This is a genomic window from Pseudomonas sp. PDM10 (assembly GCF_014852295.1).
Lineage (GTDB): Bacteria > Pseudomonadota > Gammaproteobacteria > Pseudomonadales > Pseudomonadaceae > Aquipseudomonas.
In genome coordinates this window covers 507686-563505 of record NZ_JACVBJ010000007.1, presented here as the reverse complement: position 1 = coordinate 563505, position 55820 = coordinate 507686, and the positions used below count along the sequence as shown (strand labels likewise).

The window sequence follows — 55820 nt, the reverse complement described above, 5'->3', positions numbered from 1 at the left end:
GGCGGATTACACCGCCATTAAGTAGCGACTGCTCCTCGGACGGTGGAGTACCGCCCGGCGGGAAAATTCAGGCGGTCTGACCGCCGGTAGGTTTCATGGCCCAAGCTGATCGACGCCGACAAAAAATCTCGAACTCAAGCCACGGCGTCGAATCCAATGTTCAGGTCAATGGAGATCAGCGATATGAACAACGATGACAGTGTTAACGACGTCGAACCAGAAGCAACGTCAAACGCCCCGCCCACCGATACGTCTGGCAAGCCCGTCAACGTCGATCAGACCAATACGCCCTCTCCAACTCGAACCAAAGAGCTGGAGGCTGAGGAACTCCGTCGAAAAATAGCGGAGATAGAACGCAAAGTGGCGGACGGCAACTAGCGGGACGCCGAGGGCTGTGACGCTATAGTCTTGAAGACACGCCGTTCCTTCACTACTGTAATTTGCATTGACATTGGACCGGGCTTGACCGGGTTCCGGTGCTACGCTTTCATTTCCTCGAATAGAGAAAGAAGCGATGTCCGCCGCCCCCTCAATCCCCAGACTTTCACGACTGTAGCCATGAAACGGATCCTGATCGGTGGTATCACCGTAGCGATTATCGGCACGATGACCTATGGATTTTTCCAATGGAAAATCGTCGAAAGCCAAAAACACGATTTGCTGTGCGGGCAGGCCAAGCAGACGCTCCAAGGCGTGGAAATCCGGGCGCGGGCGTTGGCTGCCGGACTGTCCGTAGAAGCCTATGGCAAGGCTGAAGAAGACGAAGTCGCAACCCTCATTGGTGCGCTCGACGCCGCCAAGAGCGACGCGGAGGTCGATTCGGTCATAGAGGCTCACGCTGCCACCATAGAAGCACAGGATGCGGCTATTGACGCTCAGGTGGATACCCGAGGCGATCAGACATTCCTCGAACAACGACTGGTGAAACAGCGGATACCGGTCGACGTTAAACAAGAACTGCAACGCGCCGCAAAGGCCGTTAGTGTCATGTGCAGTTAGTGTTCATTCAATAGTGCCCTCCCCCACGGCCCCAAGTAATAGTTCTGGATATCCTCGCGCCCGGTCAACGCATCCGGCACCAGCACCAGCACCAGCACGAACCTCAGCCGGCACCCGGTTTACGGACGGAAGGTTGATCATGGTCAATACTTAGAGCCTGGATGTACGTCGCACGAGCCGCACGTCGGGCGGCTAATCCACGGGAGGTTCGTCATGTCTGGTCAATCCCGCTTCATGCTGGTTGCATCACCGCTGATGGAGCACAGCCCCGCTTTCGACAGGGCCGCTGCACTGGCCAAGGCCGAAGACGCCGCGCTGCACATCGTCGCCTTCGATTACCTTGAAGGCCTGGCGACCGCCAGTCTGGTCAACGAAAAAGCCCTGGAACAGATGCGCGTGGGCTACGTCGAGCGCCACCGCCAATGGCTTGAGGAACAGGCCCGCCCCTTGCGCAAGATCGGGGTCCATGTCACCACCGAAGTGGCCTGGGTCGAACGCCCGTTGGAGGAAATCCTGATTCACCTCAAAGAGCAGCCGATGGATGTGCTGATCAAGGCGCTGGAGCACGAATCGCTGTTGTCACGGCTGATGTTTACCCCGCTCGATGTGCACTTGTTGCGAGAATGCCCGGTGCCGCTGCATTTCGTCAGCCACGCCGTGCACGCCTTGCCGAAAAAGATCGTCGCGGCGGTCGACCCCTTTCATCGCGATGACCATTACAAAACCTTCAACGACCGGATCCTCCACGAGGCGGCGAAACTGGCGAGCGCCTGTAATGCCGAGCTCGATCTGGTCTACGCCTATGACCTTTCATCCATCAGCGCCGACGAATTCGGCTTCGACAACGGTTCGGCGTTCTTCTCGTCGGGCAAGGCCAGGACCGTATTCGATTACCAGGAAGATGCCTTCAACGACCTGGCCGAGCGCAATGGCATCGCGCCGGAGCAGCGACACATGATCATGGGCAACCCGGCCAAGGTCCTCACCCGCTATGTCGATGCCTATGACATTGACGTGATTGTCATGGGCCGGATCGGTCATCGCGGCATGGGCCGGCTGATCGGCAGTACGGTGGAGCATCTGCTGTACAAAATGCCGTGCAGCGTTTGGGTGGTGTACACCGAGCGGCTGGATGAATAATTCCCCCCGACCAAACACCACAAACCCTGTGGGAGTGAGCCTGCTCGCGATGGCGGACTTTCAGTCAACATCAATGTTGAATGTAAGGCCCTCATCGCGAGCAGGCTCACTCCCACCGGGGTTTTGTGTTGCCAGGTCAACGCCGGGTGATCACCACCTCCAGGTATTCACTCGGCACCACCAGCGATTTTTCTCCTGCTCTGTTCATGCGGTTGATCAGTTCGGTCAGGTCGTTTTCCAGCGCTTGGGCGCCTTCAGGAGGCAGCGCTGCAAAGGCTTTGTGGACCGGGCCGTACCAGGTGCGGAACGTGTCGATGAAATGCGCGGCCGAGCGGTAACGGAAGTTGAAGGTCTTGCGCGCCACCTGGAGTAGAAAGTCACGTTCGTCGAACTGCGTGTTCAGCCAGGCTTCGGTGCCCCACTGCGAAGGCGGTTGAGCGCCCGGCGGTGGCGGCAGGTGGCGGCCGAGGGTCTTGAACATCTGGCCGACAAACCCTTCGGGCGTCCAGTTGGCGAGGCCAATCCGCCCTCCGGGGCGACAAACCCGCGCCAGTTCCGCCGCCGCCTTGGGCTGATCCGGGGTAAACATCACACCGAAGGTCGAAAGCACGGCATCGAAGCTGGCATCCTCGAACGGCAAGGCTTCAGCGTCAGCCACTTGAAACATCACGTCCAGGCGTTCTGCCCTGGCTCGGTCTTCGCCGCGTTCCAGCAGCGCGGCCACATAGTCGGTCGACGTGACGTGGCAACCACGGCGCGCGGCAGCGAGCGTCGCGTTACCGTTGCCGGCGGCCACGTCGAGCACGCGTTCATCGCAAAGCAGGTCGCAGGCCTCGGCCAGTTGCTCGCCAACGATCTGCAAGGTGGTGCCGATCACCGCATAGTCGCCGCTGGCCCAAGAGGCCATCTGACGGTTTTTCAAGGCAGTAAGATCAATGGGTGTACTCATGGATTCTTTCTCTGGCGGAGTTGGATCACTGAGCAGGAACCGGCGGACGCTTACTCCGCCGTCGTGGGATCGATAATGCTCATGACCTGGGACACGCTGTTGGCAGGGAAACCACCCTGCCTGGCGTGTTCCCGGATGAGCTCCGCGTTCGGCGCGATGTACACGCAGTAGAGCTTGTCACCGGTGACGTAACTCTGAAGCCACTGCACCTCTGGCAGATCGCGCAACACCTTGCACGATTTTTGCGAGACGGCTTTCAAATCCCTTTCTGACAGTGTTCCAGCACCTGGAATCTCGCGTTCTATAACGAACTTAGGCATGGCAACCTCTCATTCTTGTTATTGATGACAGGGTCGGCTGACCCTGTGTGCCAACTATCGCGCCGAGCAACGCTGGCGTCCTGTCCGATCGTCGGCTAACCCTGCCCGATCGTCCGGAGATTTCACGCTGTGCGGCGACAGGCTCACAATCAAGCTCACCACCCAAAGCAGCCGCCCACACGGGAAAGCCACCATGGACGCCCTGTCTCAGACGCTGCGCGTCGTCCGCCTGGTCGGCGCGATTTTCATCAATGCCAGGTTCACTGCCCCCTGGTGCTACCAATCGCCGAGCGCCGACACGGCGGCGCCGTTTCTGGAACCCGGCGCCGAACGCGTGGTGATCTTCCACTTGATCACCGAAGGCGAGTGTTATGTCGAACTGGGTGATGATCCGCCGCTCCTGCTGACGGCCGGCGATGTGGTGGTTTTCCCGCAGGGAGATGCCCATCGCATGAGCTCACAACCTGGGCTCGCGCCGGCCACCGGTGCACGGCTGGACGTGGTGCTGGCACGCCGTCCACGGCAATTGAGCTATGGCGGTGGCGGCGCGGTAACGCGGTTGGTGTGCGGCTATCTGGCCTGCGATACCCGTCTGGCCGGCATGTTGCTGACCGGGTTACCCGCGGTGGTCCGGGTCAATGTGCGCGGCTCGAATGCCGGTATCTGGCTGGAATCGTCGGTCCGTTATGCGCTGGCCGAAGCGCGCTCGCCCCGCCCCGGCGGCGAAGGTGTGCTGGCGAAACTGGCCGAGGTGTTGTTCATCGAGGTGCTGCGCCTGTACATGCACGAACAGGGCGAAGGTCGTACCGGTTGGCTGGCGGGTGTGGGCGACCGGATCGTTGGCGCCGCCCTCAACGCGTTGCACAAAAAACCGTGTCACGCCTGGACGCTGGATGAACTGGCGCGTACTGCCGGTACGTCAAGATCGGTGTTGGCGGAGCGCTTCCAGCAACTGGTGGGGAGTTCGCCGATGCAGTACCTGACGCAATGGCGGATGTTGCTGGCGGCTAACCTGTTACGCAGCAGTAACAGCTCGTTGATGCGGATTGCCGAAGAGGTGGGCTACCAGACCGACACGGCGTTCAGTCGGGCCTTTCGCCGAGAGTATGGAGCGCCACCGGCGGCGTGGCGGCGCAGTCAGGAGAAAAAACCAATGGCCCACGGCGCGCAGCCTGTGAGCCATTGATTTGAAGGTTTATGCGGCGGGAGCTTTAGCCTCTTCCAGCAACTGCTGAATCACTTTCTCCTGAGTCTCGTAGCGGCCTTCACCAAAGTGGGTGTAACGCACCTGACCCTTGGCGTCGATCAGGTAGTGAGCCGGCCAATACTGGTTGTCGAAATTGCGCCAGATCGCGTAGTTGTTGTCGATGGCCACCGGGTAGGTGATGCCGAGCTTTTTCACCTGATCCTTGACGTTGTCGATGATGCGCTCGAAACCGTATTCAGGGGTGTGGACGCCGATCACCACCAGGCCATCCTTCTCGTATTTCTTCGCCCAATCCTTCACGTACGGCAAGGTGTGCTGGCAGTTGATGCAGTCGTAGGTCCAGAAATCCACCAGCACCACTTTGCCTTTCAGGGACTCGTTGGTCAGGGCTGGCGAGTTAAGCCATTCGACCGCACCGGACAGCGACGGCATGGCGCCTTGGGCATTGTCCATGGACGAGTCTGCGCTGACCTTGCTGACCAAGTAATCGACAACCTTCGGCACGGTTTCCAATAGCCCTTTCTCGATGCTGCTGACGCCTTCGGATGAAGTGCCGGCCAGCAGTGTTTTGTCGGCACCGGTGGAAATCACCGCCGCAGCCGCCAGCACCGCAACACCCGTACCACGACGCAGCCAACCGGTGACCGGAATCGATGCTTTCAGGCGATTGACCAGGCCGCGACCGGCGAAGATCAAGGTGCCCAGGGACAATGCGCTGCCCAGGCCGTACGCCACCAGTAACAGGCTGGTTTGAGCGTTTGCGCCTTGCAGCATGGCGCCCGTGAGGATGACCCCGAGGATCGGTCCGGCGCACGGTGCCCAGAGCAGGCCGGTGGCAACGCCGATCATGATCGAACTCAACGGGCCGGACATTTTGCGGGTGTCCGGATCGAGACGGTTGCCCAGCGCCACGAAGGGACGGGCCAGCCAGTCACCGACACGGGCGGAAATCAGCGACAGGGCGAACAGCACCATCACGATCAGCGCTACGTGACGGCCGGTGTTGTTGGCGTGTATTACCCACTCGCTGCTGACCACGGCCAGGCTGGAAATCAGGGCGAAGGTCAGGACCATGCCGCCGAGGGTGAGCAGGATCGAGGATCGTGTGCGTTTAACACCGGCGAACAGGAACGGCACGACCGGGAGGATGCAAGGGCTGAGGACGGTCAATATGCCGCCCAGGAAAGCGATGAGAAACATGGATGTCACCTTGAAAATGGTGGTTAGGATTCGAAATCCACCCCTCACCCTAACCCTCTCCCCAGAGGGGCGAGGGGACTGACCGAGTGGTTTGGTAGAAATTCTGCGACTTGAAAGTCCGAGTCGAACTCAGATTTTGAGAAGCATGGAGATCTGCCCCCTTTCCCCTTCCCCACTAGGGCGAGGGGACTGACCGAGTGGTTTGGTAGAAATTCTGCGACCTGAAAGTCCGAGTCGAACTCAGATTTTGAAAAACATGGAGATCTGCCCCCTTTCCCCTTCCCCACTGGGGCAAGGGGACTGACCGAGTGGTTTGGTAGAAATTCTGCGACCTGAAAGTCCGAGTCGAACTCAGATTTTGAAAAGCATGGAGATCTGCCCCCTTTCCCCCTCTCCCCCGTGGGGAGAGGGCTGGGGTGAGGGGTGGCTCTCACGGACACCCTCAAGCAGTCTGGTTATCCAGCAACTGTCCCTGCGGAGTCCGGCTACCGCCGTTCTCTACCAAAAAGGCGTTCCCGCCCGTCTCCCCCACCGGCGTCAGCTGAAAGCAAGTCGCGCTACCACAGCTTTTCTGTTCAACAGCAGCGTTGGCATGGGCAGCGGCGCCAGCCGCGGAGAAGGCAATGGCAGTCAAATAGCGGGTAACGTTGTTCATGATGGGCTTCCTGTTTCAAATGGGATGGGCCATGGGTCAGCGCAGGACTCAGTTGTCCGAGTTGCAGGCATCAGCCAATTTGCGATAGTCCAGAACCTGGGTTTTGTTATGGGAATCCAGGTAAGTCAGCTGGGCATCCACAACCCCACAGGAAGGCGAGGCGTCCTGTTTCAGCGACACCACTTTCTTGATGTCCAGGTGCGTGCCATAGGTGTAGGTTTTAGCGGAAACATCGGCTTCGGCGCGGGCCGACAAGGTGCAGATGTTCAGGGCGGCAAACAGGCAAGCGGCGTAGACGGCTTTGGTGTTCATGGTGGTTTCCTCAAGGCTTCGATAGGTCAATCGTTTAGTGGGCCGAGGCGGTTTGATTTGCCTCGATGGAACCTATTAGAAGCCCGCGAGGTATCCCGACTGTGTCGGGAACAGGCGCGGGTAAATCGGTACGTATCAGAACCGGGCCGGGATACAGAGCGATACAAAAGCCCTGAAAATGAGTGTTTTTGCGTCCACGTGTATCCGCCGACAGGCCAGATACACTGCAATACAAAGGACTGCGGGCGAGCGGGCCAAGGCTCGATAGACTGCGCGACATCCCCCATCTACAGAGGCCTGGCCAAATGGAACACGTCGATCACATTCTCATCGTGGACGATGACCGCGAGATCCGGGAACTGGTAGGCAACTACCTCAAGAAAAACGGCCTGCGCACCACCGTCGTGGCGGATGGACGGCAAATGCGCAGCTTCCTGGAATCCACGCCGGTGGACCTGATCGTGCTCGACATCATGATGCCGGGCGACGATGGCCTGATGCTGTGCCGTGAGTTGCGCGCCGGCAAACACAAAGCCACGCCGGTGCTGATGCTCACCGCGCGCAACGATGAAACCGACCGCATCATCGGCCTGGAAATGGGCGCCGACGATTACCTGGTCAAGCCATTCGCCGCCCGTGAATTGCTCGCCCGAATCAACGCCGTGCTGCGCCGCACACGGATGCTGCCGCCCAACCTGGTGGTCACCGAAAGCGGTCGTTTGCTGGCCTTCGGCCGCTGGCGCCTGGACACCTCGGCCCGGCACCTGCTCGATGAGGACGGCACGATGATCGCGCTCAGTGGCGCGGAATATCGGTTGCTGCGGGTATTCCTCGATCACCCTCAGCGGGTACTCAATCGCGATCAATTGCTGAACCTGACCCAAGGCCGCGATGCCGACCTGTTCGACCGCTCCATCGACTTGCTGGTCAGCCGCTTGCGCCAGCGCTTGCTGGACGATGCCCGCGAACCGGCCTACATCAAAACCGTGCGCAGCGAAGGCTATGTGTTTTCGCTGCCGGTGGAAGTCCTCGGGGCGCCCTCATGAACCTCTCGATGCACTGGCCTCGCACGCTCGCCTCGCGGCTGTCGCTGATCTTCCTGATCGGCTTGATTCTCGCGCAGGTGCTGTCTTTCGGCGCGCAGTACTACGAGCGCTACCAAAGCACGAAGAACACCATGCTGGGCAATCTGGAAACCGACGTCTCGACCTCCATCGCCATCCTCGACCGCTTGCCGGCCGAAGAACGCATGAGCTGGCTGCAACAACTGGATCGACGCAACTACCGCTATTTGTTGAACGAAGGCTCGCCGGGCGTGCCCATGAGCGATTCACCGATGGCGATGACGTCGATCAAAGAGGCCATCGGCAAGGATTACCCGATGACGATGACCGACATCCCCGGGCCGGAAAAACATTATCAGGTCCACCTGAAACTGGCGGACGGCAGCCCGGTGACCATCGACATTCGGCCCTCGATGGTGCCGTTGTCGCCGTGGCTGCCCATCGTGTTGCTGGGGCAACTGGCACTGATGCTCATCTGCACCTGGCTGGCCGTGAGAATCGCCATCCGCCCTCTCACCCGCCTGGCTCAGGCGGTGGAGACCCTGGACCCCAACACCCACGCGGTGCACCTGGACGAAAAAGGCCCGACCGAAGTCGCGCATGCCGCCAAAGCGTTCAATTCGATGCAGGCGCGCATCGCCGCTTACCTCAAGGAGCGCATGCAACTGCTGGCGGCGATTTCCCACGATCTGCAAACCCCGATCACCCGCATGAAACTGCGCGCCGAATTCATGGACGACTCCGCCGAGAAAGACAAACTCTGGAATGACCTTGGCGAGATAGAACACCTGGTGCGCGAAGGCGTGGCCTATGCCCGCAGCGTTCATGGCGCCACCGAAGAAAGTCGCCGCACCAATCTGGATTCGTTCCTCGACAGCCTGGTGTTCGACTATCAGGACATGGGCAAAGACGTGCAGCTGGGCGGTAAAAGCGACGCGGTGATCAACACCCGGCCGCACGCCTTGCGGCGAGTGCTCGTGAACCTGACGGACAACGCACTGAAGTTCGCTGGCGCCGCCGAGTTGTGGGTGGAAGCGAAGGCTGACGGCAGTTTGTCGGTGAAGGTGATGGACCGCGGGCCAGGGATTGCCGAGGAGGAATTGGCCCAGGTGATGGAACCGTTTTATCGCGTGGAGAATTCGCGTAACCGCAGTACCGGCGGGACCGGGTTAGGGTTGGCGATTGCACAGCAGTTGGCGTTGGCGATCGGGGGATCGTTGACGTTGAGTAATCGTGAGGGGGGTGGGTTGTGCGCGGAGCTTAAATTGCCGGCTCAGGCTCAGTAGCTGATCGTTCCCACGCTCTGCGTGGGAATGCAGCCCGGGACGCTCCGCGTCCCTTTCGAGAGCTGGAACGCGGAGCGTCCCTAGAGGCATTCCCACGCAGAGCGTGGGAACGATCAGTTCAGGGTCAGGCTGGGTAGTTGGCGCGCAGGGCTTCGAGGCCGCCCTGGTAAATCCCGGCAAACAAATCCTCAACCTCTTTATTGCTCACACCGACAGGCGTAAACCGCCCGGACCACGTCACTCGCGCACCCTGCCCCTGCGCTTCAACACTGATAGTCGCCAGATAGTCAGTCGCCGGAAACGGCGCCTGCAAAATCGAATAGCTGTAAGTCTTCCCGGCGTTATCAAACGCCTCCAACCGCTCAACCACCACCGCCCCGTCCGCCGTTTGCAGGCTACGCACCCGGCCGCCTTCACTCAGCTCGCTTTTGGGAATAAACGGCAGCCAGTCCGGCAGCGTATTAAAGCCGCCAATCAATTGCCAAACCTGGTCGGTGGTCGCCGGGATATCAATAAACGCTGATGCTGTAGCCATGAAAATATTCTCTCTCAATCAATAAGGTTCAAATCGCCATGCTGTCGACGACGCCGCCGTCGACCCGCAAAGCTGCACCAGTCGTGGCCGAAGACAGCGGCGAGGCGATATAAGCCACCAGATTCGCGACCTCCTCGACATCCGCCACGCGCTGGATGATCGAGGTCGGCCGAGCCTTGCGCACGAAGGCGTCGGCTTCTTCCCGAACGCTGCGCCCCGATTTGTCAGTGGCGTCTTTGAGCATCTGCTCCAGGCCATCGGTCAACGTCGGGCCAGGCAGGATCGCATTAACCGTCACCCCGGTGCCCGTCAGCCGTTTGGCCAAACCATGGGACACCGCCAGGTTGGCGCTTTTGGTCACGCCGTAGTTGAGCATGTCGGCCGGGATCGCGATCCCGGATTCCGAGGACAGGAAGATCACCCGACCCCAGCCCTGCTTGACCATGTCCGGCACGTAATGGCGGGACAGGCGCACGCCAGAGATTACGTTGACCTCATAAAAACGCGTCCACTCGCTGTCCGGCGTGTCGAAGAAATCCACGTCGTTGAAGATCCCGAGGTTGTTCACCAGGATGTCCGCCCGTGGTTCGGCGGCGAACAACAACTCGGCACCTTCGGCCGTGCCGAGGTCTGCGGTCAGGCCACGCAACTGCGCGTCCGGCACGCTCTGGCGAATGCTTGCCAGCGCCTGTTCGACCTTGGCCGTCTCGCGGCCGATCACCACCACCGTGGCGCCGGATTCGGCCAGCGCCTTGCTGATGCCCAGGCCAATGCCGGCGGTGCTGCCGCTGACAATGGCGAGTTTTCCACTCAGATCGATTTTCATGCTCAACCTCCAATGATCGGCAATGGCGCACGTTCGGACACCAGTTTCGCCTCGCGCATCGCCTGCCAGAAAGCAGCGGGAATGACGGCCGACATCGCGGCAACGTCTTCAGCAATCCGGTCGGGACGGCTGGAGCCTGGAATCACTGCCGCCACGGCCGGGTTAGCCAGGGAGAATTGCAACGCAGCAGCCTTGATGTCGACACCATGGGCGGCAGCGATGCGTTTGATCTGCTCGACTTTATTGATGATCGCCGGGCTGGCTTTCTGGTATTCGAAGTGTGTTCCACCGGCCAGAATGCCCGAGCTGTAAGGACCACCGACCACAATCTCGACGTTCTGCGCCAGCGCGGCGTCCATCAAGCGTTGCAAGGCACGATCGTGATCGAGCAGCGTGTAGCGACCGGCCAGCAGAAAGCCGTCCGGCTGGGCTTCGGTCAGATCCAGGGTCAGCTCGCACGGCTCAACCTTGTTCACGCCCAGGCCCCAGCCCTTGATCACGCCCTCTTCGCGCAAACGGGTCAGCACCTTGAAGGCGCCGGTGCGGGCCTGGTTGAAGTATTCCAGCCATTGATCACCGTAGAAGTCCTGGGCGATGTCATGCACCCAGACGATGTCCAGACGATCGGTTTGCAGGCGCTTGAGGCTGTCTTCGATGGAACGCATCGTGGCGTCGGCGCTGTAGTCGTTGACAATCTTGTTCGGGCGGCCGTGTTCGAATACTCCGCTTTTTTCGCCCAAGTCACGGGCCGCGGCGTCTTCGACTTCATCGAGAATCACTCGGCCAACTTTGCTGCTGAGTACATAGTCGTCGCGGTTGTACTGGGCCAACGCGGTGCCCAGGCGAATTTCCGACAGGCCCGAACCGTAAAACGGTGCGGTGTCAAAGTAACGCACGCCGGCATCCCAGGCGGCGTGGACGGTAGCCAGCGCCTCGTCTTCAGGAATGGCGCGGAACATGTTGCCCAATGGGGCGGTGCCGAAACCGAGGGCGCCAGGTAGTTTGTCTTTCAAGCTCATGGGGTTTTCCTCTTGAGTGTCAGGGGTCAGCAGAGGTGACCGTTGAGCAGATCCTAGATTGCGATGATCAGACCGTCCAAGACATAATAAGCAGCACTTGAGTCCCTATAGGTCTTACATGATCGACATCCGCCAATTGCGCTACTTCGTCGCCGTCGCCGAAGAAGAACACGTCGGTCGCGCCGCCGAACGCCTGCACATTTCCCAGTCGCCCTTGAGCCGACAGATCGCCCAGCTCGAAGAGCGCCTGGGGCTGACCCTGTTCGAACGCAGCCAGCAACGCATTCGCCTGACCCGCGACGGCCAGACTTTCCTGGCCGAAACCCGCGCCCTGCTGACCCACGCCAATCGCCTGGAATCCCTGGGCAAGCGCCTCGGTCGCGGTGAAGAAGGCGGCTTGTGCATCGGCTACATCGAAAACGCCATGCACGCCGGCGTCTTGCCCAATGCCTTGCGGGTACTGCGGGTCGACCGGCCGAACGTGCACGTCGCGCTGTACAACCTCAATTCCGCCGAACAACTCGAAGGCCTGCGTCAGCGTAGTCTGGATATCGCCCTGGTCAGCGAACCGCCCGTCGCCGACGACCCAGACCTGCTGGGTTTTCAGGTGCTGGACGATCCGATGCTACTGGCCCTGCCCGAACATCATCCTTTGGCGAACAACCCAACACTGACCCCGGCAGACCTGGCCGATCAGGAATGGATCGGCGTGCAACCGCGCCAGAACGCCGCCAGCCGCGACGACTTCGTCAGCGCCTGCATCCGCGCCGGTTTCACCCCGGACATTCGCATGGAAGCCACTGAACCTTTCACCGCGTTGGGATTGGTGGCGTCGGGGCTGGGCATCGCCATGATCCAGAAAGGCCTGAGCCGCAACGCACCACCCGGCGTGGTGCTGCGGGAAGTGCCATGGATTTCCTTCACCACGCCGCTGTGGGCCGCGTGGCACCGGATCAATTTGCGACCGCTGGTGGAAACGTTCAGGAAAGTGCTGACAGAATCCGGCCCGGGTCACCCCCAGACTGATGTGTAACAACATTTTGGGAAGCGTCTGACATCAATTCCTATGCACCCTTGGTAGCGTTGCACCGAACCCGGCTCCAGGACGTCCTGTTGTGATCTGGCCATGGAAGGCCTTTCACGCGTGTTGCATCAACGTCCCGGAGCCTGTGCCACGTCACAGGACAAGGAATCATGGATGTTCGACGCTAACCCTCACTCCCGTTTCAGCCTCACGATCAAAGACATTGAACATGACCTTCAGGTGCTCAAATTCACCGGCAAGGAGTTCATCAGCCAGCCTTACGCCTTTGAAATCGAACTGGTCAGCGACAGGCAGGACCTGAACCAGGACAGCTTGTTGAACAAACAAGCCTTCCTCGCCTTCAACGATGCTGGCAACGGCATTCATGGGCAAATTCATTGCGTGGGCAAAGGCAGCCTCGGTAATCGCCTGACCCGTTATACCGTGACCCTGGTGCCTCGATTGGCGTATCTCGACCACCGCAACAATCGCCGCATTTTTCAGAAAATGACCGTCCCGCAAATCATTGCGCAGGTACTGGAAGGCCACGGCATCAATCGTGATTTTCACCAGTTTCAGGTGGGCGGCGACTCTCCGGACCGAGAGTATTGCGTTCAGTACGACGAGTCGGATCGCCAGTTCATAGAACGCCTATGCCAAGAAGAAGGCCTGCACTACCACTTCCAGCACAGCCGCGAAAAACATGTGTTGGTGTTTGGTGACGACCAGACCGTTTTTCCCAGGCTCGACCGTCCAACGCGCTATAAGCATGACAATGGCATGGTCGCCGAAACGCCTGTGATCAGCCACTTTGACGTGCAAGTGAAAGCAGGTACCAGCCGCACCACTCGCCGCGATTATGACTTCAACAAAGCGCGTATCTTGCTGGAGGCCGAGAGCAGGTCTGATATGTCCAGGACTCAGCCGGATCTGGAGGATTACCAGTACCCCGGCCGTTTTTCCCAACGTGATCGCGGCAAGCTGTTGAGTCGACGCGCACTTGAGCGTCACCGCGCCGAGTGCCGTGTGGCGCGGGGTAAAAGCGATCAACCCGCGTTGCTCTCCGGGCACTTCCTGCCGCTGTCCGAACATCCGGACGAAGAATGGAACGACCTGTGGTTGCTGACCGAAATCGAGCATGAAGGGGCGCAACCGCAGGTCCTGCAACAGTACGCGACCTACACCGGCACCGGCGATCAAAATGGCTTTCAGGGTTATCGCAACCAATTCCTCGCCACGCCTTGGGATGTGATCTACCGCTCGTCGCTGACCCATGACAAACCACGCATCGCCGGCAATCAGAGCGCAGTGGTCACCGGCCCTAAAGGCGAGGAAATCCACTGCGACGACTACGGTCGGGTCAAGGTGCAGTTCTTCTGGGATCGCGAAGGCCGTCACGACGATAAAAGCAGTTGTTGGCTGCGGGTCTCCTCCCTCCTGGCCGGTAATGCCTTTGGCGGCGTCGCCGTGCCGAGAGTCGGCATGGAGGTCCAGGTCAGTTTTCAGGAAGGCGACCCCGATCATCCCGAAATCATTGGATGCCTCGCCAACAGTGCCAACCCGGTGCCCTACGAATTACCTGCAAATAAAACCCGTAGCGTATTCCGCTCCCGCAGTTCGCCGGACAGCACGGGATTCAACGAACTGCATGTTGAAGACCGCGCCGGTCAGGAGTTGATTTACCTTCGCGCCCAGCGGGACATGGAACAGCGGATAGAGAACGACAGCCGAATGGAGATCGGCAACGAGCAGTGCACCACCGTCAAGGGCGACAGTTTTACCGTGCTGCAAGCCACCGAACATCGAACAACCACCGGTGACCGGCACATACAGCTCAAGGCCAACGATTATCTGCAAGTTGCCGGCAACAGCCACACCCACGTTGATCAAACGCTTGCGCTTAGCGCCAGCCGGGTAGTTGTTATTGAAGCCGACCTAATCATTCTGAAGGCCGGGACCAGGTTCTCGATCGAAGCCGGTGGTGAACATTTACAGGTAGGCGGCGGCGGAATATTCGGCAGCAGCGAACTCCAGATCGGTGGTACTCCAATGCGAGTGCCAGCCGTTTCAGTCGCTGCGCCTCGGTCAGTTGACGGCTTGTCTGTACCACCTGAACTGCCGCCTATGCTCGCGTCGTCCCAGCCCGCACTGATGGCGGCAAGCAACGCGCTGGCGGCGGACTTTTGCCCGATCTGCGAAGCCTGCCGTGATGGCGTCTGCCTGACGGAAGGAGCGGCCGCATGATCAACGTACTCCCCCGCCAATGGATGAACGAACAACGCCGCTCGGGCCATGAGTTGTGCCTGGTGCTGGACTCGCAGAACGAACGCGAAACCCGTCAGCTGTTGTTGAAGGCCAGCGGACATGACCAGTACTTGAGCGTCAACAACGGCACGACCCTCGCGAATCTGGCCGATGCCGGTCCGTTCATCTTCACGCTGGATCCGTCCGGCGACAGACGCCTCGATGACCTGCTGGATCATCCAGAACGCAACTGGGGCTGGCTCGCGAGCGTGGAAAAAGGTGCCTTGCGCCAACTGGTCAGTCACTGGCAAGAGCGGTTGATTGTCGGGACGCGCCCCTATCAGGCGCTGTACCGCTTTCACGACAATCGAGTCTTGAGTCGGGCACTGCAACATTTGCCGGTCGAAGCGTATCCGGCCTTACTCGGGCCGGCGATCAGCGTGTGCTACTGGGACGGCACAGCCTGGAAAACAACGCTTAACCCCGCCCCCGGCACGCATCCGGTGCCGGACAACCCCCTCTGGTTGCGCACACCCCTGCCTCAACCACAGGCCTCTGAAATTCGCCGGCTCAACGCCCACCGTTACTTGTTGGCCGAGCACGTGGAGGCCTACGCCAAGCTCGCCGAAGTGCATGACCCTGACGCGTGGTTGCGTGAGCGCTTGGCCCTGGCGGATGCATGGGGCTGGTTGGAGCCGCAGCAGTTGGAATTTCTATTGATTCAGAGTTTGCAGGCGCCAGGTTTTACGTTGTCACCGCAGTGGGAGGTGCGGGGTGATGAGAGTCCGGTGGAGCACTTTGAACGAGTGCGGCTGTTGGTGGTTTTTTGGCGGGGGGATGTGTCGATATGAGTGGGTTCCCGGTGTACACCAGAGAGAAAAACATGAAGAAATCAATACAAAACCAATGCCGTTTCCTGATCGCCGCAGTCTTGCTTTCAACCTGCATCTCCACCTGGGCGGCGCCGACGGGACGGGCGCAAGCCACCCCACCAAACGAGACAGAGCTACTGCGCGAGGCACAACGCCTGGACGACGAGGGATCGTGGGCGGAGGCCACTATCACGGCCCGCATGGCCATGGAGGCAGGCCGCGAGAGTACCGCCATTAATTACGTGGACCTCGACGCTGGAGACCTGCTCGTCAACCTCTTGTACAAGCAGGGAAGATACGTCGAAACACGTAAAGCCGCCGAAGAGCGGATTGCTTATTGGGAACTAAAAGAAGTGTCCTTCGGTAGAACGGGCAGGCGCGATCCCCGCATCTTGCGAATGCTTGCCATGGCCATCGAGGCAAGCATGATGGCGGGCGAAAGAACAGAGGTGGCACGCTTGCAGGAAAAGCTGTTCGAGATCGCCAGCCCGTACCCAGATTCATGGCACTTGGCGCCGGACGAACCGCGTCTGCGCTACAAGCTGGCTGACTTCTCGATGCCGCTGATGCTGGGGCAGTGGAAGCTCGTGAACTTCGATCCAGTGGATAGTCGGGAATACGGAATGTACGCACGCTATACACAGATGTTGGATGGCAGTGAAATGACCGCCGAGATTTTTCTGTCTTATGAGGAACTACAGCGCGCGCAGAGCGCTGCGCAACGGCAGGAATGGATCGAATCGTACCAGAGGTTCCCCACTGCACCAGCGTTTGCTTTGCCAATGCCCGACCTACCCTTCGACGGCTTGCCATCCGTCAAAGTAGAAAGGAAATGGGGATGCAAGAGCGAGACATGCGTCGGTGTCCACTGGATAACGCTACATGGCGACTGGAAACTGGATGTCGATATAACTTTCCATTCGCCAGACAGGGCTAAGGTAGCGGAGCAATTGCGTCAGTTATTCGCGGCGCTGAAATGGCCGAGCGCACCCGTTCTGTTCCGCGATCGCACAATGGCTGAACAAATTCGTGAGATGGATTCACACTGGAAGGTCCCTGGAGGCTGGTCCAAGGCCGCCGAGCTGGCAGAACAGGCACTCCCCGATGCCTTCTTTCGAGAGGAGATCGCTCGCGTTAACGCTTACCTCGGCGTGGCGCAGTACCGACGCGGCGACCTCGACGCTGCCAGCAGGTCGCTGGGGTTGGCCCTGTCTGGCTGGGAGTATGTTCCTTTCTTTGGAACACTCTATGAAGTGGTGGTGGATTTCGCTGCAGATCTAGCCTATCGCCAGGGCAGAGATCCTGAGGCCATCGCCTGGAATCGGGATCTAATTGATTGGCAGGACGATACGTTCGACTGGGGCGTCCCCAGTGATGAGAATGCATTGGTTCATAATTGGAATGGCGTCAAAATCCCTTTGCGTGTAGGTGACTACCGATTGAGGTTGGGCACTGCAAACCGTTTCTTCTATGAAAATCTGCAAACGCATGCACAAATCGGCCTTGCAGTGGGCTCACCTCAGGCAAATGACGATGAGCTTGAAGCGTTACTGCGCGCCTTCATGACGAAAAATTTGCGACTTTTTGCAGGAGAGATACGCAAAACAAATTTCTCGCCCAAAAACGTCGGAAGAACAGGACATCATTTCTCCAAAAAGGCCAGTAACGAAAAGCCGCTGGTCACCGGCCGCAAATGGGAGTTCGAAGTGACGAAACTCCCGGACGACGAAGGCGCATCCGCTGAAAAGCCTATTGCGGCCTTCCAAGGGAAAACACCAAGAAAAATGATGTTTTGGATCGTGGCCCGCGATAAGCACCGGTCGATATTGCGAGCGCCCATCACAGACGGAGACCAATCCGAGACGGCGGCAAATGAGATTGCGCAAGCGCTGACGTGGTAAAGCAGGACGACGCGCCGCTAGCTTTTATGGCGAGGGGGCCGCCACGTTGTAGGAGTCGGAAGGAAAGCTACTCGGCTCAATTCATCTGCCCGAGCGGCGCTAATAAGGACGTTACCCTATGAAACCAACAAATTTACAGACGAAGTCGCTGCTTAGAATTTCGGCCCTAGGATTCGCACTCGCGGCGTCTGCTAGTTTCGCCCAACAGACTGAGACATTCACTTTCACCGCCGATTTACCTTCCAACTTTGCCTATAAGGCTATCGCGGAGTATGTGCCGGCCAAAGGCGAAACCTGCACCGTGCCGGGGGGCAGGAATACGGCCGTTGGGTACAACATGAAGTGGCGTGAAAGTTACACGCCGAACTCTGAAATTGCCATCTATCGGACGGTAAGCGGCTGTCTGCTGGTCATATCGCGCATCAAGCTGGACATCAATTCCTCTTACGGCAAAGAACGAGGCGATTTCGGTGGAGATTTCGCCACAGTCGTAATCACCAATGAGCTGGAGGAAAAGTACAAAAGCAGCTTCAACGAAGCTGGCGAGAGTACTTTTTATGGCCACTGTCAGTGGCTGTTCCGCACCTCGGGTAAGCCTCGCATCCTCCGCAAAATTCTTGACTGCAAGTCAGCTGAGGCAAATGGCGAGCTGGACCGAGGCCATCCCTTTTCGGCTTACACCCTCGATCAGCTTCCAGGTAAGACCGTGAAGATGAAGATCAAGTTGGCCGGTACGGAACGGCCGGCCATTAAAGATACTTGGGTCAAGGTACCTGACGGCTGGAAGCGCTGTATGGGCGATAACTTTGAAGACCAATACGCGTTTTGCTTCGGAAATCACGAAGATTTCAGCACGTTTCAAATGGTCGATGGACGCACCTGCACTATTTATCCGGGCTGCACCGAATAAGGAATATTGACATGACATCATTGGAAAAAGAGATGGAGTCACGGTTGAGCAATCGCGTGCTTGCCTGCCCGAAACAAGTCAAAAATACTAGTTTCCAGTTGGTTGACGAATCCGGATCAGGTGAACCGTACGCTGGATTGGCTTTTACAGCGATCGACTCGGAAGGTCTTAGCTATAGTGGCCACCTGGACATAACTGGGAAGGCCACAATTACAAATCACTTTGCGGGGCCTGCGGCAATTCTGCTCAACCAACAGTACGAAGGTCCCGAAAAAAACTATGCGTATTTACAGGCCAGGCCTCATTACGGCTTAAAAATCACCGAACTCCAAGTTCGCGCCGAGCAAACACACTACCTGAATAAGGACTCAACTCGCACTAAAGAGAACCCCGCGAAAGCGTGCGCGGACGAGTTTTATCAAATCGAAGTACGCCACCTGGTCGAACATGCTTCACACCTGCCGCCTGAGGTCTACCGTCATTATCCGCATAGCCCGAATCGGGCCAGAATCATGGGTGAACATGGGAAGCTCGGCATTGCACTAATGCCGCTCAAACATACCGTACTGGAAGTACGGCCTTTGCGAGCGTTGCGGCCCATGTTGTCGACCAGCCCCGAGTTTTGTGCGTTGAATCTCTACCAGCTCGCGCTAATGGCTACCCTTAGCTACTGCCCGTTTGGCATGAAACCTGAAAAACGCCCCATCGAAACAGGTCCAGTGTCATTCCCTCTCCAACCCAGCGTTGGAAACTGGTTTGGGGATGCATTGGCGAAGTCCGATGAACTCTGGCGTGTCGATGCGGCGCAAACCAAAGCTTTCTACCCGCTGTATGAGGATGTTCCGTACTCCAAGCGACTGGAAATCGTGCCATTCGATCCAGACCTTTATAACGTCAACAAGCCTCATCAAAGTGCCGATCAGGAAGACCCTGAGAAAATTCACTTTCTTGATGACAGAGTACTTGGTGCTAAGGCGACCGACACCCAGGCCTTCATTACCCACAATGACGAACTGATCTTGATCGCGGTACGTGGCACCTACGAACTTATCGCGGATGGGCTGCGCGATGCCGATGCGTTCCAAGTACCGTTTGAAGGCACCGACAGCAAAGTGCATCGAGGTTTTTACGAATCCGCACAGATTGCCTACGAATTCACCGTTAAATACCTTGAAAAATTTTATACCGGGCAAAAGCTCATCATCTGCGGCCACAGCCTCGGTGGCGCAGTTGCATTGATACTCTCGGAAATGCTGCGTCGCAGAACTGAGGACTACACCCTCCAGCTCTACACCTACGGCGCCCCCCGCGCGGGCGATGCCAACTTCGTCGCAGGCGCGAAGGACCTGGTGCATCACCGCATCGTCAACCACAACGACCCGGTGCCGAGCGTGCCAGGCACCTGGATGGACACCAAGGCCGGTGTGTTCGGGGCGGGGTTGGCCTTGACGTTTGCCAACGTGCCGGCCGGTCTGTCGGTGTTCTTTGCGGGCATCACGAACTGGACGGGCGAGCCCTACGATCACCATGGCAAGTTGCAGCACTTCATGCCGGTAGAGTTTGAGCGTGGGAAAAAGTCCGCGATCCTGTGGGAACCCGGCTGCGACACCATCACCCAACATGCGGCATGCTCCTTGGCGATTCAGCAGAAAAACGGGCTGCCACATCGGCCGCCTTTGCTGGCGCAGATCCTCCAGGCCGGGAATCATTTGATGACCAGTGGGTATGTTCCGGCGTGTTGGGCGGTTCTGCTGCGGTGGAAGCAGGCGCACGATGAGAAACTGACGCGGATCGCTGATAGCGAGTTTAATTGGGTCGAGGGCTCACTGGCACTAATCACCAGTCAGCTGCGTGAGATAGAACGTGATTTAAGAGGGCGTTCGCAGGCTTACGCTCGCACCCAGGAGAACAACATCCGCGCACTCAGCCTTGAAAAAAGCAAGATTGAGACCACAGTCGCACGCCTGAAAAGCATTCATCCTCAGAGGATTAGCGCACAAGCGCTTTACGGATCGCTGTCAGAACAGCCCGAGGAGCTGACGAAAAACGTCGATCGTTGGCTGGCGCATCCTGAGAACAAGGTCAAGAACCCACTGGCCATGGCGCCGGTGGACCCGGATCAGGACGCGCTGATGGGTTCGATCTATGGGCATACCATCGGGGCGCCGTATACGCTGGATATCGATTCGATCTGTTAAACATTCCCTTGTTTAAAAGCTTTCCAGGTTACTTCGCGAAAGCTACAGCGCCTTGCGTCATTGCCTACAGTTACGCCAGAATCCGCCGGCTTGTGCGCCTTGGGCCTGGGTTCTATCGTTTGCCGGTCGCTGCCAATTCAGCGTCCGGATTTGACCGTCCGAGTCAATCAAGGCGTGCACATGCCCAAGAGAAGTTCAGGCTTTTTGCGGTGGCTGTGCGCGGGACACCTCCGGGTGTGCCGGATACCTTGATTTCCGGTCGGTCAACCCGCGTACAGCTGCCACCTTATTCGTTTGACCGCGGACGGTCGCAGCTCCACTAATCAAGGAGCACCACTATGTTCAAAGCCACACCCAATCCCCCGGAAACCGACGATGTTTCCCCCTACGCTTCCCTCGACTCCAAAAAACTCCACGAAGCCGCCGATCGCGCCCTCGACCACTACCTCAAACTGGCTGCCCACATCAAAGCCACGCCACGCACACCCAGCACCCTGTTCATCGTCAATCCAGAGCTCGATACCGAAACCTTGCTGGCCCATGCGTGCGAATCGCTGGCCTCGGCCAATGTCATGACCATGAATCTGGCGGATCATATGGACGGGCCGAGTCGCCACTCCCTGCTGGGCATTGCGCAAGTCATCATGCTGGGTGAACTCGCGGTAAATCGGGTGCTGGATCAACTCGACCCGCCGGAGTAGCCCCTAACCCCGTGGCGAGGAGCTTGCCTCATCGCCACGGGTTTGGTGCTTTACTGAAAAGACCCCGAAATCCTGCGAGTAACCCCGCATGAACCGCAACGACCTGCGCCGCGTCGACATGAACCTGCTGGTGATTTTCGAAACCCTGATGTTCGAAAAGAACCTGACCCGGGCCGGGGAGAAGCTGTTTCTCGGTCAGCCCGCCGTCAGTGCCTCACTGGCCAAGTTGCGCGACCTGTTCGACGACCCGCTGCTGGTGCGTAACGGTCGGGTGCTGGAGCCGACCCAGCGCGCATTGGCGATCCTCAAGGAATTGCAGCCGGCGATGGACACCATCTCCGGCGCGGTCAGCCGGGCCAAGGATTTCGACCCGTCCACCAGCCGCGATGTGTTTCGCATCGGCCTGTCCGACGACGCCGAGTTCGGCCTGTTTCCGCCGCTGCTCAAGCAAATACGCGAAGAGGCGCAGAACGTTGTGGTGGTGGTGCGGCGGGTGAATTTCCTGCTGATGTCGTCGATGCTGGCCAGCGGGGAAATTTCCGTCGGGATCAGCTACACCACGGAACTGCCGGCCAACGCCAAGCGCAAGAAGTTGCGTGACCTGAGCGTGAAGATCCTGCGTGGCGACAATCGCCCCGGCACCCTGACCCTGGATGAATACTGCGAACGTCCGCATGCGCTGGTGTCGTTTTCCGGGGATTTGACCGGGGCCATCGACAACGACCTCGCACGTATCGGCCGCTCACGCCGGGTGGTGCTGGCGGTGCCGCAGTTCGCCGGCCTGCGCGCCTTGCTGGCCGGCACCGATATGCTGGCCACGGTGCCGGACTACGCGGCGTGCGCGCTGATTGAAGGCAGCAGTCAGCTGCGGGCCGACGACCCGCCGTTTGACATCGTGCTGTCCGAACTGTCCATGGTCTGGAACGGGGTCAACGATAACGATCCGGCAGAACGTTGGTTGCGCTCGCGAATAGCCCAACACATGTCGGCGCCGCTGCCGGGGCATTAATCGATTGGAAAGCAGCGGGGTCGGTCTCGCGCAGGTATACCGGCAGATCAGTGACCGGTGGCATGACCGGGATCTCGAAATACATCTGGATCACCCAGCCGCGGTGATAACTGGCGTGGTTGACCACATGCATCAGTATCGCGCCGGCGCTCATGATGCCGCTTTCCCCCGAGACAAAGCTAAACTCCACGGGTTTATCCAGCGAGGCATCGGTCTGCCGTTCGCTCCAGTCGCAGTACCAGTGATCGATGTCCTTTTGCGCCAGGCGCAGCTCGGCGAGTTCGGGGTGCAGCAGATCGTGTGAAGTTTTAAAGCCGTGCCCTCGGCCTTCGAGGTGGGCTCGCCAGATGCAGTCCACCACGTAGATGTGGTTCAGGGTGCCGATCATGTTCTTGAACACCGACACGCGCTCTTTATTGACCTCACCCGGTGGCAGTGCGGCCAGGCTGTCAAAGAGGCGTTGATTGGCCCAGCGTTTGTAATCGGCAAGCATGCGGGCAGTGCGTACGTTAATCATCGCAGGTCTCCCTTGTGATGGGCGCACTGCCAAGCATAGCCCTCAGGGCGAGCGGCATTGCAAACGCTGATTACCGGTCACTTCGCGACCTGTGTAGCAGCTGCGTTGTGGTGAGGGGATTTATCCCCGTTCGGCTGCGAAGCAGTCGTAAAACCTGAATGCACGATCTATCTGATACACCGCGTTGTCTAATTTCACGACTGCTTCGCAGCCGAACGGGGATAAATCCCCTCGCCACAAAGCAGCCTGCTACACCGGTCGCGGTGTGGCTAATATCGTCGTTACCCGATCGGCCAACGCCAGGCAACTGGTCAACCCTGGTGACTCGATTCCGAACAGGTTCACCAGCCCCGGCACACCATGCTCGGCCGGGCCACTGATGACAAAGTCAGCCGCCGGTTCGGTCGGCCCGGTGATTTTCGGGCGGATTCCGCTGTAAGCCGGTTGCAGGCTGTTATCGGGCAATCCCGGCCAGTAGCGCCGGATCGCCTCGTAGAAGCCATCGGCTCGGCGTGGATCCACACGATAATCGACCTGATCGACCCATTCGACGTCCGGCCCGAAGCGCGCCTGGCCGCCCAGATCCAGCGTCATGTGCACGCCCAGCCCCGCACTTTCCGGGGCCGGATACACCAGATGCCGGAACGGCGCCCGACCGCTGAAACTGAAATAGCTGCCCTTGCATAGCCGGGCAGTTGGAACGTGCTGCGACGGCAAGCCTTCAATCCGGCTCGCCACCTCAGGCGCAAACAATCCGGCGCAATTGATCAACTCACGGCAGCTCAAGGTCATCGGTTGGGCACCGCCCATCTGCAGTTCGAAACCTTGCTCGGTGCAACGGGCCGACGCCAACGGCGTATGAAAAACCAGCGACGTGCCGCTGGCCTCCGCATCCGCCTGAAGCGCCAGCATCAGGGCATGGGAATCGACGATCCCGGTGGACGGCGACCAGAGCGCAGCGACGCAGGACACTGCCGGTTCAAGCTCCCGCGCCTGTTCGGCGTCCAGCCATTGCAGGTCATCGACGCCATTGCGCCGGCCCTGCTCCAGCAACTTCTGCAAGGCCGCGCACTGAGCGTCATCCGTGGCGACGATCAGCTTGCCCAGGCGCCGATAACCGACGCCGCGCTCATCGCAAAAGGCGTAAAGGCGTTGCTTGCCCTCCACGCACACTTGCGCCTTGAGGCTGCCGCTCGGGTAGTAAATGCCGGCGTGGATCACTTCCGAATTGCGCGAGCTGATGCCCACCCCAATGCCCTCGCCCGCCTCGACCAGGATCACGTCCCGCCCGCTGCGGGCCAGGGCTCTGGCGACCGCCAGCCCGACCACTCCGGCCCCGACCACCACGCATTCGATATCGACGCTCACCTGCCCTCCGCTCCTTTCACGCCAGCCCTCGTTCCCGATAATCGATCAGGCTGGAGAATATCGCCAGCAGCATGGCCATGACCACGAAGAAGATCAGCACCAGGAAGTACGACCCGGTGAACTGCACGATCAGCCCGATCAGGATCGGCACGATCACCCCGGCCATGTTCCCGCAGAAGTTCATGGTGCCGGCCAATACGCCGGTTTTCGAGGTGCCGCCGAGGATCGACGGAATGCACCAGTACATGCCGCACCAGCGAATGAAAAACATCGCCACGCAGAGCAAGCCGATCGCTTTGCTGGCCTCGCTCGCATACGCCACCGCCAGCATGCACAGGGCCGCCACCAGCGCCGAACCGCTGAACATGCTACGCATCACCAGATTGGGCGAAGCGCCGCTGGACTTCCATTTATCCCCCAGATAACCGCCGACCAGCTCGCCGACAAAACCGCACATGAAGATCAGGAACGTCGCCCCGCCCATGCTCGAAATGTTCAGGCCGTGGGTCTGGTGCAGGTAGCTCGGCATCCAGGTCAACAAACCGTAGAACACACTGAGAATGCAGCAATAACCGGCGAACATCGCCAGCACCGAACGATCCTTGAGCAGCTCCGTGAAAGGAACACTGGTGACCGCTCCGGGTTGGCTGACTTTGGTATTGCCCTCGGTGATGTGCGCCAGTTCCGCAGCATTCACCCCAGGGTGTTCGCTGGGATGGTTGCGGATGTATTTCCAGGCCAGCACGCCGGCGAGCATGGTGCCGATGCCGGCGATCACGAAGGCGATACGCCAGGAGTCGAACCAGCCGATCAGGCCGGCAATGATGATCGCGCCGAAGGCACTGCCCAGCGGTGCACCGCCATCGACCAGCACTGCGCCGCGTCCGCGTTCGTTAGGGGTCAGCCAGGCGCCATTGAGCTTGGCACCGGCGGGCATGATCGGCGACTCGGCAATGCCCAGGCCCATGCGGGTGATCAGCAGCGTGATCCAGTTGTGCGCGCCGGCGGCCAGAGCCTGAAAGGCGCCCCAGGCGACGGTCGCGATGACGATCACACGGCGGGTCTGGAAACGATCCAGCAGCATGCCACCGGGAATCTGCATCAACGCGTAGGACCAGAAAAACGCGCTGAGCATCAAGCCTTCCAGCGCTGGCGGAATCTGGAACTCACTGGAAATCAGCGGCAAGGCCACCGACAGCGAAGCGCGGTCGATGTAGTTGATCGCGGTCAGCAGCAACATGATGAGGAAGATCCGCCAGCGCACGCTGGTCGGGCGCTCGGTGGCAGACGCAGCGGTCAGCCGCAGGGTTTCGGCACTCGGAATGTTCATGAGGGGCGCTCTTATTGTTGTGGATGCAAGCGACCCAATACCTGTCAGCCAAGGTTCTGAACACCGCAATCCCTGTGGGAGCGAACTGTGGTGAGGGGATTTATCCCCGTTGGGTCGCGAAGCGGCCCCCGCGTCCGTTCAGACAGACCGGTTTGTCCGGATTGACGACTGCTTCGCAGCCGAACGGGGATAAATCCCCTCACCACAGTTCGCTCCCACAGGTTCTGCGTCTTGGCTGACTGACATTGGGCAAGCCACCTCACTCTAATCACGCACCCGACAGCTGAATAATGAGGGGATCTGATTGGGGGATCACCGAATGTCATCCCCCCAAAAAATCAGAACGTACCGGGGTAACTACCACCGTCCAGCAACAGGTTTTGCCCGGTGAGGAAACCGGCGTGGGCGCTGCAGATGAACGCGCAATAGGCGCCGAACTCGTCGGGCTGACCGAAACGCTGGGCCGGCACGTGCTGGCGGCGCTGCTCGCTGATGCTCTCGACCGTGGTGCTGTTGGCTTCGGCGGCGGCACTCAGGGTTTTGTGCAGGCGCTCAGTCTCGAACGGGCCTGGCAGCAGGTTGTTGATGGTGACGTTATGCCCGGCCAGACGCGACTGACGCGCGAGCCCGGCGATGAAACCGGTCAGCCCGCTGCGGGCGCCGTTGGACAGGCCCAGCACATCGATCGGCGCCTTCACCGCGCCAGAGGTGATGTTGACGATGCGCCCGAACCCGCGCTCGGCCATGCCATCGACGCAGGCCTTGATCAGCTCGATGGGCGTGAGCATGTTGGCGTCCAGCGCTTTCAACCAGTCTTCGCGCTGCCAGTCACGGAAGTCACCCGGCGGCGGACCGCCAGCGTTATTGACCAGAATGTCCACCTGCGGACACGCCGCCAACACCTGCTCACGCACCGCAGGCGTGCTGATGTCCCCAGCCACCGTGCGCACTTCGATGCTCGGTGCCAGGTTGCGCAATTCTTCGGCCGCGGCCTGCAAGGTTTCATTGCCACGAGCGTTGATCACCAGATTGACGCCCTCCTTCGCCAAGGCTCGCGCACAGGCCAGCCCCAGCCCTTTGCTTGCGGCGCAGACGATGGCCCAGCGACCCGAAATAGCCAAATCCATGATGGTGCTCCTGTTGGTTGTGAGTTGAGGAAGACTGCGTGCGTTTAGGGTGAGGACGTGGTGTTTCTGGACGTCGCACCAGGCTTCGGAACCAGCCCTCACCCTAGCCCTCTCCCGGGGGGAGAGAGGACTGATCGCGGTGTTTGTCCGGAATATTGCGACCTGAGATATCAAGTCGAACTCGCGGTTTGAAAAGCATGGAGATCGGCTCCCTTTCCCCCTCTCCCCCGTGGGGAGAGGGATGGGCGGGCGGCGTTCCGATGAGGGGTGGATCTTGAAGCCGGCACACCCCTTCCGACAAGTGATGACAAACAGTGATCCCCAGATCAGACCTTTTCATTATCAGCCGCCACCCGCGCTTATTACTGTCTCCAGACCAATAAGAACCGGAGACACACATGAACCCGTTCCAGTTTTACTTCCCCACGACCCTGAAAAGCGGCAACGGCCTGGTGCGTCAGGCCGGTGCGCTGCTCAAGCCGCATGTTCGAAAAAAACTGCTGGTGGTCACCGACGAAGGGCTGATGGCGTCGGGCGTGATGGAAGGTTTTTTCGCCTCGTTGGCCGACAGTGACATTCACTACGAAGTGTTCTCCGGCGTAGAACCCAACCCCACCACCGACGTGCTGGAACGCGCCGTGGCGTTCCTGAAAAACCACGACTGCGATTCGGTAATCGGCGTCGGGGGCGGCAGCAGCATCGACACCGCCAAAGGTGTGGCGGCCATGGCCACCAACCCCGGCAACATCCTCGACTACGAAGGCTACGACAAACTGCTGCACCCGCCTCTGCCGGTCTTTGCCATTCCAACCACCTCCGGCACCGGCAGCGAATGCACGGCCTCCACGGTCTTCACCAACACCAAAACCCTGTTCAAGACCGTGATCATCAGCCCGGCGCTTTTTCCGAAACTGGCAATTCTCGACGCCGAACTGACGCTCAAACTGCCGCCATCGATCACCGCGGCCACGGGCATGGACGCGTTGACTCACGCCATCGAATCCTACGTGTCGAAGCAGGCCAACCCGGTCAGCCAGGCCCTGGCGCTGCAAGCGATCAAGATGATCTGCACCCACCTGCCGAAAGCGTTTTTCTGCGGCTCCGACCTGCACGCACGGGAACAGATGCTGCTCGGTTCGTTCCTCGCCGGCGTCGCGTTCGCTCAATCGAAACTGGGCAACGTGCACGCGATCTCCCACACCTTCGGCGGCGTGTTCAACATTCCCCATGGCATCGCCAACGCGACGCTGCTGCCCTACGTCATCGAATACAACCTGGCGGCCTGCCCAGAGCTGTTTCGTGAAATCGCCATGGCCATGGGCGAGAACGTCGATGGCCTGAGCGTTGCCCGCGCCGGGTACAAAGTGGTGGAACACGTGGTGGCGTTGAACAAGGCCATCGGCATTCCCGACAACATCAAGGACCTGGGCGTGAACCTCGACTACATGCCGCAAATGGTCAGCGACTCGATGCGCAGCGGCAACGTGCTGGTCAATCCACGCCTGACCACCGCCGCCGACATCGAACGAATCATCAGCAACGCCTGGCACGGCATTCACTCCTGAAGAGACGACACCCATGTTTTACGAAATGCGCACCTACACGATTCAAATCGGAAAAATGCAGACCTACCTCAAGCACTTCGAGGAAACCGGCCTGCCGGTGATCTCCCGCTACACCACGTTGGTGGGCTGGTGGTACACCGAAATCGGCGAGCTGAATCAGGTCATCCACATCTGGGCCTACGAGAGTCTCGATGACCGGATCAAGAAGCGCGCGGCGCTGTATCAAGACCCGGACTGGCTTGAAGGCTTCGTGCCGAAGGCGTTCCCGATGCTGGAAAAGATGGAATCGAAACTGCTGATCGCAGCCGACTTCTCCCCGATCAAATAATCCCCAGCCGACACCTTCCTCTGTAGGAGCAAGGCTTGCCCGCGATGGCGGAGTGTCAGTCGACATCATCGTTGCTGACTCACCGCCATCGCGGGCAAGCCTTGCTCCTACAGGGGTGGTTGCGGCTGCCAAACCCAAGGACAACCTCATGTGCGACCACAATTCCAATAACACCGCCGCTGACCGTTCTCCCGATATCAAAGCCTTGCTCGAAGGCCTGCCGACCAACTGGGGCAAATGGGGGCCGGACGATGAGGTCGGCGCCCTGAATTACCTGCAAAGTGCAGAAATCCTTCGGGGTATCGCCTCGGTCCGCCAGGGCAAGACCTTCACCCTGCAAGTGCAGATCGGCCACCCCAAAGGCGAACCGTTGTGGCCCGGCCGACGTCCGTCGATGCGGGTCAACGTGCTGGACAAGGGCCATTTCCTGGCCGGCAAAAGCCACTTCGACGGCCATGTGGAATACGCCGACGACGTGATCTTCATGCACCTGCAAGGCTCGACCCAATACGACGCCCTCGGCCACGTCTGGCACGACAACAAACTGTGGAATGGCTACGACGCCATGAGCACCATCGGCAGCATGGACAAGGCCAGCATCCTGCCGATTGCCGAGCGCGGGATTGTCGGGCGTGCGGTACTGATCGACATGGCCCGCTATCGCGGCAAGTCAGTGCTGGACAAGGGCGAAACCTTCAATCACCTGGACCTGCTGGCCGCAGCCAAAGCCCAGGGCATCGAGATCCAGAAGCGCGACATCCTGATCATCCGCACGGGTTGGATCGGTTCGTTCTATGAGCGCGAGCCGGAGGAGTTCTACAAGGACTTCGCCGAGCCGGGACTGACCTTCAGCCCCGAGCTGGTGGAATGGTTTCACCAGATGGAAATCCCCAACCTGGTGACCGACACCATGGCCAACGAAGTGGCTGTCGACCCCGCCTCAGGCGTGCTGATTCCGCTGCACAATGCCTTGATGCGCAACCTCGGCGTGACCTTCACCGAAGTGGCGATGCTTGATGCTCTGGCAAGTGATTGCGCTGAAGACGGCCAGTGGCAGTTTCTCTATACCGCGGCGCCGTTGAAGGTCGTTGGCGGCACGGGTGCACCGGTCAATCCGATCGTGATCAAGTAATCAGGTCCTGCTGCAATTCGTTGATCAGCAAGGTCGCCGCCGGGGAAAGATCGGCGCCGGCCCGGCTGATCACGCCGTAAGGCTCGATCAATGCACGCATCGACACGGGCAGTTTCACCAGCAAATCGTGTTGTTCGCAGAACCTGGCCACTTCCACCGGGATCACCGCTAACAAGGTCGGATCCTGTTGCACCAATAAAATGGTGGCAAAAATCGACGAGGTTTCCAGCGGATACCGGGGAGTTCCCAGCCCTGCCTCATTCAACTCACGTTCCAGGGTCTGACGCATCGGCATGTCCTTGGGATAGACCACCCAGCGGTACTCGCTCAACTGCGACAGCTGCAAAGACTCGGCGCTGGCCAGCGGATGGTCCTTGCTGGCGACCACCGCCAAGGGTTCTTCACTCAGTTCGATGAAGTCATAGGCATCCGAACGCTGGCCGACGCTGGTGCGACAAATCGCCAAGTCCAGCCGTCCCTGATCCAGCAACCCGAGCAACGTGGCGCTGGTGTTTTCCACCAGTTCCACCGACAGCTCCGGCTGCTTGAGGCGCAACTCGGTCAGGGCACGGGTCAGCAACGGCACCGCCCCCATGATCACCCCCACCGAGAGCCGCCCGCCCTGGCCTTGCATGATGCTGAGCATTTCTTCGCGAAGGTGCTCGACATCGCTGTAGATCAGCCGCGCATAACGAATCATGCAACGGCCCATTTCGTTGGCCACCAGACCTTTGGGCTGGCGTTCGAACAGCGGCATGCCGAGCAACGATTCAACTTCACCCAACGCCTTGGTGGCGCCGGACTGGGAAATCGAAATCTTCTCGGCAGCCTTGTGCAACGAGCCGCGCTCATCCAGTGCGATCAGCAAACGCAGTTGTTTGAGGCGCAAGCGTGCAGCGATGCTGCAAAGGGAAGGAACCATGTCCGTGTGTTCTCGATTCAAGGAACGTTGTTTTTCAGCGAATGGCGACCGGGTTGATGTTGACCTGGGTCGAGCCCTTGTACAGCGGCTGGCCCAGCACGAACATGAACTATTTTTTTTCAGTATCTACGGCCTGGGCGGCGCTGAAGGTGAAGAGCAAGGTGTTGTAGCCGCTTATGACGTAACACCGAGTGTCTTTAAACAGTCGTCAGTAAACATGTTTTTGCACTGCGCCAGATCCGACGCCATCGCGAGCAGGCTCACTCCCACAGGGACCGGTGTCGGCCACAAATCTTGTGAACAACATAAAACCAATGTGGGTGTGAGCCTGCTCGCGATGACGGTCGCTCATCCAGCATCCATCTAACTGGCCTACCCCATCTCTAGGGTTTGGCGATTGCGATACGCCAAACCTTGTTCCCGACATCATCGGCCACCAACAACGCGCCGCTCTGGTCAAGCGTGACGCCCACCGGACGCCCTTGCGCTTCGCCGTCGGCATTGAGGAAATCAGTCAGGAAGTCCACCGGCAGCCCCGAGGGTTTGCCGTCGCTGAAGGGAATGAACACCACTTTGTAACCGGCCTGGGGGTTACGGTTCCAAGAGCCATGTTCACCGACAAAAACCCCATTGGCGAAATTGGCGGGCATGCCTCGGGCATCAGAGAACGTCAGGCCTAACGGTGCGACGTGGGTACCCAGCGCATAATCCGGCGCGATCGCCTTGGCCACCCGGTCCGGACGCGGCGGCTCGACACGGGTGTCAACATGGGCGCCGTAATAGCTCCACGGCCAGCCGTAGAACGCACCGTCCTGCACCGACGTCAGGTAATCCGGCACAAGGTCGCTGCCGATTTCGTCGCGCTCGTTGACCACCGTCCACAATTGGCTCGAACCGGGCTTCCAGGCCAGTCCGTTGGGGTTGCGCAGGCCGCTGGCAAACAGACGTTTGCTGCCGCTTTTAACGTCTACCTCCCAAATCGCTGCGCGCCCTTCTTCCGCATCGAGGCCGTTCTCGCCGACGTTACTGTTGGAACCCACCGTGACGTACAGCTTGGTCCCTTCAGGGTTGGCGATGACATTCTTGGTCCAGTGGTGATTAATGCCTGCGGGCAGATCGGTCACTTTCACCGGCGTCGCATTCACCTCGGTCTGACCCGCGTTGTACGGCACCTTGACCAGTGCATCGGCATTGGCAATAAACAATTCATTGCCCACCAACGCCATGCCAAACGGCGAAGCGAGGCCAGTCATGAAGACCTTCCGCACTTCCGCGTGGCCATCACCGTCGGCATCGCGCAACAAGGTAATGCGATTGGCGCTGGGTGCATCAGCGCCGATACGGCCCATCACAACACCCATGACGGTGCGTTTTGCCCAGGCGATCGGCCCGGTGCCACCGTCAGTCGCGCCTTCCGGCATCGGCGGGTGGTTGCTCTCGGCAACCAGGACATCGCCGTTGGGCAGCGTGTACACCCAGCGCGGGTGATAGAGGTTTTCGGCCAGCGCGGTCACTTTAAAACCGGCAGGTGCCTTGGGCATGTCATTACCGGCCCAGCCGATCGCTTTGGACACTTTTAACGTGGGGATCAACGAGGTGGTGGGTTCAGGCAATTGCGGGGACGGACCGACGCTGGCCTGAGGCGGCAATTTGGACGACTCGCCACACGCGGTGAGCAGCACAGCAGTGGTCATCAAGAGCGCAAGTCGGTTGGACACATTCATTGTTCTAACCTCGCAACGGCCATCCGTGGGCCAATTATTGGGCAGGCAAAATCCCGCGAAGTATCCCGGCGCGGGCCCGTTTCAAACACCGCGCCTGTCGCAAATCAAATTTGCCTGAAACGCACGAATGCGCGCCTCCAAAGCCGGGCACTATCGCAAGCGCCTGTTTCAACCGGCCCCGAGCTCAAACGGGGTTCAACAACGCCTCTCGCAGCAGCCTGGCCGCCGGCGAGTCCGGCACGCCTTTGCGCGAAACCAGTTCATACGGTTCGCTGCGCGAGGTGATGGGCAGCGGCAGCGTGGTGGTGAAACCGTAGCCGGAGCAGAACTTCGCCACGTCGGTCGACACCAACGCGACGAGGGTCGGGTTTTCCTGAAGCAGCGACAAGGTGGCAAACGCCGATGTGGTTTCCAGCAGGTGCACCGGGAAACGCAGGTCAGCCTCGTGAAACTCGCGCTCCAGCAGCAAACGCATCGGCATGTTGGCGCGATAGACCACCCAGCGGTAATCCACCAGGTCTTTCAGCGACAGCTGCCGGGCATAGGCGAACGGGTGCTGAGTGCTGGCGATTACCGCCAGGGTTTCTTCGACGAAGGTGGCGCTCTCATACAAGTAGGGCGTGGTGCTGATGGTCGTGCGGCAGATCGCGAGATCCAGGCGCCCGGCGTCCAGCTGGCTGAGCAGTGCGGCGCTGGTGTCCTCGACGATCTCGATGGACAGCTTCGGGTGGTCGGCGATCACCCGGCTGATCGCGGTGGTCAGCAGCGGGACGGCGCCCATGATGGTGCCGACGGACACACGTCCGCCCTCGCCGCTCATGATGCCGATGATCTCCTCGCGCAGATGGGCGAGGTCGGTCTGGATCAAGCGTGCGTAACGGATGACCGAGCGTCCGGCATCGTTCGGCTCAAGCCCACGGTTAGTACGGGTGAACAGCGAAGTGCCGAAGGTGGTTTCAATTTCTTGCAGGGCTTTACTGGCGCCGGGCTGGGTCAGCGCGACCTGTTTGGCCGCGCCCAGCAAGGAGCCGTGTTCATCAAGGGCTATCAACAAGCGCAGCTGCTTGATGTGCAGGCGGGACATGATCGAATTGAGTGAGGGCGTCATCAGGGTTAACTAAAAGTTATAGAGGTATCGAAAGTTGTCAGTATCGAGGCTCGCCACGACGGCCCTATAGTCCACCCCACAACCAGGCAATGCAATGGGTTTGACCAGATAGCGAAAGCCTTCCTGCCGCAGACCGATTGCAACAATAACAATCCTGTATAACTTGTGGTGAATCATGTCCCTCATCAATTACGTCACCAAGATCCAGTTCGGCTACGACAGCCTGCAGCATCTCGCCGCCGAAGCCGAGCGCGCGGGCATTACCCGGCCGCTGATTGTCACCGACATCGGCGTGCGCAATGCCGGCATCGTCGACAAGGTCATCGCGGCCCTCGGCGCCAGCCTGCCTCCTTCGATTTTCGACGCCACTCCGTCCAATCCCAACGAACACGCGGTACGTGAAGCCGTGGCGCAATACCACCTCGGCGAGTGCAACGGCATCATCGCGGTCGGCGGTGGTTCTTCCATCGATCTGGCCAAAGGCGTCGCTGTCTGCGCCACGCACGACGGTCCTCTGCACAGCTTTGCGGTGATCGAAGGCGGGCTGGATCGCATCACCTCTGCCACCGCGCCGCTGATTGCCATTCCCACCACGGCGGGCACTGGCAGCGAAGTCGGTCGAGGCGCCATCCTGATCCTCGACGATGGTCGCAAGGTGGGCGTAATCTCGCCTTATGTGGTACCTCGCGTGGCCATCTGCGACCCGGAACTGACCCTGGGCCTGCCACCGATGCTGACTGCCGCCACCGGCATGGACGCGATCGCTCATTGCATCGAGACGTTCATGGCGCCGGCCTTCAACCCGGCGGCGGATGGCATCGCCCTCGACGGCCTGTGGCGTGCCTGGGAACACATCGAGCGCGCCACCGCCGAACCCGGTGATCGCGAAGCGCGGATGAACATGATGAGCGCGTCGATGCAAGGCGCACTCGCGTTTCAGAAGGGATTGGGCTGCGTGCACAGCCTGTCCCACGCCTTGGGCGGCATCAATCCGAAGCTGCACCACGGCACCTTGAACGCCATCTTTCTGCCCGCGGTCGTGGACTTCAACGCCAACGCCCCGACCGTTCGCGACGAACGCAAGCTCGAACGCCTGCGCCATGCCATGGGCCTTGAGGCCGGCGCCAATATCGGTACGGCCATCGAGGACATGACCCGCCGTCTGGGCCTGCCGACCCGCCTGAGCGAAATCGGCGTCGATGAAAGCCTGTTCGCCGGCATCGTCGAAGGCGCCTTGCACGATCACAGCCACAAGACCAACCCCCGCGAAGCGTCGTCCGCGGACTACCTGTCGATGCTTGCGCAGTCTTTGTAAACCGCCGCTATCCAACAACAATAAATCAGGAGGCAGCCGCAGCGTCGAACGAGATTCGACGGCAGCGGAACAATCATGAAGCCCACCGTCCTTATCGACCGGCAAGACAGCCTTGCCACCGTCACCCTCAGCCACCCGGGGAAAATGAACGCCCTGACCTTGTCCATGTGGCAGGACCTGGGTGATGTCATGACCGAATTGTCCGCCGACGCCAGCGTGCGCTGCGTCGTGTTGCGCGGTGCCGGCGAGCAAGCCTTCGCCGCCGGCGCCGATGTCAGCGAGTTTCCGACCGTACGCGCCAACGCAGCACAGGCCCGGATCTATGCCGAGATCACCTCGGCGGCCATGCGTGCCGTCGTGGACTGCCCGCACCCGGTGATCGCGATGATCCATGGCGTGTGTGTCGGCGGCGGCCTGGAAATCGCCGCACTCTGCGACCTGCGTATCTGCGGCACCTCCAGTCGTTTCGGCGCACCGGTCGGCAAGCTGGGGCTGGTCATGTCCTATGACGAAATGGCCGGTCTGGTGGCGCTGGCCGGACGCTCGACCACCCTGGAGATTCTTCTTGAAGGCCGCATTCTCGACGCCCATGACGCCTACGTAAAAAACCTCGTGACCCGCGTCGTACCCGATGCCGAGGTCGAGTCCGAAACCCTCGCCACCGCCAGGCGCATCGTCAACGGAGCGCCCCTCGTCGCCCGCTGGCATCGCCAGGCCGCACGCCAGCTTGAGGCCGGCGTTGCCCCCAGCGTCGAGCAGATTGACGCGAGTTACTTCTGCTACGACACCGAAGATTTTCAGATCGGTCTGAACGCTTTCATCGAGAAAGCCAAACCACAATTCAAGGGGAAATAACATGGGACCGCTGACAGGAATGCGCGTGGTAGAACTGGCTCACATCATGTCCGGCCCGGTGTGCGGAATGATGCTGGCCGACATGGGCGCCGACGTGGTGAAGGTCGAGAAAGTCCCGGGCGGTGATGATTCGCGCCGCTTCTCACCGATCATGGCCAGCGGTGAATCCGCCTCGTTCATGGTGGTGAACCGCAACAAGCGCGGCATTGGCCTGAACCTGAAAACCGAGGGCGGGCGCGACGTGTTGCGCCGCCTGTTGATGGACGCCGATGTGGTCACGGAAAACTTCCGTGCCGGCACCATGGAGAAATTCGGCCTGGGCTATGAAACGCTGAAAACCCTCAATCCAGGGCTGATCTACTGCGCGATCTCCGGCTACGGCCGCAGTGGCCCGTTTGGCGAAAAAGGCGGCTTCGACCTGATCGCCCAGGGCATGAGCGGCATGATGAGCATGACCGGTGAAGCCGGGCGCGAGCCGGTCAAGGCCGGTTCGCCAGTGGCCGACATCAACTCCGGCATCCTCGCCGCCCTCGGCATCTGCGCCGCTTACGCCGCCAAACAGAAAACCGGCCTGGGGCAGATGGTCGATACCTCGCTGTTCGAAGCCGGTCTGCAACAGATGTACTGGCCGGCGGCGGCGTATTTCGCCGATGGCACCATCCTGCCGAAGATGGGTTCGGCCAACTCCACCAGCGCGCCGTATCAGGTGTTCCGCACCGCAGACGGCTGGATCAACATTGGCGCCGCCAACCAGGCCAACTACGAACGGCTGGTCGAGGCGCTCGCCGTGCCACAACTCAAAGCCGACCCACGCTTCGCCAGCAACGCGTTGCGCATGGAGCACCGCCTGGCCCTGGTGGAAATCCTCAACGAAGTCCTGGTCGCGCGCACCACGGATGAATGGATGGTGCTGTTCGACAGCCTCGGCCTGCCTGCCGGGCCGGTACTCGATATCGCCGCGGCACTGGCTCATCCGCAAACCGAAGCACGCGGCATGATCGTCGAGACTCAACACCCGACCGAAGGCCGGGTTCGCGGCATGGGCCTGCCGATTCACTTCTCCGACATGGACAACGCCGCACCGCCGGCCAGCCGGCATGCCCCGCTGCTCGGTGAACACACCCGCGAAGTGCTGAAAGAAAGCGGCTACGCGGAAGATGAAATCGACGAACTGATTCGAACCCAGGCCGTGGTGGCACTGGCATAACGCACAAAAACTGTGGGAGCGAGCCTGCTCGCGATGAGGCCGTGTCAGGCGACATAAGTATCGACTGATACGCCGCCATCGCGAGCAGGCTCACTCCCACAAGGAGCAGCGTTCGCTTTAACGGTCCGCTGTTTTTTAGAACAACTACAAAAACAATAAGGTGAACATCATGAGCCGTATCTTGACCGAAGCTGTCAGCCGTCGATCATTCCTGGTATCTGCCGGCGTCACCGTCGGTGGCGCATTCGCCGCCAACCTGCTGCCCTCCAGCGTCTTCGCCGCGACCAAACCCATCGTGTTGCGCTACACCAGCAGCCTGCCCGACACCCACCCCCTGAACATCCAGATGAAGGCGGCTTCACTGGCCATCAAGGCCGAAACCAACGGCGCCGTGGACCTGCAGGTGTACGCCAACGGCGCCATGGGCGGCGATACCGACATGCTGTCCCAGGTGCGTGCCGGGGCCATCGATTTCATTCCATTGCCAGGCGCGATTCTCTCCACACTGGTGCCGGCCATGTCGATCGAAAGCATGCCGTTCGCGTTCAAGGACTACGACAGTGTCTGGGCCGCGCTGGACGGCAAGCTGGGCGAATACGTACGCGCCAAGACCGAGAAGGTCGGCCTGATCCCGATGGAGAAAGTCTGGAACAACGGCTTCCGCCAGATCACCAGTTCGACGCGGCCGATCTACACGCCGCAAGACCTGGCCGGTTTCAAACTGCGGGTGCTGGTCAGCCCGTTGTGGACCTCCATGTTCAGCGCCCTGGGCGCCTCCCCTACCGGCATCAGCATCAACGAGACCTACTCGGCATTGCAGACCAAAGTGGTCGACGGCCAGGAAAACCCACTGGTGGTGGTCGAAGCCGCGCGCTTCTATGAAGTGCAGAAATACTGCTCCATGACCGACCACATCTGGGGCGGTTTCTGGATCGTCGCCTCGGGCAAGACCTTCCCCAAACTGCCGGCGGATGTGCAGGAAATCGTTTCCCGGCAAATCAACGCCGCCGCGCTGGTTCAGCGTCAACAGGTGATCGATCTCAACTCCAGCCTGGAGCCGTCCCTGACCGCCCATGGCATCACCTTCAACAAAGTCGACCGTTCATTGTTCCGCACTGAGTTGCAGTCCAAAGGCTTCTACACCCAATGGAAAGAAAAGTACGGCAATGAAGCCTGGAGCTTATTGGAGCAGTACGCGGGTCAACTGTCCTAAGCCGGAGACAAGGTCATGAAAAACGAAATACCAATGACGGATGTTTCTCCCGCTGAAGGACTCAGCACGCGCCCCACCACGTTTCGTCTCGGTCGCGCCTTGGACACCGGGCTGCGCTGGCTGACCGAGGGCAGCGCGGCGTTGCTGGTGGTGGTCGAAGTCACGCTGCTGTTTTGCAATGTGTTCTCGCGCTACGTGCTCAACCAACCCATCGTCTGGGGCGACGAACTGGCCTCGCTGCTGTTTCTCTGGCTGGCGATGCTCGGTTCAGTGGTGGCGATGCGTCGAGGCGAGCACATGCGCCTGACCTCGTTCATCGGGCGGCTGCCGCTGGAAAAACGCGCCTTTGTCGACACCTTGGGTGCGGTGATCGTCATCGCGTTCATTGGGTTGCTGTTCACCCCGGCCTGGGAATACGTCAGCGACGAGTGGATCATCACCACCGCCGCCCTTGAAATCCCCAACGCCTTTCGCGTGTCTGCCATCGCGGTCGGTCTGAGCCTGATGCTGATGACCTGTGTCGCGCGTCTGCTGACCAGCGCCCGGTTGATCGACTTCTCCGTGTCGGTGGCGATGCTGGCTTCCCTGGCCGCGTTGTTGTGGGTGGCTGAAGGCTGGATGTTGCTGATGGGTAACTGGAACCTGATCATTTTCTTCATGATCGGCGTGATGGCGATGATCGTGATCGGCGTGCCGATCATGGTGGCGTTCGGCCTGGCCACGGTGGCTTATCTGTCGACCATGACCGGTACGCCCTTGACCCTGGTGGTGGGCCGGATGGACGAAGGCATGGCGAGCCTGATCTTGCTGGCCATTCCGTTGTTTGTGTTTTTGGGGGCACTGATCGAGGCCATGGGTATGGCCCGCGCGATGATCCGCTTCCTCTGCTCGTTGATCGGCCATGTCCGTGGCGGCCTGTCATATGTGTTGATCGGGGCCATCTACCTGATCTCCGGCATTTCCGGTTCCAAGGCTGCCGACATGGCGGCCATCGCACCGGCGCTGTTTCCGGAAATGAAGAAACGCGGTGAGGATGAAAACGAACTGGTGGCGATGCTCAATGCCTCCGGGGCGATGTCGGAAACCATTCCGCCGAGCCTGGTACTGATCACCATCGGCTCGGTGACCGGTGTGTCGATTTCCGCCCTGTTCACCGGTGGTTTCATGCCGGCGGTGGTGGGTGCCATCGCCATGGCGGCGGTGATCTGGTGGAAAAACCGCAAAGGCGAGGCCTCCACCGGTAAACGCGCGTCAGGCAAGGAAATCGGCCACTCGCTGCTGGTGGCATTACCGGCACTGGCCCTGCCCTTCGTGATCCGCACCGCGGTGGTTGAAGGGGTCGCGACCGCCACCGAAGTCGCCGCCATCGGCGTGGCCTACACCTTTGTCGTCGGCTTGCTGTGCTACCGCTGCTTTGACTGGCGCCGGCTGTATCCGATCCTGGTCAGCACCGCCTCGCTGTCCGGCGCGATCCTGATCATCATCGGCAGCGCCACCGCCATGGCCTGGGCATTGACCCAGTCAGGCTTCTCCCACCAGTTGGCGCAGGTGATGTCGACGGTGCCGGGTGGCGCGATGGGCTTCCTGATCATCTCCGCCGTGGCGTTCATCCTCCTGGGCAGTTTTCTGGAAGGCATCCCGGCCATCGTGCTGTTCGGACCGCTGCTGTTTCCGATTGCCAAGGCCATGGGCATCAACGACGTGCATTACGCCATGGTCGCGATCTTCGCCATGGGCCTGGGTTTGTTCGCACCACCGTTTGGCGTGGGTTTCTACGCCGCCTGCGCAATCGCCAAGGTCGACCCCAGCGGCGCCATGCGTCGGGTCTGGCCGTATCTCGGCGCACTCATTGTCGCCCTGGGCGTGCTGATCGCCGTGCCCTGGATTTCCATCGGTTTCCTGCCCAACGCCTGAATCACTTTTTACGAGGTTTCTCATGAATTTCTCCACACTCGAAGCCGGCACCGCCACCGAACGCCGACTGGTCATCGACAAGCAACGCACCATCTCGTTTCTGGGCGAGGACTTGCGCATCTACGCCACGCCCCGGTTGGTGGATGACATCGAACAGACCTGCCTTGATTACCTGCTCACCTTCCTCGATGAGGGCGAAAACACCGTCGGTGCGGCCGTCGACATCCGCCACGTCGGCGCCACGTTGCTCGGCATGTCGGTCAGCATCGTCGCCACGGTCACCCGGATCGAGGGTCGCAGCGTCACCTTCAACGTCGAAGTACGCGATGACGTCGAGCTGGTGGCCACGGCGGCGCATACCCGGGTGGTGGTGAACGTGGCCAAACTGCGCAGCCGCGTTCAGGCCAAGGCCGAGGCGGCCGCCGCAGGAGACGTCGAAGACGGCGTGCTCAGCCCTTCCCAATTCGCCGCGTCGCGCTGAGCAAGGGACGAAGTCATGATCACGCTGCACGAACGCAACGGCTTGCCGAACCTTGCGGCCGAGGATGCGCTACCGATTGTCGATGCTCACCACCACTTGTGGGACCTGGGCAACGGTCGTTATCCCTGGCTGCAGGACGACTATCACGAGGATTTTTTCCTCGGCGACTATCACAGCCTGTGCCGTGATTTCCTGCCGGAAAACTTTCTCGCCCTGACCGAAAGACAACGGTTGGTGGGAACGGTGCATGTCGAGGCCGAACGTGCTCGCGATGAGCAAGTCGCCGAGACACGCTGGCTGGAACAGGTGAATGCCCGTTACGGCTTCCCGAATGCCATCGTTGCCCACGCCTGGTTCGACCGTGAGGACAGCGCGGACATTCTCGCGGCTCAGGCCGCCAGGCCACTGGTGAAAGGCATACGCTCCAAACCGGTGACTTCGGCATCGCCTGACGTGTCGATTGCCGGCGCCAAGGGCACCATGCAGGACCCGAAATGGCTGGAAGGCTTTTCGCGTCTGGCTGAGTACGGTCTGTCGTGGGACCTGCGCGTGCCGCCGTGGCACCTGGTCGAGGCCGCCGAAGTGGCGGCGATGTTTCCGCAGATCCAGATCGCCCTCAATCACACCGGTTTCGCCTGGGATCGCAGCCCGCACGGCATGACCCGCTGGCGCAAGGGCCTGGAAGCACTGGCCTTGCAACCCAACGTGCACATCAAGCTGTCGGAGTTCGGGCTGAAAGACTCGCCCTGGAACTACGACGACAACCGGATCGTGGTGCTGACCGCATTGGAGATCTTCGGTCCCGAGCGCTGCATGTTCGCCAGCAATTTCCCGGTCGCCGGGTTGCGCGCGTCCTACGACACGATTGCCGATGGCGTGGCCGCGATGCTCGCGCCACGGGGGCGTGCCGTGCAGGAAGCGGTGTTCGCCGGCAATGCACAACGCTTTTATCGTCTGGAGGAACAGCATGGATAACCCCTCCGTGATCGACTGGCGCGCGCGCTTTCTGGCCAGCGGCGAGGATGCGGACTTGCCCATCGTCGACGCTCATCAACATTATTTCGACATCGAACAGCATTACTACCCGTGGCTGAACGACCGTCCGTTGCGACCGTTTCGTTATGGAGATTACTCGTCGATCTGCCGCAACTTTCTGCCTGAGGACTATCGCCGGCTGACGGGCAAGCATCGCATCGTGCAGACCGTCGTCATCGAGGGTGAATGGGACCCTGCGACGCCCGCCGATGAGGTGAGGTTTGTCGAATCACTGGCACAAAATGAACCGACCCTGGCGGCGATGGTGGCGCAGGTTTGGCTTGATCGTGAAGACGCATCGGACCTCTTGCGCCTGTACGGCGATCATCCGCTGGTGCGCGGCGTGCGCCACAAACCTGCGGTCACTAGCCTTGAAGCCTGGCGCGAAGATTTCGTCGCGCCCGGCTCCATGCGCGACCCTCGTTGGCGCGAGGGCTACGCACAACTGGCTGAAAACGGTCTGCATTTCGAGTTGCAGGCGCCCTGGTGGCATCTGGCGGAAGCGGCCGAGCTGGCCAGGGACTTTCCCGACGTGACCATTGTGGTCAATCACACGGCGCTGCCGGCGGATCGTTCGCAAGAAGGGTTGGCTGGCTGGCGTGAAAACCTCGCGTTGCTGGCACGGGAGCCGAACGTTGCCCTGAAGATTTCCGGCATTTGCATCCCCGGCGAAGCGTGGCCCGTCGAGTCGAACCGCGTGGTGGTGAACGACGCGATTTCGATTATCGATGTCAGCCGCTGTGCGTTTGCCAGCAATTACCCGGTCGACGGCGTCGTGAATGGCATGAGCGAGATCTTCGACGGCTTCAAAACGATTGTCAGCGACCGCTCCCTGACGGATCGGCTCGCCCTGTTTCATGACAACGCCCGACGCATTTACCGGCTCACTTGACCCTCATTTGAACAGCCCTTCAGGAGTTCCCATGTTTGAAGTTTCAGGCCACAACTACATCGCTGGCGCTCGTTCGGCAAAAGGTTCGAGCACCTTGCAAAGCCACGACGCCAGTACCGGCGAAGCACTGCCGTGTCGCTTCCATCAGGCGACCGTGGATGAAGTGAATGCGGCCGCAGAAGCGGCGGCCACGGCTTACCCGATCTTTCGCAATCTTTCATCCGCCCGACGCGCTCAGTTTTTGGAGGCGATTGCCACTGAGCTTGAGGCGCTGGACGACGCGTTCATCGCCCTGGTGTGCCGGGAAACTGCCCTGCCCGCCGGCCGTATTCAAGGTGAGCGGGCACGCACCAGCGGCCAGATGCGCCTGTTCGCCACGATGCTGCGTCGCGGCGATTTCTACGGCGCCCGCATCGATCGTGCGCTACCCGACCGTCAACCGTTGCCCCGCCCTGACCTGCGCCAGTACCGCACCGGGCTCGGTCCGGTCGCCGTGTTCGGTGCCAGCAACTTCCCACTGGCCTTCTCGACCGCTGGCGGCGACACCGCCTCTGCCCTCGCCGCGGGCTGCCCGGTGGTGTTCAAAGCCCACAGCGGTCACATGGCAACCGCCGATTACGTCGCCGATGCGATCACTCGCGCGGCCAGAAAAACCGGAATGCCTGATGGCGTGTTCAGCATGCTCTACGGCAGCGTCGGTGAAGCATTGGTCAAGCATCCGGCGATTCAGGCGGTGGGGTTCACCGGGTCATTGCGTGGCGGTCGGGCCTTGTGTGACATGGCGGCGGCCCGTCCTCAACCGATTCCGGTGTTCGCCGAGATGAGCAGCATCAACCCGGTCTTGTTGATGCCAGAAGCACTCAAGGCGCGCGGTGACAAGATCGCTGCCGAGCTGAGCGCTTCCGTGGTGTTGGGTGCGGGTCAGTTCTGCACCAATCCCGGTTTGGTTTTGGGCATTCGTTCGCCAGAGTTCACTGCCTTCCTCGAACGTTTTGCCGGTTTGATGGGGGAGCAATCGGCGCAAACGATGCTCAATGTCGGCGCGCTGAAAAGCTATTGCCACGGTCTGGACAATCTTCACGCACACCCCGGCATGACGCACCTGGCCGGCGCCGCACAACAGGGCAATCAGGCGCAGCCGCAAGTGTTCAAGGCCGATGTCAGCCTGCTGATTCATGGTGATGAGTTGCTTCAGGAAGAGGTCTTCGGCCCGACCACCATTGTGGTGGAGGTCGCCGATCACGCCGAATTGCTCCAGGCACTGCACGGTTTGCGCGGCCAGTTGACCGCTACCCTGATTGTCGAAGATTCGGATCTCAGCACCCTGAACGAAGTGCTGGCCCTGCTGGAACAGAAAGTCGGGCGCGTGCTGTTCAACGGTTATCCAACCGGCGTGGAAGTCTGCGATGCCATGGTTCACGGCGGACCGTACCCGGCCACTTCGGATGCTCGCGGAACATCGGTCGGAACGTTGGCGATTGATCGTTTCCTGCGTCCCGTTTGTTATCAGAACTGCCCCGACAGCTTGCTACCGGACGCCCTGAAGAACGCCAACCCGCTGGGCATTGCCCGACTGGTTGACGGTGTCAGCAGCCGTGATGCGCTGTAAGTCACCGAACTAACACCCACCGTTAATAACAACTCCGTCGCCTATCGAAAAATAGGCGCCGGACACGCTCGCCTCCAAAAACGCTGTAACCCACAACAACAAAAACAGAGGAAGTCTCATGCACGTTCAACTTCACCCGAAACACCGCTTTTGCAAATTGATGCTGGCCGTGACCGCCGCCGTGATGATCAACACCGCAGGCGCCCAACTGGCCGTTGCCGAAACCACTCCCGCCGCGACGACAGCCCCTATGCAATGTGTCACTGAAGCCACACCGCGCTACACCAAAACCCCCACCGGTTACCTCATGGTGCTGCGCATGGGCGACAACGCGTTCAAGGAACTGACCAAACTGGCCATCGCCGAGAAGATCCCCAGCGCGTCCATCAGCGGCATCGGCTTCGGCAACGTGAAGTTCGGTTTCTGGAACAAGGACAAAAAGGACTTCGACGCCAAGACCTTGAACAGTGTCGAGATGGCCAGCGTCACCGGCTCGGTGGCGTGGAAAAACGATCAGCCTTCGATCCATATGCACGGCGTCGCCGGTGACGCCACGTTTCAAGCGTACGGCGGCCACATCCTCGACTTCGAAGTCACCACCGGTTCGATGGAAATCACTGTGATCGTGCACCAGCGTCGTCTGGAACGCGGGATTGACCCGTGCATCGGCGCCAACGTGTTGGGTATTTAAGCCAGGCGAATAACGCTCCCGCAGGCATCGAACGTTGCCGGCACCCGCTACTGCGGGAGCCACCCTCCCAAATTCAAACTACAAAAATAAAGGGGCGATTCAGATGAGCAAGAAGAAAACGGCGGTGACGTTTGCATTGAGTGCCATTGCACTCAGCACCCAGGCGCACGCCGACTTCCTGAGTGACAGCAAAGCCACTCTGGGGATGAGAAATTTCTACTTCAATAACGACAACCGCGACGGCACCGCCGCGCCTTCGAAAACCGAAGAGTGGGCGCAGGGCTTCATGCTCGATTACAAGTCGGGCTACACCGATGGCACGGTTGGTTTTGGTGTCGATGCACTGGGCCTGATGGGGATTACGCTGGACAGCGGCAAGGGACGGCACATCGGCAGCTCGATGATTCCTTCAGAGAGTGATAACCGCGCTGTCGATGAATGGAGCCGGTTGGGGTTGACCGGTAAAGTCAAAGTCTCGAAAACCGAACTGCGCCTGGGCACGCTGATGCCCAAACTTCCAATCCTTGTCTCCAACGACGGCCGTCTGCTGCCGCAGACCTTCGAAGGTGGCCAGATCACGTCAGGCGAGTTCAAGGACTTGACCCTCACGGGAGGCCGAATCGAACACGCAACAGGACGGGGCTCAAGCGATCAAACGGGGTTGGCCGCCACGGGCGGCACCCGCGAAAGCAACGCGTTCGACTTCGCCGGCGGCGACTGGAAAATCACCAAGGACCTGACCGCCCAGTATTACTACGCCAACCTCGACAACTACTACACCCAGCAGTTTTTCGGCCTGATCCACACACTGGCGATCGCGGAAGGTCAATCGCTGAAAACCGATTTGCGCTACTTCAAGACCGATTCATCCGGTGAAAACAGCTCGGGCACTTCAGGCTACAAAATCAGCGGCTACACCCAAGGCAATGATGGCGAGATCGACAATCGGACCTGGAGCGCCGCGCTGATTTACACGGTGGGTGGCCATGGCCTCACAGCGGGCTATCAAAGCGTTTCCAGCGGCAGCAACTTCACGCAGCTCAATCAGGGCGGCCTGGCCAACAAGGGGGCTGGCGGCTCCAGCGTTTACCTGTACACCGACCGTCTGATTCAAACCTTCACCCGCGCGGGGGAACGCACAGCCTTCGGTCAATACGCCTATGACTTTGCCGCCATGGGGGTGCCCGGACTGAAAGCGTCGGTCATGTACCTCAGTGGTGACGACATCAAGACGACCTCTGGCGACACCCAGAAGGAATGGGAGCGGGACATAGCGCTGGACTACGTGATTCAGTCCGGTTCGCTTAAAGGTGTCGGATTCGGATGGCGTAACGGCAAGTCCAACAGCGAGGCGTCCCGTGACCAGGATCAGAATCGCTTGATCGTGAGCTACAGCATCCCGCTGCTGTAGGAACAAAGCTTGCTCCGGGCGGCGATCCGACGATGGCGTCGGCACACTCAACATCAATGTGACCGACCCACCGCCTTCGCGAGCAAGCCCGCTCCCACATAGGACCTCCGGTGGCCGCAGAATGTGTGATCAACCCAATTCCCTGTGGGAGTGAGCCTGCTCGCGATGGCGTTGGCACACGCAATATCAAGGTGACTGACCCACCGCAATCGCGAGCAGGCTCACTCCCACATTGAATCTCGGATGGCCGCAGAACTTGTGATCAATTTAATTCCCTGTGGGAGCGGGCTTGCTCGCGAAAGCGTCGGCACATTCAACATCAAGGTGACTGACCCACCGCTATCGCGAGCAGGCTCACTCCCACATTGAATCTCGGGTGGCCGCAGGATTTGTGATCAATTCAATTCCCTGTGGGAGTGAGCCTGCTCGCGATGGCGTCGGCACACTCAACATCAAGGTGACTGACCCACCGCAATCGCGAGCAGGCTCACTCCCACATTGAATCTCGGATGGCCGCAGAATGTGTGATCAATTCAATTCCCTGTGGGAGTGAGCCTGCTCGCGATGGCGTCGGCACACGCAATATCAAGGTGACTGACCCACCGCTATCGCGAGCAGGCTCACTCCCACATTGAATCTCGGATGGCTGCAGAATGTGTGATCAACTCAATTCCCTGTGGGAGTGAGCCTGCTCGCGATGGCGTCGGCACACGCAATATCAAGGTGACTGACCCACCGCTATCGCGAGCAGGCTCACTCCCACATTGAATCTAGGGTGGCTGCAGAACTTGTGATCAATTTAATTCCCTGTGGGAGCGGGCTTGCTCGCGAAAGCGTCGGCACATTCGACATCAAGGTGACTGACATACCGCTATCGCGAGCAGGCTCACTCCAACATTGGTCCTCTGGTGAACGTCGGATGTGTGATCAACTTAATTCCCTGTGGGAGCGAGCGCGGTTATCACATTGAATTCGACTTGCAAGACACCTTGCTCAACCGCCCCTGCTGCCCGGTGGAGCTCGGTTCGTTCAACGACCCGGCCAATCCAAAGCGTTTCGAGTATCTGGAACGTCACGTGCGCCGCGTCATGGGCCTGACAGACCTGGTCGCGCGCAAATGGCTCGGCTTCCGCCCTTCCCTGCTCGCTCCGGCCCGCGCTTGCGGTGAAGCCAAGCTGGCTGATCCGGCGTTGTTGGTGGAGATCATCGTGTGTGCAGCGAGGGACTGAGTTTTTTTTCAGAGGCAGGCATTGGACTGATCACGCATCGATTGGGAACTCCTGACGACCGCCGCGCATCCAAGACTATGAGGTACTTCCTTTTTTTGCTTCATGCTTTCCGAGGACACCGTTATGCGCCGTCTGATTATCATCTCTTCCCTTTTGCTGTGTTTACCCTTCGGCTCCGCTATGGCCAAAGTGGATGCGGGCGATGTCGCCACGTCAGCCGGGGTTTCCGCATCGCTGTACTCGACCTTCAAGGATGACAAACGGGTGATTCCGGCCCGAGATGACGCCTCCAGCTTCGTCGCCAGTGGCGGCGCGATTCGTGGTGTTTATCTGGAGTCGTACTTAAAGCAGATTCGTCAGGAACATCCCGGCCTCAACGCCAGCGACGAAGACCTGGCCAGAGCAATCCTCGTTCAGGAAGGCGTAGCTGCAGGTCAATAAAGGCTGAAAAAGTAGCGGTGGGGCTCGCAGCACCCGGATAGCGTTTGCAGCCCTACCTTGCTTCAGCACTCGTGGATAGTCGCGCCCAACCCGCCACCAGTTGCGCGCTGATGCTCACGCCGCCGCACACCACAATCACTACATCATGGGCCTCGGCAATCGCCGGATGGTCCAGGTAGCCAATCGCCAACGAAACGCCGCACGCCGGTTCGACCAACTGACGCAGGTCATTGGCATAACGCACCACACCCATGATCGCCTCGTCGTCGCTGAGCACGACACATTCATGCGGAAAATCGAGGATGTGCTGCACCGGCCAAGCGGCTACCTGAGCAGCGCCAAGCGAAGTGGCAACGGTGTCGATCCGCGGCAGTCTGACCGGATGCCCGGCAGCGATCGCGGCGGCAAAAGATGCCGCCCCCTGGGTTTCGCAAGCAATGATCCGGCAGTCCATGCGGTCATGGCGAATCAACCCGGTAAGAATGCCCGCCAGCAGACCACCCCCCCCTACCGACGTCACCACGGCATCGACCTGAGGACAATCTTCGAGGATTTCATCGACCATCGTGCTGTGCCCTTCCCACAGCACCGGGTGATCGAAGGCAGGCACGTATTCGGTGTCCGCGCCCTGCGCGAGTTCTTTGGCCCGTAGATTGGCTTCGTCCCAGACCTTGCCATGGACGATCACCTCGGCACCGGTTTTCCTGATCCGTGCGCGGGTGGTTTCCGGCGTGGTGTTCGGCACCACAATGCAGGCTTTCAACCCCAGGCTGGCGGCAGCCACGGCGGTGGCGAACCCGGCATTACCGCCGGAAGGACAGACGACTTTGCGTTTGCCCTGCGCCTTTGCCTGACTGCACAAAAGACCCATGCCGCGCAATTTGAACGAACCGCTGGGTTGCAGGTTTTCCAGCTTGAGCCAGATCCGCCGGGCCGGCGTCGACAGGCCCGGGTGCAGAATCAGCGGCGTTCTGATGTGAAGCATGGGGGTGCTCCTCAAGGGTGAACGGTCCTTATCCAAGCTTAGTTCACCCTGCCCGGAGGCTACCGATTCAGCGATAACGCGGTGCGGCCGTGGAGTTGCCGAACAGGCCTGAAAGCGTCTGGCGCTGGGCTTCGTAGGCGTCCCACTGGTCGCCTTGGTGCAGGCCCGGAATGGTCACCACTTCGCCTTGCGCCAAGCCAGTCAACGCGGCATCGACCATGTCCTGGGCAGACATCACGATCTCTTGCGGTAGGTTTTCCACCGGGTTGCCGGCCTCGCTCCAGAAGTCGGTGGCGGTGGCACCGGGCAAGACGGCCTGGATGCGAATGCCTTTGTCGGCCAACTCATGGTGCATCGATTGGCTCAGGCCGAGGACAAACGCCTTGGTCCCGCCATACACGCCGTTGAGAATTTCCGGGGCGATGGCCACGATCGAGGAGATATTGATCACCGTCCCGGTGCCGCGAGCGACGAAGCCTGGCGCCACTGCGTAAGCCAGGCGCATCAAAGCGGTCACGTTGAGGGTGATCATGTCTTCCATGTCATCCACCGGGCTGCCGAGCAGCGGCATGACAGCGCCGACCCCGGCGTTGTTGACCAACAGGGTGATACTGGCGTCAGAGCGTAGAATTTCTTCGACCCGCCGCACGTCGGCCTTGTCTTTCAAATCGGCGGCGACCACTTCCACGGCGCGACCGGTTTCGTTACTCAGGTGGTTGGCCAGGGCGTTCAGTTTCGCCTGGCTGCGGGCGACCAGAATCAGGTCGTAACCTTGCCGGGCGAGACGGTCGGCATACACCGCGCCGATGCCCGAAGAAGCGCCCGTGATCAGTGCGGTGCCTTTGGATGAGAGAGCCATGTCGATTTCCTTCACAGTGAGGCGATAAGGTCGCCGGGTGTGAACCGTTATAAAGGGTCTAACGCTCGTCTCAAATGACGTTTAAAGTACGTTTTTCGGACATGACCTTTTGAGGACATCTCGATGACTTCCGTGGCGTTTGTAGTGTTTGAAGGGTTCCAGTCCATGGCGCTGGCGGCCATGCCGGTGTTCGAGTACGCCAACTTCAGCGCTGGCGAAGCGCTTTATGACGTCAGCGTATTGTCCGAAGACGGACGCACATTGCGCGCTTCTGGCGGGCTGAGCGTCGGCACCGAGGCCTTTGGTGAGCGGGTGTTCGACACGGTGATTGTGGTGGGCGGCGATGCCATCCTCGAGCAGGCACCCGAGGGCGTGCTGACTTACCTGCGCGACAGCGTTAAAACCGCCCGGCGCACGGCGTCGATCTGCTCCGGGGCGTTCGTCCTGGCCCAGGCGGGATTGCTCGATGGACGACGCGTCACCACCCATTGGGCTTATGCACGGGAGCTGCAAGCGCGATTTCCATCGATCAAGGTCGAAGAAGACCGCATCTACGTCGTCGACGGTTCGATCTGGACTTCTGCCGGGATGACCGCCGGCATCGACCTGGCGCTGGCCATGGTGGAAAAGGATCATGGCGCCGCACTGGCCCGTTCCGTGGCGCAGAAACTGGTGATGTACCACCGCCGCGCGGGCGGCCAGTCGCAGCACTCGGCGCTGTTGGAACTGGAAGCGAAATCCGACCGTATTCAAACCGTCCTTGGTTATGCGCGAGAACACCTCACCGAGACGTTGTCGGTGGAGCAACTGGCGGACGTCGCACGCCTCAGTCCTCGGCAATTCAGCCGGGCCTTTCGGGCGGAAACGGGTCAGTCACCGGCCAAAGCCATCGAGAACCTGCGTCTGGAAACGGCACGGCAGATGCTGGAGCGCGGGCGCCTGACCCTCGATCAGATCGCCGAAGAGTCGGGTTTCAGCGACTGTCGCCGCATGCGCGAAGCCTTCCTTCGGGCGTTCGGACAGCCGCCGCAGGTGATTCGGCGTAATGCCAGGGCCGGGTTGAACGCGCGAGGGGCGCCGGGCCTCTAAACTGAACAGAATCAGCATGAGGTGCTTATGAAAATCTCGGCCAAACTGGCGTTTTTCGCCATTGTTTCCACCCTCGCCTACCTTGGGCTCGCGGTGTGGGGGCTTGGCGGGTTCTCGGCGTTTTTCTCTCATGCACCGCTGGTGGTCATCGTGCTTGCCACGTTGGTAATGGCCATCGCGTCCTTGTTCACCGAGGTCAACCTGAGTTCCGGCGAACGGGAAGACCGGGCCAATCGTTGGGTGCTGCCGGCGTTCGGGGTGATTGGTTTATTGAGCGGATACCTGCCGGCCTACACCGACCGGATCGATTTCTGGACCTTTGGCGGCGAAGGGGTGCGCTGGCTCGGGGCATTGCTGTTCATCATCGGCGGCACGTTGCGCCTGTGGCCGGTATTTGTGCTGGGCAAGCGTTTCAGTGGGCTGGTGGCGATTCAGCCGGGACACATGCTGGTCACCGACGGGATTTATCGCACCTTGCGCAACCCCAGTTATCTGGGACTGATGATCACTGCCGTGGGCTGGGCACTGGCTTTTCGCTCCGGCGTTGGCCTGTTGCTGGCCGCGCTGACGCTAATCCCGCTGATCGCCCGCATTCACTCCGAAGAAGCGCTGTTGAGGACGCAGTTCGGCAGTGAATACGAGGCTTACTGCGCCCGCAGTTGGCGGTTGATTCCCGGGGTTTACTGAAACAACACAACCCTAATGTGGGAGCGAGCCTGCTCGCGATAGCGATCTTTCAGTCACATCAATGCTGAATGTGCTGACGCCATCGCGAGCAGGCTCGCTCCCACATTAGATCTTCGTTAGTCGGATGAGACCGTCAGCGTCTGTGCGGGCCTCGACCGAGTTGTAGCTGGCTAATGTGCCATGCGCGGTCTGGAGCGGATGGTCGTGGGTCGCAGTCACCACGATCAGGCCTGCGCCCGCCGTCTCGGCGGCGAGGATGCCTACGGTGGCATCTTCAAAAATCAGGCAATCGGCCGGTTCAACGCCCAAGCGCTTGGCCGCCAGTCGATAGCCCGCGGGATCGGGCTTTCCGGCACTGACGTCTTCGGCAGTGACCATCACCGAAGGCTCTGGAATACCCGCCGCCACCATCCGCCGCAACGCCAATGCTTTCGGCGCCGAGGTGACGATCGCCCATTGGTTGGCGGGCAGCGACTTGAGGAAACTCGCCGCGCCAGGCACTTCGATGATCCCCTCGACATCCTCGATTTCCGCCTCGGTGATGAACGCCGCTTCAGCTTCGGCATCCACCCCGGGCAAGGCCAGACGATTGATGGTGTCGATGGCGCGAACGCCATGGATGGTGGGCAGGAATGAGATGACATCGACGCCGTGGCGCAAGGCCCAGGCCGCCCAGATCCGTTCGGCAGCGGCGATGGAGTTGAGGACGGTGCCGTCCATATCAAACAGAAAAGCGCGATACGGGGTGTTGAAGACAGATTCTTGAGCAGACAAGGGGGAGCTTCCTCTCGCAAGTGCCAGGCGGGTTCGCCGAACAATGTAGCATTTGCGAGGAGCTGCCGAACGCGGCTCGAGCCTTCGGCAACTCCTGCAGAGGATGTCCTTGCTAAGCGGAACGCGGTGCTTCAACAGGCGGGGTGCCGTCGTGAAACATCGTTTTCAGTTGAGCACGCAGTTCCGGTGAGTCGGTGTGCTTGTGAACACTGACCGCATGCTGTGCGGCGGCCTCGAGCAGTTCGTTTTCAGAGTCTGCGGACAGTGCGACCGAGCATTTGGCATCACTTGGAAACTCGCGGCAGTCGATGTATTTACGCGCCATGATCTTCTCCTCCCTACGACGAAAGGCAGGCCGTGGCCTGCGTGAACGATCACTCGACGCGCACCCCAGACATCAAACACGATTGCAGGTCGCACCGAGTGTGCCGACTCTTGAAGTATAGGCCCGCCACAACGCGCATCGTCACAGGCTGTAGTGGTTTAGTTCTACAGGGTACTTTTTGACTTCAAGGCACCTTCCACACAGTCCAGCAACTGCCCGAGCGCCCACGGTTTCTTGATGAATGCCACCGAATGCCTGACCCCGGAGCTTTCCGGCGTTTCAAAACCGGACATGATCATGATCGGTTTTTCGGGCCAGCGGTCGCCAAACAGATTAGCCAGGTCCGCGCCGTTGAGTTTGCCTGGCATGCTGATGTCCGTGAGCAACAAGCCCACCTGTTGTGCATGCAATTCCAGATATTCCGATGCGGCGTCTGCACTGACATGCGGTTCAACCACAAACCCTTCCTCCTGAAGAATTTCGCAGAGAAACTCCAGGATCAACGGGTCGTCCTCAACCACAAGAATCAACCCGCCAGTGAGATGTTCGCCCGCCGTCGATATTGGTCTCATGACTGTGTCACTCCCTGATTGTCAAAATGATTTCGCGGGCTCAAATCCGCTACCTATCAGGTATGAGCAGCGGACTTCGCGGAAATTCATTTTTGATACAACCGGGCGATGAATCAGGCGCCTATACAGCGCTGTATAGGCGCCTGCAACCAGGGTGTGGCCTTGCAGGAGGGGATTTTGATCAGTACGACGGTGCGTCTTTTTTCATGGTGTCCTTGGACATCGCGTCCTTCTTCATTCCATCCTTGCTCATGGCGTCCTTGGACATGGTGTCTTTCTTCATCGCGTCCTTACTCATGGAATCCTTGGACATGGCGTCCTTTTTCATCGTGTCTTTGTGCATCGCGTCTTTGAACATTGAATCCTTGCTCATGCTGTCGTTGCTCATGCCGTTAGTGGTTGTTGCATCGGCGGCAAACACGCCAGCGGCGCCAAACGCCAGGCACATGGACAGTACGGTGGTCGCTAACTTTTTCATGATGGAACTCCTTGAAGCACAGGTTGCGAATGAGCGCAGCGGGCGCTGCGCAGTGAAGTGGCCAGGCGCCATCAGCTGCCACCGAACCAGTTGTAGCCCTGGTCTTCCCAGTAGCCACCCGGATAGGTGTTGGTGACGAAAAGCGCCTGAATATGTTTGGGATTCTTGTAGCCCAGCTTGGTAGGCATGCGCAGCTTCATCGGGAAGCCGTACTGGCGAGGCAGCACCGCGCCGTCATAGGTCAGCGTCAACAAGGTTTGCGAATGCAATGCGGTGGCCATGTCGATGCTGGTGTAGTAGTCGTCCGCGCATTTGAAGCCGACATATTTGGCATCCGTGTCGGCACCGATCCGTCTCAGGAAGTCGCTGAACCGCACGCCGCCCCACCGCCCGATCGCGCTCCAGCCTTCGACGCAGATGTGTCGGGTAATCTGTTCGGTCTGGGCCATGGCGCGCAGTTCTTCGAGCCGCCAGCTGCGCTTGTCGGCGACCATGCCGGTCACTTCCAGTCGATAACTCTCTTCCTCCACCGTCGGCGCCTCGTCGATGCCGTAAAAGGCATTGAACGGAAATGGCCGGGTGATCATTGACTCGGGATAAGTCGGTGCCAGAGCGTTGGGATTGAACAGCCAGCCCTGCACCCGATCGTTGAAGCGGGACATGGAGGACAACGCGGTTTCGACGCTCTCGTTGTCGGTAAGGTTGCAGCCGGACAACATGGCCACGCCGCCGAGGGTCAGGCCACGCAACAGGAACGAGCGTCGTGAGCGGTCCTCGATCTGCGGGGCGAGAATCTTTCTGGCGTCTGTCAGGATGGACGACTCGTCCAGGCCTGAGCCTTGAATGCGCTTTTTCATACGACCTCCTTGCGACCGACAATCATGGCCCACAATGTTTTGGGAACCAGCGCGACCATCACCAGATGAACCGCGACAAAGGCCACCAACAGCGACATCGCGATGAAATGCACGTGCCGCGCGCCTTCGTAGCCGCCCAGCAGTTCACGCAACAGCGGAAACTGGACGGACTTCCACAACACCAGCCCGGAAATCACCAGCAGCGTGATGTCGACCATCACGAACAGGTACGCCACCCGTTGCACCTGGTTGTAATGACTCAGATCGGCATGCCCCAATCGGCCCCGCAATGCCGCCCACAGGTCATGCAGGACACCTTTAGGCGAAACCGGGAAAAAGCGCCGTTTCAGACGACCGCTGACGAGGTTGATGATCAGGTAGACAAGGCCATTGATGACCAGGAACCACATCGCCGCGAAATGCCATTGCAATGCGCCGCCGAGCCAGCCACCCAAGGTGATCGTTTTGGGAAAACTGAAATCGTACAGCGGGGAAGCGTTATAGATTCGCCAACCGCTGGTCACCATGACCAGCACCGCCAGGGCGTTCAGCCAATGGGTCAGCCGTAGCCAGCGGGGATGGCTGCTGACCGTAGGTGGAGCAGGTAGCTGCGACATGATGGGCTCCTGGCGGTTGATCGTTGGAGCCGATTATGCAAGCCGACAGATCGCCAAATCCTCACGTAAAGTTAAATTAAACGTGATAACTACCCCCCTATAACCTGTGGGAGTGAGCCGGCTCTCGATGGCGGTGGGTCAGTCAACACCTATGTTGAATGTAATGCCGCTATCGCGAGCAGGCTCGCTCCCACAGTTTTTTGGCGTGGTCCGCCCTTGGCTCAATTGTGGTTAAAATGCCGCCCCAACAAATTGCTGGCCCTGCCCGATGAACGCTGACGCCCTCTCCACCCTCCACGACCATTTACTGACGGCCCTGGCCACTGCCCCCGCCGAAACCCGCCGGCTGTTCCACGGCCGTGGCCGGTGCTGGCCGGGGCTGGAGCAATTGACCGTCGACTGGTTGCAGGGCGTGGTGCTGGTGTCGCTGTTCAAGGAACCCGAAGCGTCGCAGCTGGAAGCGTTGAAACACGAGCTGATGGACCTCACGCAATCGCCGGCGTGGACGCAATCCGGCGCGCATACGCTCTTGCTGCAACATCGCTACCTGCTGCAAAGCACCACCGAGTGGCTGTTGGGGGACGCGATCGACGAGATGACGATCACCGAGGGCGGCCTGCATTACCGGGTGGACCTGGGCCGCAAACAGAACACCGGCCTGTTCCTCGACATGCGTTACGGCCGCGATTGGGTGCGGGCCAATGCCCAGGGCAAGCGCGTGCTGAATCTGTTCGCCTACACCTGCGGGTTCTCGGTAGCGGCCATCGAAGGGGGGGCGACGCACGTGGTCAA

The 55820-nt window shown here is 59.9% G+C and carries 57 protein-coding genes (1 of these 57 cut by a window edge); 34 read left to right on the top strand and 23 right to left on the bottom strand.

Annotation, left to right across the window (positions count from 1 at the left end; genetic code table 11):
• The first annotated feature begins 183 nt into the window (after positions 1-183).
• The 3 genes from IB252_RS25880 (at position 184) to IB252_RS25870 (ending at position 2139) form a co-directional block, all read left to right on the top strand.
• A complete protein-coding gene (locus tag IB252_RS25880; RefSeq protein ID WP_111448755.1) occupies positions 184-378 on the top strand; it encodes a hypothetical protein in 195 nt (64 codons plus the stop codon).
• A 180-nt stretch (positions 379-558) separates the two neighbouring features.
• Positions 559-999, top strand: coding sequence for a hypothetical protein (locus IB252_RS25875; RefSeq protein ID WP_192410724.1), 441 nt, complete (start codon positions 559-561; stop codon positions 997-999).
• 213 nt (positions 1000-1212) lie between these two features.
• Positions 1213-2139, top strand: a complete 927-nt coding sequence (locus tag IB252_RS25870; RefSeq protein WP_192410723.1) for a universal stress protein — start codon at positions 1213-1215, stop codon at positions 2137-2139.
• Between the two features lie 136 nt (positions 2140-2275).
• Here the strand turns inward: IB252_RS25870 and IB252_RS25865 are convergent, their stop codons facing one another.
• Both IB252_RS25865 and IB252_RS25860 read right to left on the bottom strand, forming a co-directional pair.
• The gene (locus tag IB252_RS25865) at positions 2276-3088 is read right to left on the bottom strand and encodes a class I SAM-dependent methyltransferase (RefSeq protein WP_192410722.1); all 813 of its coding nucleotides are present in this window, start codon (positions 3086-3088) and stop codon (positions 2276-2278) included.
• A 50-nt stretch (positions 3089-3138) separates the two neighbouring features.
• Entirely contained in the window at positions 3139-3408 is a 270-nt protein-coding gene (locus IB252_RS25860) for a DUF4242 domain-containing protein (RefSeq protein WP_008156937.1), read from the bottom strand.
• Positions 3409-3601: 193 nt separating this feature from the next.
• Here IB252_RS25860 and IB252_RS25855 point away from each other — a divergent pair, with 193 nt between their 5' ends.
• Positions 3602-4594: an AraC family transcriptional regulator gene (locus IB252_RS25855; RefSeq protein WP_192410721.1), complete on the top strand. Its 993-nt coding sequence runs from the start codon at positions 3602-3604 to the stop codon at positions 4592-4594.
• A gap of 9 nt (positions 4595-4603) precedes the next feature.
• On the opposite strand, the gene IB252_RS25850 is transcribed toward IB252_RS25855, so the two are convergent.
• From IB252_RS25850 to IB252_RS25840, 3 genes are all read right to left on the bottom strand, one after another.
• Positions 4604-5815, bottom strand: a complete 1212-nt coding sequence (locus IB252_RS25850; RefSeq protein ID WP_192410720.1) for a cytochrome c biogenesis protein DipZ — start codon at positions 5813-5815, stop codon at positions 4604-4606.
• 442 nt (positions 5816-6257) lie between these two features.
• Complete coding sequence (locus IB252_RS25845; RefSeq protein WP_192410719.1) at positions 6258-6470, bottom strand: hypothetical protein; 213 nt, start codon at positions 6468-6470, stop codon at positions 6258-6260.
• 48 nt (positions 6471-6518) lie between these two features.
• A complete protein-coding gene (locus IB252_RS25840; protein ID WP_111448762.1) occupies positions 6519-6782 on the bottom strand; it encodes a DUF2790 domain-containing protein in 264 nt (87 codons plus the stop codon).
• Between the two features lie 305 nt (positions 6783-7087).
• On the opposite strand from IB252_RS25840, the gene IB252_RS25835 reads away from it, so the two are divergent.
• Both IB252_RS25835 and IB252_RS25830 read left to right on the top strand, forming a co-directional pair.
• On the top strand, positions 7088-7828 hold the full coding sequence (locus IB252_RS25835) for a response regulator (protein ID WP_111448763.1): 741 nt from the start codon (positions 7088-7090) through the stop codon (positions 7826-7828).
• Positions 7825-9132 carry a sensor histidine kinase gene (locus IB252_RS25830; RefSeq protein ID WP_192410718.1) on the top strand — a complete coding sequence of 436 codons (1308 nt, stop codon included), beginning with the start codon at positions 7825-7827 and terminating at the stop codon, positions 9130-9132. Before IB252_RS25835 ends, IB252_RS25830 begins: the two co-directional genes overlap by 4 nt.
• A gap of 124 nt (positions 9133-9256) precedes the next feature.
• Here IB252_RS25830 and IB252_RS25825 read toward each other — a convergent pair whose 3' ends face one another.
• Genes IB252_RS25825 through IB252_RS25815 form a run of 3 tightly spaced genes read right to left on the bottom strand, consistent with a single transcriptional unit; the run spans position 9257 to position 11512 of the window.
• A complete protein-coding gene (locus tag IB252_RS25825) occupies positions 9257-9667 on the bottom strand; it encodes an SRPBCC family protein (RefSeq protein ID WP_111448765.1) in 411 nt (136 codons plus the stop codon).
• A 28-nt stretch (positions 9668-9695) separates the two neighbouring features.
• Positions 9696-10493 (bottom strand): SDR family NAD(P)-dependent oxidoreductase, encoded by a 798-nt coding sequence (locus IB252_RS25820; RefSeq protein ID WP_192410717.1) that lies wholly within the window; start codon positions 10491-10493, stop codon positions 9696-9698.
• Between the two features lie 2 nt (positions 10494-10495).
• The gene (locus tag IB252_RS25815; protein WP_192410716.1) at positions 10496-11512 is read right to left on the bottom strand and encodes an aldo/keto reductase; all 1017 of its coding nucleotides are present in this window, start codon (positions 11510-11512) and stop codon (positions 10496-10498) included.
• Positions 11513-11630: 118 nt separating this feature from the next.
• Between IB252_RS25815 and IB252_RS25810 the strand changes: the two genes are divergently transcribed.
• The 8 genes from IB252_RS25810 to IB252_RS25775 all read left to right on the top strand — a co-directional run bounded on the left by IB252_RS25810 (position 11631) and on the right by IB252_RS25775 (position 22371).
• Entirely contained in the window at positions 11631-12545 is a 915-nt protein-coding gene (locus IB252_RS25810; protein WP_192410715.1) for a LysR substrate-binding domain-containing protein, read from the top strand.
• Positions 12546-12710: 165 nt separating this feature from the next.
• Positions 12711-14780, top strand: a complete 2070-nt coding sequence (locus IB252_RS25805; RefSeq protein ID WP_192410714.1) for a type VI secretion system tip protein VgrG — start codon at positions 12711-12713, stop codon at positions 14778-14780.
• Positions 14777-15631, top strand: a complete 855-nt coding sequence (locus IB252_RS25800; protein WP_192410713.1) for a DUF4123 domain-containing protein — start codon at positions 14777-14779, stop codon at positions 15629-15631. The genes IB252_RS25805 and IB252_RS25800 overlap by 4 nt, the downstream gene beginning before the upstream one ends.
• 32 nt (positions 15632-15663) lie before the next feature.
• Positions 15664-17553, top strand: coding sequence for a hypothetical protein (locus IB252_RS25795; protein ID WP_192410712.1), 1890 nt, complete (start codon positions 15664-15666; stop codon positions 17551-17553).
• A gap of 118 nt (positions 17554-17671) precedes the next feature.
• Positions 17672-18463 (top strand): hypothetical protein, encoded by a 792-nt coding sequence (locus tag IB252_RS25790; RefSeq protein WP_192410711.1) that lies wholly within the window; start codon positions 17672-17674, stop codon positions 18461-18463.
• An 11-nt stretch (positions 18464-18474) separates the two neighbouring features.
• On the top strand, positions 18475-20661 hold the full coding sequence (locus IB252_RS25785; protein ID WP_192410710.1) for a lipase family protein: 2187 nt from the start codon (positions 18475-18477) through the stop codon (positions 20659-20661).
• Between the two features lie 338 nt (positions 20662-20999).
• Positions 21000-21362: a DUF6124 family protein gene (locus IB252_RS25780; protein WP_192410709.1), complete on the top strand. Its 363-nt coding sequence runs from the start codon at positions 21000-21002 to the stop codon at positions 21360-21362.
• Positions 21363-21450: 88 nt separating this feature from the next.
• Entirely contained in the window at positions 21451-22371 is a 921-nt protein-coding gene (locus IB252_RS25775; RefSeq protein ID WP_008156948.1) for a LysR substrate-binding domain-containing protein, read from the top strand.
• On the opposite strand, the gene IB252_RS25770 is transcribed toward IB252_RS25775, so the two are convergent.
• The 4 genes from IB252_RS25770 to IB252_RS25755 all read right to left on the bottom strand — a co-directional run bounded on the left by IB252_RS25770 (position 22292) and on the right by IB252_RS25755 (position 26713).
• A complete protein-coding gene (locus IB252_RS25770; RefSeq protein ID WP_134098780.1) occupies positions 22292-22888 on the bottom strand; it encodes a DinB family protein in 597 nt (198 codons plus the stop codon). The genes IB252_RS25775 and IB252_RS25770 overlap by 80 nt on opposite strands.
• A 249-nt stretch (positions 22889-23137) precedes the next feature.
• On the bottom strand, positions 23138-24256 hold the full coding sequence (locus tag IB252_RS25765; RefSeq protein ID WP_192410708.1) for an NAD(P)/FAD-dependent oxidoreductase: 1119 nt from the start codon (positions 24254-24256) through the stop codon (positions 23138-23140).
• A gap of 16 nt (positions 24257-24272) precedes the next feature.
• Positions 24273-25586 (bottom strand): MFS transporter, encoded by a 1314-nt coding sequence (locus IB252_RS25760; protein WP_192410707.1) that lies wholly within the window; start codon positions 25584-25586, stop codon positions 24273-24275.
• A 338-nt stretch (positions 25587-25924) separates the two neighbouring features.
• On the bottom strand, positions 25925-26713 hold the full coding sequence (locus tag IB252_RS25755) for an SDR family oxidoreductase (protein ID WP_192410706.1): 789 nt from the start codon (positions 26711-26713) through the stop codon (positions 25925-25927).
• 398 nt (positions 26714-27111) lie between these two features.
• Between IB252_RS25755 and IB252_RS25750 the strand changes: the two genes are divergently transcribed.
• From IB252_RS25750 to IB252_RS25740, 3 genes are all read left to right on the top strand, one after another.
• Positions 27112-28278: an iron-containing alcohol dehydrogenase gene (locus IB252_RS25750; RefSeq protein WP_192410705.1), complete on the top strand. Its 1167-nt coding sequence runs from the start codon at positions 27112-27114 to the stop codon at positions 28276-28278.
• Between the two features lie 13 nt (positions 28279-28291).
• Positions 28292-28606, top strand: a complete 315-nt coding sequence (locus IB252_RS25745) for an NIPSNAP family protein (RefSeq protein WP_046055817.1) — start codon at positions 28292-28294, stop codon at positions 28604-28606.
• Between the two features lie 148 nt (positions 28607-28754).
• Positions 28755-29738 (top strand): cyclase family protein, encoded by a 984-nt coding sequence (locus tag IB252_RS25740; protein ID WP_192410704.1) that lies wholly within the window; start codon positions 28755-28757, stop codon positions 29736-29738.
• On the opposite strand, the gene IB252_RS25735 is transcribed toward IB252_RS25740, so the two are convergent.
• Positions 29731-30660 carry a LysR family transcriptional regulator gene (locus IB252_RS25735; RefSeq protein WP_192410703.1) on the bottom strand — a complete coding sequence of 310 codons (930 nt, stop codon included), beginning with the start codon at positions 30658-30660 and terminating at the stop codon, positions 29731-29733. The two genes, IB252_RS25740 and IB252_RS25735, sit on opposite strands and share 8 nt — an antisense overlap.
• Between IB252_RS25735 and IB252_RS25730 the strand changes: the two genes are divergently transcribed.
• On the top strand, positions 30659-31027 hold the full coding sequence (locus tag IB252_RS25730) for a hypothetical protein (RefSeq protein ID WP_192410765.1): 369 nt from the start codon (positions 30659-30661) through the stop codon (positions 31025-31027). The genes IB252_RS25735 and IB252_RS25730 overlap by 2 nt on opposite strands.
• 16 nt (positions 31028-31043) lie before the next feature.
• Here the strand turns inward: IB252_RS25730 and IB252_RS25725 are convergent, their stop codons facing one another.
• A complete protein-coding gene (locus tag IB252_RS25725) occupies positions 31044-32384 on the bottom strand; it encodes a PQQ-dependent sugar dehydrogenase (protein ID WP_192410702.1) in 1341 nt (446 codons plus the stop codon).
• A 184-nt stretch (positions 32385-32568) separates the two neighbouring features.
• Complete coding sequence (locus IB252_RS25720) at positions 32569-33492, bottom strand: LysR family transcriptional regulator (RefSeq protein ID WP_111448777.1); 924 nt, start codon at positions 33490-33492, stop codon at positions 32569-32571.
• Positions 33493-33667: 175 nt separating this feature from the next.
• On the opposite strand from IB252_RS25720, the gene IB252_RS25715 reads away from it, so the two are divergent.
• From IB252_RS25715 to IB252_RS25655, 13 genes are all read left to right on the top strand, one after another.
• Complete coding sequence (locus IB252_RS25715) at positions 33668-34807, top strand: iron-containing alcohol dehydrogenase (RefSeq protein WP_134098800.1); 1140 nt, start codon at positions 33668-33670, stop codon at positions 34805-34807.
• Between the two features lie 75 nt (positions 34808-34882).
• The gene (locus IB252_RS25710; protein ID WP_192410701.1) at positions 34883-35662 is read left to right on the top strand and encodes an enoyl-CoA hydratase-related protein; all 780 of its coding nucleotides are present in this window, start codon (positions 34883-34885) and stop codon (positions 35660-35662) included.
• Between the two features lies 1 nt (position 35663).
• Entirely contained in the window at positions 35664-36869 is a 1206-nt protein-coding gene (locus IB252_RS25705; protein WP_192410700.1) for a CaiB/BaiF CoA transferase family protein, read from the top strand.
• Positions 36870-37038: 169 nt separating this feature from the next.
• Positions 37039-38082, top strand: a complete 1044-nt coding sequence (locus IB252_RS25700) for a TRAP transporter substrate-binding protein (RefSeq protein WP_111448781.1) — start codon at positions 37039-37041, stop codon at positions 38080-38082.
• A 15-nt stretch (positions 38083-38097) separates the two neighbouring features.
• Positions 38098-39996 carry a TRAP transporter large permease subunit gene (locus IB252_RS25695; protein WP_192410699.1) on the top strand — a complete coding sequence of 633 codons (1899 nt, stop codon included), beginning with the start codon at positions 38098-38100 and terminating at the stop codon, positions 39994-39996.
• A 22-nt stretch (positions 39997-40018) separates the two neighbouring features.
• Positions 40019-40477, top strand: coding sequence for a thioesterase family protein (locus IB252_RS25690; RefSeq protein ID WP_111448783.1), 459 nt, complete (start codon positions 40019-40021; stop codon positions 40475-40477).
• Between the two features lie 15 nt (positions 40478-40492).
• Positions 40493-41452: an amidohydrolase family protein gene (locus IB252_RS25685; RefSeq protein ID WP_192410698.1), complete on the top strand. Its 960-nt coding sequence runs from the start codon at positions 40493-40495 to the stop codon at positions 41450-41452.
• Positions 41445-42404 carry an amidohydrolase family protein gene (locus IB252_RS25680; RefSeq protein WP_192410697.1) on the top strand — a complete coding sequence of 320 codons (960 nt, stop codon included), beginning with the start codon at positions 41445-41447 and terminating at the stop codon, positions 42402-42404. Before IB252_RS25685 ends, IB252_RS25680 begins: the two co-directional genes overlap by 8 nt.
• A gap of 31 nt (positions 42405-42435) precedes the next feature.
• Complete coding sequence (locus IB252_RS25675; RefSeq protein WP_192410696.1) at positions 42436-44013, top strand: aldehyde dehydrogenase (NADP(+)); 1578 nt, start codon at positions 42436-42438, stop codon at positions 44011-44013.
• Positions 44014-44131: 118 nt separating this feature from the next.
• Positions 44132-44704, top strand: a complete 573-nt coding sequence (locus tag IB252_RS25670) for a PPC domain-containing DNA-binding protein (RefSeq protein WP_192410695.1) — start codon at positions 44132-44134, stop codon at positions 44702-44704.
• A 103-nt stretch (positions 44705-44807) separates the two neighbouring features.
• Positions 44808-46115: an OprD family porin gene (locus tag IB252_RS25665; RefSeq protein WP_192410694.1), complete on the top strand. Its 1308-nt coding sequence runs from the start codon at positions 44808-44810 to the stop codon at positions 46113-46115.
• A 923-nt stretch (positions 46116-47038) separates the two neighbouring features.
• Entirely contained in the window at positions 47039-47344 is a 306-nt protein-coding gene (locus IB252_RS30255) for a hypothetical protein (RefSeq protein ID WP_318652741.1), read from the top strand.
• A 123-nt stretch (positions 47345-47467) separates the two neighbouring features.
• Entirely contained in the window at positions 47468-47785 is a 318-nt protein-coding gene (locus IB252_RS25655; RefSeq protein WP_046055833.1) for a DUF2388 domain-containing protein, read from the top strand.
• A 52-nt stretch (positions 47786-47837) separates the two neighbouring features.
• Here the strand turns inward: IB252_RS25655 and IB252_RS25650 are convergent, their stop codons facing one another.
• Positions 47838-48770, bottom strand: coding sequence for a pyridoxal-phosphate dependent enzyme (locus IB252_RS25650; protein ID WP_192410693.1), 933 nt, complete (start codon positions 48768-48770; stop codon positions 47838-47840).
• A 67-nt stretch (positions 48771-48837) separates the two neighbouring features.
• The gene (locus IB252_RS25645) at positions 48838-49629 is read right to left on the bottom strand and encodes an SDR family NAD(P)-dependent oxidoreductase (RefSeq protein ID WP_192410692.1); all 792 of its coding nucleotides are present in this window, start codon (positions 49627-49629) and stop codon (positions 48838-48840) included.
• 123 nt (positions 49630-49752) lie between these two features.
• On the opposite strand from IB252_RS25645, the gene IB252_RS25640 reads away from it, so the two are divergent.
• Together IB252_RS25640 and IB252_RS25635 are read left to right on the top strand one after the other, a co-directional pair.
• Positions 49753-50718, top strand: coding sequence for a GlxA family transcriptional regulator (locus IB252_RS25640; RefSeq protein ID WP_192410691.1), 966 nt, complete (start codon positions 49753-49755; stop codon positions 50716-50718).
• A 27-nt stretch (positions 50719-50745) separates the two neighbouring features.
• The gene (locus IB252_RS25635; RefSeq protein ID WP_192410690.1) at positions 50746-51405 is read left to right on the top strand and encodes a methyltransferase family protein; all 660 of its coding nucleotides are present in this window, start codon (positions 50746-50748) and stop codon (positions 51403-51405) included.
• Positions 51406-51510: 105 nt separating this feature from the next.
• On the opposite strand, the gene IB252_RS25630 is transcribed toward IB252_RS25635, so the two are convergent.
• The 6 genes from IB252_RS25630 to IB252_RS25605 form a co-directional block, all read right to left on the bottom strand.
• A complete protein-coding gene (locus tag IB252_RS25630) occupies positions 51511-52179 on the bottom strand; it encodes an HAD family hydrolase (protein WP_192410689.1) in 669 nt (222 codons plus the stop codon).
• A 112-nt stretch (positions 52180-52291) separates the two neighbouring features.
• Positions 52292-52504 carry a DUF1059 domain-containing protein gene (locus tag IB252_RS25625; RefSeq protein ID WP_192410688.1) on the bottom strand — a complete coding sequence of 71 codons (213 nt, stop codon included), beginning with the start codon at positions 52502-52504 and terminating at the stop codon, positions 52292-52294.
• 164 nt (positions 52505-52668) lie between these two features.
• The gene (locus IB252_RS25620) at positions 52669-53076 is read right to left on the bottom strand and encodes a response regulator (RefSeq protein WP_192410687.1); all 408 of its coding nucleotides are present in this window, start codon (positions 53074-53076) and stop codon (positions 52669-52671) included.
• 181 nt (positions 53077-53257) lie between these two features.
• Positions 53258-53554: a pentapeptide MXKDX repeat protein gene (locus IB252_RS25615; protein ID WP_192410686.1), complete on the bottom strand. Its 297-nt coding sequence runs from the start codon at positions 53552-53554 to the stop codon at positions 53258-53260.
• 71 nt (positions 53555-53625) lie between these two features.
• Positions 53626-54411 carry a molybdopterin-dependent oxidoreductase gene (locus tag IB252_RS25610; protein WP_192410685.1) on the bottom strand — a complete coding sequence of 262 codons (786 nt, stop codon included), beginning with the start codon at positions 54409-54411 and terminating at the stop codon, positions 53626-53628.
• The gene (locus tag IB252_RS25605; RefSeq protein WP_111448804.1) at positions 54408-55028 is read right to left on the bottom strand and encodes a cytochrome b/b6 domain-containing protein; all 621 of its coding nucleotides are present in this window, start codon (positions 55026-55028) and stop codon (positions 54408-54410) included. Before IB252_RS25605 ends, IB252_RS25610 begins: the two co-directional genes overlap by 4 nt.
• A gap of 268 nt (positions 55029-55296) precedes the next feature.
• Between IB252_RS25605 and IB252_RS25600 the strand changes: the two genes are divergently transcribed.
• On the top strand, positions 55297-55820 hold the 5' portion of the coding sequence (locus IB252_RS25600; protein WP_192410684.1) for a class I SAM-dependent methyltransferase. 418 nt of this gene lie beyond the right edge of the window; the window shows 524 of its 942 coding nt (coding positions 1-524); the start codon lies at positions 55297-55299; its stop codon lies off the right edge, out of view.

What these genes read in the sequence shown, in the direction of transcription:
- IB252_RS25880 (WP_111448755.1), top strand. Translation starts at nt 184, where the DNA reads ATGAACAACGATGACAGTGTTAACGACGTCGAACCAGAAGCAACGTCA.
- IB252_RS25875 (WP_192410724.1), top strand. Translation starts at nt 559, where the DNA reads ATGAAACGGATCCTGATCGGTGGTATCACCGTAGCGATTATCGGCACG.
- IB252_RS25870 (WP_192410723.1), top strand. Translation starts at nt 1,213, where the DNA reads ATGTCTGGTCAATCCCGCTTCATGCTGGTTGCATCACCGCTGATGGAG.
- IB252_RS25865 (WP_192410722.1), bottom strand. Translation starts at nt 3,088, where the DNA reads ATGAGTACACCCATTGATCTTACTGCCTTGAAAAACCGTCAGATGGCC.
- IB252_RS25860 (WP_008156937.1), bottom strand. Translation starts at nt 3,408, where the DNA reads ATGCCTAAGTTCGTTATAGAACGCGAGATTCCAGGTGCTGGAACACTG.
- IB252_RS25855 (WP_192410721.1), top strand. Translation starts at nt 3,602, where the DNA reads ATGGACGCCCTGTCTCAGACGCTGCGCGTCGTCCGCCTGGTCGGCGCG.
- IB252_RS25850 (WP_192410720.1), bottom strand. Translation starts at nt 5,815, where the DNA reads ATGTTTCTCATCGCTTTCCTGGGCGGCATATTGACCGTCCTCAGCCCT.
- IB252_RS25845 (WP_192410719.1), bottom strand. Translation starts at nt 6,470, where the DNA reads ATGAACAACGTTACCCGCTATTTGACTGCCATTGCCTTCTCCGCGGCT.
- IB252_RS25840 (WP_111448762.1), bottom strand. Translation starts at nt 6,782, where the DNA reads ATGAACACCAAAGCCGTCTACGCCGCTTGCCTGTTTGCCGCCCTGAAC.
- IB252_RS25835 (WP_111448763.1), top strand. Translation starts at nt 7,088, where the DNA reads ATGGAACACGTCGATCACATTCTCATCGTGGACGATGACCGCGAGATC.
- IB252_RS25830 (WP_192410718.1), top strand. Translation starts at nt 7,825, where the DNA reads ATGAACCTCTCGATGCACTGGCCTCGCACGCTCGCCTCGCGGCTGTCG.
- IB252_RS25825 (WP_111448765.1), bottom strand. Translation starts at nt 9,667, where the DNA reads ATGGCTACAGCATCAGCGTTTATTGATATCCCGGCGACCACCGACCAG.
- IB252_RS25820 (WP_192410717.1), bottom strand. Translation starts at nt 10,493, where the DNA reads ATGAAAATCGATCTGAGTGGAAAACTCGCCATTGTCAGCGGCAGCACC.
- IB252_RS25815 (WP_192410716.1), bottom strand. Translation starts at nt 11,512, where the DNA reads ATGAGCTTGAAAGACAAACTACCTGGCGCCCTCGGTTTCGGCACCGCC.
- IB252_RS25810 (WP_192410715.1), top strand. Translation starts at nt 11,631, where the DNA reads ATGATCGACATCCGCCAATTGCGCTACTTCGTCGCCGTCGCCGAAGAA.
- IB252_RS25805 (WP_192410714.1), top strand. Translation starts at nt 12,711, where the DNA reads ATGTTCGACGCTAACCCTCACTCCCGTTTCAGCCTCACGATCAAAGAC.
- IB252_RS25800 (WP_192410713.1), top strand. Translation starts at nt 14,777, where the DNA reads ATGATCAACGTACTCCCCCGCCAATGGATGAACGAACAACGCCGCTCG.
- IB252_RS25795 (WP_192410712.1), top strand. Translation starts at nt 15,664, where the DNA reads ATGAAGAAATCAATACAAAACCAATGCCGTTTCCTGATCGCCGCAGTC.
- IB252_RS25790 (WP_192410711.1), top strand. Translation starts at nt 17,672, where the DNA reads ATGAAACCAACAAATTTACAGACGAAGTCGCTGCTTAGAATTTCGGCC.
- IB252_RS25785 (WP_192410710.1), top strand. Translation starts at nt 18,475, where the DNA reads ATGACATCATTGGAAAAAGAGATGGAGTCACGGTTGAGCAATCGCGTG.
- IB252_RS25780 (WP_192410709.1), top strand. Translation starts at nt 21,000, where the DNA reads ATGTTCAAAGCCACACCCAATCCCCCGGAAACCGACGATGTTTCCCCC.
- IB252_RS25775 (WP_008156948.1), top strand. Translation starts at nt 21,451, where the DNA reads ATGAACCGCAACGACCTGCGCCGCGTCGACATGAACCTGCTGGTGATT.
- IB252_RS25770 (WP_134098780.1), bottom strand. Translation starts at nt 22,888, where the DNA reads ATGATTAACGTACGCACTGCCCGCATGCTTGCCGATTACAAACGCTGG.
- IB252_RS25760 (WP_192410707.1), bottom strand. Translation starts at nt 25,586, where the DNA reads ATGAACATTCCGAGTGCCGAAACCCTGCGGCTGACCGCTGCGTCTGCC.
- IB252_RS25755 (WP_192410706.1), bottom strand. Translation starts at nt 26,713, where the DNA reads ATGGATTTGGCTATTTCGGGTCGCTGGGCCATCGTCTGCGCCGCAAGC.
- IB252_RS25750 (WP_192410705.1), top strand. Translation starts at nt 27,112, where the DNA reads ATGAACCCGTTCCAGTTTTACTTCCCCACGACCCTGAAAAGCGGCAAC.
- IB252_RS25745 (WP_046055817.1), top strand. Translation starts at nt 28,292, where the DNA reads ATGTTTTACGAAATGCGCACCTACACGATTCAAATCGGAAAAATGCAG.
- IB252_RS25740 (WP_192410704.1), top strand. Translation starts at nt 28,755, where the DNA reads ATGTGCGACCACAATTCCAATAACACCGCCGCTGACCGTTCTCCCGAT.
- IB252_RS25730 (WP_192410765.1), top strand. Translation starts at nt 30,659, where the DNA reads ATGTCCGTGTGTTCTCGATTCAAGGAACGTTGTTTTTCAGCGAATGGC.
- IB252_RS25735 (WP_192410703.1), bottom strand. Translation starts at nt 30,660, where the DNA reads ATGGTTCCTTCCCTTTGCAGCATCGCTGCACGCTTGCGCCTCAAACAA.
- IB252_RS25725 (WP_192410702.1), bottom strand. Translation starts at nt 32,384, where the DNA reads ATGAATGTGTCCAACCGACTTGCGCTCTTGATGACCACTGCTGTGCTG.
- IB252_RS25720 (WP_111448777.1), bottom strand. Translation starts at nt 33,492, where the DNA reads ATGACGCCCTCACTCAATTCGATCATGTCCCGCCTGCACATCAAGCAG.
- IB252_RS25715 (WP_134098800.1), top strand. Translation starts at nt 33,668, where the DNA reads ATGTCCCTCATCAATTACGTCACCAAGATCCAGTTCGGCTACGACAGC.
- IB252_RS25710 (WP_192410701.1), top strand. Translation starts at nt 34,883, where the DNA reads ATGAAGCCCACCGTCCTTATCGACCGGCAAGACAGCCTTGCCACCGTC.
- IB252_RS25705 (WP_192410700.1), top strand. Translation starts at nt 35,664, where the DNA reads ATGGGACCGCTGACAGGAATGCGCGTGGTAGAACTGGCTCACATCATG.
- IB252_RS25700 (WP_111448781.1), top strand. Translation starts at nt 37,039, where the DNA reads ATGAGCCGTATCTTGACCGAAGCTGTCAGCCGTCGATCATTCCTGGTA.
- IB252_RS25695 (WP_192410699.1), top strand. Translation starts at nt 38,098, where the DNA reads ATGAAAAACGAAATACCAATGACGGATGTTTCTCCCGCTGAAGGACTC.
- IB252_RS25690 (WP_111448783.1), top strand. Translation starts at nt 40,019, where the DNA reads ATGAATTTCTCCACACTCGAAGCCGGCACCGCCACCGAACGCCGACTG.
- IB252_RS25685 (WP_192410698.1), top strand. Translation starts at nt 40,493, where the DNA reads ATGATCACGCTGCACGAACGCAACGGCTTGCCGAACCTTGCGGCCGAG.
- IB252_RS25680 (WP_192410697.1), top strand. Translation starts at nt 41,445, where the DNA reads ATGGATAACCCCTCCGTGATCGACTGGCGCGCGCGCTTTCTGGCCAGC.
- IB252_RS25675 (WP_192410696.1), top strand. Translation starts at nt 42,436, where the DNA reads ATGTTTGAAGTTTCAGGCCACAACTACATCGCTGGCGCTCGTTCGGCA.
- IB252_RS25670 (WP_192410695.1), top strand. Translation starts at nt 44,132, where the DNA reads ATGCACGTTCAACTTCACCCGAAACACCGCTTTTGCAAATTGATGCTG.
- IB252_RS25665 (WP_192410694.1), top strand. Translation starts at nt 44,808, where the DNA reads ATGAGCAAGAAGAAAACGGCGGTGACGTTTGCATTGAGTGCCATTGCA.
- IB252_RS25655 (WP_046055833.1), top strand. Translation starts at nt 47,468, where the DNA reads ATGCGCCGTCTGATTATCATCTCTTCCCTTTTGCTGTGTTTACCCTTC.
- IB252_RS25650 (WP_192410693.1), bottom strand. Translation starts at nt 48,770, where the DNA reads ATGCTTCACATCAGAACGCCGCTGATTCTGCACCCGGGCCTGTCGACG.
- IB252_RS25645 (WP_192410692.1), bottom strand. Translation starts at nt 49,629, where the DNA reads ATGGCTCTCTCATCCAAAGGCACCGCACTGATCACGGGCGCTTCTTCG.
- IB252_RS25640 (WP_192410691.1), top strand. Translation starts at nt 49,753, where the DNA reads ATGACTTCCGTGGCGTTTGTAGTGTTTGAAGGGTTCCAGTCCATGGCG.
- IB252_RS25635 (WP_192410690.1), top strand. Translation starts at nt 50,746, where the DNA reads ATGAAAATCTCGGCCAAACTGGCGTTTTTCGCCATTGTTTCCACCCTC.
- IB252_RS25625 (WP_192410688.1), bottom strand. Translation starts at nt 52,504, where the DNA reads ATGGCGCGTAAATACATCGACTGCCGCGAGTTTCCAAGTGATGCCAAA.
- IB252_RS25620 (WP_192410687.1), bottom strand. Translation starts at nt 53,076, where the DNA reads ATGAGACCAATATCGACGGCGGGCGAACATCTCACTGGCGGGTTGATT.
- IB252_RS25615 (WP_192410686.1), bottom strand. Translation starts at nt 53,554, where the DNA reads ATGAAAAAGTTAGCGACCACCGTACTGTCCATGTGCCTGGCGTTTGGC.
- IB252_RS25610 (WP_192410685.1), bottom strand. Translation starts at nt 54,411, where the DNA reads ATGAAAAAGCGCATTCAAGGCTCAGGCCTGGACGAGTCGTCCATCCTG.
- IB252_RS25605 (WP_111448804.1), bottom strand. Translation starts at nt 55,028, where the DNA reads ATGTCGCAGCTACCTGCTCCACCTACGGTCAGCAGCCATCCCCGCTGG.